48 protein-coding genes (2 of these 48 running past the window's edge) are annotated in these 57,671 nt (G+C 55.9%); 22 read left to right on the top strand and 26 right to left on the bottom strand.

The genetic code is table 11. The annotated features are described in order from the left end of the window. From F3J26_RS16435 to F3J26_RS16405, 7 genes are all read left to right on the top strand, one after another. A protein-coding gene (locus tag F3J26_RS16435; protein WP_008457680.1) for an NADH-quinone oxidoreductase subunit B family protein crosses the window boundary here: on the top strand, positions 1 to 385 show its 3' portion. Its footprint begins 380 nt before the window's first position; only the last 385 of its 765 coding nucleotides appear in the window; its start codon lies beyond the left edge, outside the window; the stop codon is at positions 383 to 385. Next, positions 385 to 795, top strand: coding sequence for a formate hydrogenlyase maturation HycH family protein (locus F3J26_RS16430; protein WP_008457679.1), 411 nt, complete (start codon positions 385 to 387; stop codon positions 793 to 795). Before F3J26_RS16435 ends, F3J26_RS16430 begins: the two co-directional genes overlap by 1 nt. Further along, entirely contained in the window at positions 788 to 1,270 is a 483-nt protein-coding gene (hycI, locus tag F3J26_RS16425) for a hydrogenase maturation peptidase HycI (RefSeq protein ID WP_166878912.1), read from the top strand. The genes F3J26_RS16430 and hycI overlap by 8 nt, the downstream gene beginning before the upstream one ends. A gap of 325 nt (positions 1,271 to 1,595) precedes the next feature. Further along, complete coding sequence (gene hydN / locus F3J26_RS16420) at positions 1,596 to 2,141, top strand: electron transport protein HydN (RefSeq protein ID WP_008457677.1); 546 nt, start codon at positions 1,596 to 1,598, stop codon at positions 2,139 to 2,141. Between the two features lie 37 nt (positions 2,142 to 2,178). Next, positions 2,179 to 4,329, top strand: a complete 2,151-nt coding sequence (gene fdhF, locus F3J26_RS16415; RefSeq protein WP_166994898.1) for a formate dehydrogenase subunit alpha — start codon at positions 2,179 to 2,181, stop codon at positions 4,327 to 4,329. An 80-nt stretch (positions 4,330 to 4,409) separates the two neighbouring features. After that, positions 4,410 to 6,668: a carbamoyltransferase HypF gene (gene hypF, locus F3J26_RS16410; protein ID WP_166994896.1), complete on the top strand. Its 2,259-nt coding sequence runs from the start codon at positions 4,410 to 4,412 to the stop codon at positions 6,666 to 6,668. Beyond that, positions 6,646 to 7,668, top strand: coding sequence for a HoxN/HupN/NixA family nickel/cobalt transporter (locus F3J26_RS16405; RefSeq protein ID WP_008457672.1), 1,023 nt, complete (start codon positions 6,646 to 6,648; stop codon positions 7,666 to 7,668). The genes hypF and F3J26_RS16405 overlap by 23 nt, the downstream gene beginning before the upstream one ends. Positions 7,669 to 7,707: 39 nt before the next feature. Here the strand turns inward: F3J26_RS16405 and avtA are convergent, their stop codons facing one another. The 3 genes from avtA to F3J26_RS16390 form a co-directional block, all read right to left on the bottom strand. After that, entirely contained in the window at positions 7,708 to 8,961 is a 1,254-nt protein-coding gene (gene avtA, locus F3J26_RS16400) for a valine--pyruvate transaminase (protein ID WP_166878906.1), read from the bottom strand. Positions 8,962 to 9,204: 243 nt separating this feature from the next. Further along, positions 9,205 to 11,235 (bottom strand): alpha-amylase, encoded by a 2,031-nt coding sequence (locus tag F3J26_RS16395; RefSeq protein ID WP_166994894.1) that lies wholly within the window; start codon positions 11,233 to 11,235, stop codon positions 9,205 to 9,207. 118 nt (positions 11,236 to 11,353) lie between these two features. Further along, entirely contained in the window at positions 11,354 to 12,109 is a 756-nt protein-coding gene (locus tag F3J26_RS16390) for a hypothetical protein (RefSeq protein ID WP_166994893.1), read from the bottom strand. Positions 12,110 to 12,456: 347 nt separating this feature from the next. On the opposite strand from F3J26_RS16390, the gene F3J26_RS16385 reads away from it, so the two are divergent. Continuing rightward, complete coding sequence (locus F3J26_RS16385) at positions 12,457 to 13,293, top strand: protein bax (RefSeq protein WP_008457665.1); 837 nt, start codon at positions 12,457 to 12,459, stop codon at positions 13,291 to 13,293. A gap of 183 nt (positions 13,294 to 13,476) precedes the next feature. On the opposite strand, the gene xylR is transcribed toward F3J26_RS16385, so the two are convergent. The 4 genes from xylR to xylF form a co-directional block, all read right to left on the bottom strand. Continuing rightward, on the bottom strand, positions 13,477 to 14,655 hold the full coding sequence (gene xylR, locus F3J26_RS16380; RefSeq protein WP_166878899.1) for a D-xylose utilization transcriptional activator XylR: 1,179 nt from the start codon (positions 14,653 to 14,655) through the stop codon (positions 13,477 to 13,479). 110 nt (positions 14,656 to 14,765) lie between these two features. After that, a complete protein-coding gene (gene xylH, locus F3J26_RS16375; RefSeq protein ID WP_166994892.1) occupies positions 14,766 to 15,947 on the bottom strand; it encodes a xylose ABC transporter permease XylH in 1,182 nt (393 codons plus the stop codon). Beyond that, positions 15,925 to 17,466, bottom strand: a complete 1,542-nt coding sequence (locus F3J26_RS16370) for a xylose ABC transporter ATP-binding protein (RefSeq protein ID WP_166994891.1) — start codon at positions 17,464 to 17,466, stop codon at positions 15,925 to 15,927. The genes xylH and F3J26_RS16370 overlap by 23 nt, the downstream gene beginning before the upstream one ends. Before the next feature lie 50 nt (positions 17,467 to 17,516). After that, positions 17,517 to 18,509 carry a D-xylose ABC transporter substrate-binding protein gene (xylF, locus tag F3J26_RS16365; RefSeq protein ID WP_166994890.1) on the bottom strand — a complete coding sequence of 331 codons (993 nt, stop codon included), beginning with the start codon at positions 18,507 to 18,509 and terminating at the stop codon, positions 17,517 to 17,519. 371 nt (positions 18,510 to 18,880) lie between these two features. Between xylF and xylA the strand changes: the two genes are divergently transcribed. The 4 genes from xylA (at position 18,881) to F3J26_RS16345 (ending at position 23,416) form a co-directional block, all read left to right on the top strand. Beyond that, positions 18,881 to 20,203: a xylose isomerase gene (gene xylA, locus F3J26_RS16360; RefSeq protein WP_166994889.1), complete on the top strand. Its 1,323-nt coding sequence runs from the start codon at positions 18,881 to 18,883 to the stop codon at positions 20,201 to 20,203. Positions 20,204 to 20,248: 45 nt separating this feature from the next. Beyond that, positions 20,249 to 21,703, top strand: a complete 1,455-nt coding sequence (gene xylB, locus F3J26_RS16355; protein ID WP_166994888.1) for a xylulokinase — start codon at positions 20,249 to 20,251, stop codon at positions 21,701 to 21,703. Between the two features lie 250 nt (positions 21,704 to 21,953). After that, entirely contained in the window at positions 21,954 to 22,496 is a 543-nt protein-coding gene (locus tag F3J26_RS16350; RefSeq protein ID WP_166994887.1) for an isochorismatase family protein, read from the top strand. Further along, entirely contained in the window at positions 22,493 to 23,416 is a 924-nt protein-coding gene (locus F3J26_RS16345) for a GlxA family transcriptional regulator (RefSeq protein WP_166994886.1), read from the top strand. Before F3J26_RS16350 ends, F3J26_RS16345 begins: the two co-directional genes overlap by 4 nt. Here F3J26_RS16345 and F3J26_RS16340 read toward each other — a convergent pair. Beyond that, entirely contained in the window at positions 23,413 to 24,408 is a 996-nt protein-coding gene (locus tag F3J26_RS16340) for an acyltransferase (RefSeq protein ID WP_166994885.1), read from the bottom strand. The two genes, F3J26_RS16345 and F3J26_RS16340, sit on opposite strands and share 4 nt — an antisense overlap. A gap of 199 nt (positions 24,409 to 24,607) precedes the next feature. Here F3J26_RS16340 and F3J26_RS16335 point away from each other — a divergent pair, with 199 nt between their 5' ends. The 4 genes from F3J26_RS16335 to tcp all read left to right on the top strand — a co-directional run bounded on the left by F3J26_RS16335 (position 24,608) and on the right by tcp (position 29,982). Then, entirely contained in the window at positions 24,608 to 24,895 is a 288-nt protein-coding gene (locus tag F3J26_RS16335) for a YsaB family lipoprotein (RefSeq protein ID WP_157141404.1), read from the top strand. 108 nt (positions 24,896 to 25,003) lie between these two features. Further along, complete coding sequence (gene glyQ, locus F3J26_RS16330; protein WP_039298895.1) at positions 25,004 to 25,915, top strand: glycine--tRNA ligase subunit alpha; 912 nt, start codon at positions 25,004 to 25,006, stop codon at positions 25,913 to 25,915. A gap of 9 nt (positions 25,916 to 25,924) precedes the next feature. Continuing rightward, positions 25,925 to 27,994 (top strand): glycine--tRNA ligase subunit beta, encoded by a 2,070-nt coding sequence (gene glyS, locus F3J26_RS16325; RefSeq protein ID WP_166994884.1) that lies wholly within the window; start codon positions 25,925 to 25,927, stop codon positions 27,992 to 27,994. A 326-nt stretch (positions 27,995 to 28,320) separates the two neighbouring features. Further along, positions 28,321 to 29,982, top strand: a complete 1,662-nt coding sequence (tcp, locus tag F3J26_RS16320) for a methyl-accepting chemotaxis citrate transducer (RefSeq protein WP_166994883.1) — start codon at positions 28,321 to 28,323, stop codon at positions 29,980 to 29,982. A 93-nt stretch (positions 29,983 to 30,075) separates the two neighbouring features. Here tcp and F3J26_RS16315 read toward each other — a convergent pair whose 3' ends face one another. Further along, entirely contained in the window at positions 30,076 to 30,822 is a 747-nt protein-coding gene (locus tag F3J26_RS16315; protein WP_166994882.1) for an AraC family transcriptional regulator, read from the bottom strand. Positions 30,823 to 30,914: 92 nt separating this feature from the next. On the opposite strand from F3J26_RS16315, the gene F3J26_RS16310 reads away from it, so the two are divergent. Then, positions 30,915 to 31,307 (top strand): nuclear transport factor 2 family protein, encoded by a 393-nt coding sequence (locus F3J26_RS16310; RefSeq protein ID WP_166994881.1) that lies wholly within the window; start codon positions 30,915 to 30,917, stop codon positions 31,305 to 31,307. Positions 31,308 to 31,418: 111 nt separating this feature from the next. On the opposite strand, the gene F3J26_RS16305 is transcribed toward F3J26_RS16310, so the two are convergent. Then, a complete protein-coding gene (locus F3J26_RS16305; protein WP_008457638.1) occupies positions 31,419 to 31,706 on the bottom strand; it encodes an HTH-type transcriptional regulator in 288 nt (95 codons plus the stop codon). A gap of 547 nt (positions 31,707 to 32,253) precedes the next feature. Between F3J26_RS16305 and F3J26_RS16300 the strand changes: the two genes are divergently transcribed. From F3J26_RS16300 to F3J26_RS16290, 3 genes are all read left to right on the top strand, one after another. Beyond that, positions 32,254 to 33,060, top strand: a complete 807-nt coding sequence (locus F3J26_RS16300) for a MipA/OmpV family protein (RefSeq protein ID WP_166994880.1) — start codon at positions 32,254 to 32,256, stop codon at positions 33,058 to 33,060. A 271-nt stretch (positions 33,061 to 33,331) separates the two neighbouring features. Next, entirely contained in the window at positions 33,332 to 34,042 is a 711-nt protein-coding gene (locus F3J26_RS16295; protein ID WP_039296391.1) for a DUF3053 domain-containing protein, read from the top strand. A gap of 177 nt (positions 34,043 to 34,219) precedes the next feature. Continuing rightward, positions 34,220 to 34,912, top strand: a complete 693-nt coding sequence (locus tag F3J26_RS16290) for a hypothetical protein (RefSeq protein WP_166994879.1) — start codon at positions 34,220 to 34,222, stop codon at positions 34,910 to 34,912. A gap of 586 nt (positions 34,913 to 35,498) precedes the next feature. Here the strand turns inward: F3J26_RS16290 and ghrB are convergent. From ghrB to F3J26_RS16215, 15 genes are all read right to left on the bottom strand, one after another. After that, positions 35,499 to 36,473: a glyoxylate/hydroxypyruvate reductase GhrB gene (gene ghrB, locus F3J26_RS16285; RefSeq protein ID WP_166994878.1), complete on the bottom strand. Its 975-nt coding sequence runs from the start codon at positions 36,471 to 36,473 to the stop codon at positions 35,499 to 35,501. Between the two features lie 56 nt (positions 36,474 to 36,529). Next, positions 36,530 to 37,813, bottom strand: a complete 1,284-nt coding sequence (locus tag F3J26_RS16280; RefSeq protein ID WP_008457627.1) for an MFS transporter — start codon at positions 37,811 to 37,813, stop codon at positions 36,530 to 36,532. Positions 37,814 to 37,881: 68 nt separating this feature from the next. Then, entirely contained in the window at positions 37,882 to 38,817 is a 936-nt protein-coding gene (locus tag F3J26_RS16275) for a PfkB family carbohydrate kinase (protein WP_166994877.1), read from the bottom strand. A gap of 2 nt (positions 38,818 to 38,819) precedes the next feature. Beyond that, a complete protein-coding gene (locus F3J26_RS16270) occupies positions 38,820 to 39,569 on the bottom strand; it encodes a sugar phosphate isomerase/epimerase family protein (RefSeq protein ID WP_008457623.1) in 750 nt (249 codons plus the stop codon). A gap of 113 nt (positions 39,570 to 39,682) precedes the next feature. Beyond that, positions 39,683 to 40,702, bottom strand: coding sequence for a substrate-binding domain-containing protein (locus F3J26_RS16265; protein ID WP_166994876.1), 1,020 nt, complete (start codon positions 40,700 to 40,702; stop codon positions 39,683 to 39,685). 79 nt (positions 40,703 to 40,781) lie between these two features. Then, positions 40,782 to 41,675 (bottom strand): LysR family transcriptional regulator, encoded by an 894-nt coding sequence (locus tag F3J26_RS16260; protein WP_008457619.1) that lies wholly within the window; start codon positions 41,673 to 41,675, stop codon positions 40,782 to 40,784. A gap of 58 nt (positions 41,676 to 41,733) precedes the next feature. After that, entirely contained in the window at positions 41,734 to 42,921 is a 1,188-nt protein-coding gene (locus tag F3J26_RS16255; RefSeq protein ID WP_166994874.1) for an MFS transporter, read from the bottom strand. 202 nt (positions 42,922 to 43,123) lie between these two features. Continuing rightward, positions 43,124 to 44,131 carry a dipeptide ABC transporter ATP-binding subunit DppF gene (dppF, locus tag F3J26_RS16250; protein WP_166994872.1) on the bottom strand — a complete coding sequence of 336 codons (1,008 nt, stop codon included), beginning with the start codon at positions 44,129 to 44,131 and terminating at the stop codon, positions 43,124 to 43,126. Next, positions 44,128 to 45,111 (bottom strand): dipeptide ABC transporter ATP-binding protein, encoded by a 984-nt coding sequence (gene dppD, locus F3J26_RS16245; protein ID WP_008457613.1) that lies wholly within the window; start codon positions 45,109 to 45,111, stop codon positions 44,128 to 44,130. The genes dppF and dppD overlap by 4 nt, the downstream gene beginning before the upstream one ends. A gap of 10 nt (positions 45,112 to 45,121) precedes the next feature. Further along, a complete protein-coding gene (gene dppC / locus F3J26_RS16240; RefSeq protein WP_166994870.1) occupies positions 45,122 to 46,024 on the bottom strand; it encodes a dipeptide ABC transporter permease DppC in 903 nt (300 codons plus the stop codon). Positions 46,025 to 46,033: 9 nt separating this feature from the next. Then, on the bottom strand, positions 46,034 to 47,053 hold the full coding sequence (gene dppB, locus F3J26_RS16235; RefSeq protein ID WP_166994868.1) for a dipeptide ABC transporter permease DppB: 1,020 nt from the start codon (positions 47,051 to 47,053) through the stop codon (positions 46,034 to 46,036). 174 nt (positions 47,054 to 47,227) lie between these two features. Next, on the bottom strand, positions 47,228 to 48,835 hold the full coding sequence (dppA, locus tag F3J26_RS16230; protein WP_008457607.1) for a dipeptide ABC transporter periplasmic-binding protein DppA: 1,608 nt from the start codon (positions 48,833 to 48,835) through the stop codon (positions 47,228 to 47,230). A gap of 618 nt (positions 48,836 to 49,453) precedes the next feature. Further along, the gene (gene eptB, locus F3J26_RS16225) at positions 49,454 to 51,136 is read right to left on the bottom strand and encodes a kdo(2)-lipid A phosphoethanolamine 7''-transferase (protein WP_166994865.1); all 1,683 of its coding nucleotides are present in this window, start codon (positions 51,134 to 51,136) and stop codon (positions 49,454 to 49,456) included. 191 nt (positions 51,137 to 51,327) lie between these two features. Further along, the gene (locus F3J26_RS16220) at positions 51,328 to 53,004 is read right to left on the bottom strand and encodes an LTA synthase family protein (RefSeq protein WP_166994863.1); all 1,677 of its coding nucleotides are present in this window, start codon (positions 53,002 to 53,004) and stop codon (positions 51,328 to 51,330) included. A gap of 272 nt (positions 53,005 to 53,276) precedes the next feature. Further along, positions 53,277 to 54,485, bottom strand: a complete 1,209-nt coding sequence (locus tag F3J26_RS16215; protein ID WP_166878835.1) for an L-lactate MFS transporter — start codon at positions 54,483 to 54,485, stop codon at positions 53,277 to 53,279. Positions 54,486 to 54,844: 359 nt separating this feature from the next. Between F3J26_RS16215 and tag the strand changes: the two genes are divergently transcribed. Then, positions 54,845 to 55,408, top strand: coding sequence for a DNA-3-methyladenine glycosylase I (tag, locus tag F3J26_RS16210; protein WP_166994861.1), 564 nt, complete (start codon positions 54,845 to 54,847; stop codon positions 55,406 to 55,408). Continuing rightward, positions 55,405 to 55,866, top strand: a complete 462-nt coding sequence (locus tag F3J26_RS16205) for an N-acetyltransferase (protein ID WP_166994859.1) — start codon at positions 55,405 to 55,407, stop codon at positions 55,864 to 55,866. Before tag ends, F3J26_RS16205 begins: the two co-directional genes overlap by 4 nt. Here F3J26_RS16205 and F3J26_RS16200 read toward each other — a convergent pair. Then, positions 55,814 to 57,671 carry the 3' portion of a molybdopterin guanine dinucleotide-containing S/N-oxide reductase gene (locus F3J26_RS16200; RefSeq protein ID WP_286180320.1) on the bottom strand. It continues 473 nt past the right edge of the window, so only the last 1,858 of its 2,331 coding nucleotides appear in the window; its start codon lies beyond the right edge, outside the window; its stop codon occupies positions 55,814 to 55,816. The genes F3J26_RS16205 and F3J26_RS16200 overlap by 53 nt on opposite strands.

Below are 57,671 nucleotides of genomic sequence, written 5' to 3'. Positions count from 1 at the left end.
CGTCTGGGGCGGGACCGACAAAATCGTGCCGGTCGATGTGTACATTCCCGGCTGCCCGCCAACGCCCGCCGCTACGCTGTACGGGTTTGCGATGGCGCTTGGCCTGCTGGAACAAAAAATCCATGCGCGCCCGGCAAGCGAGCTGGACGTTGAGCCGGCAAAAATCCTCCACCCGGATATGGTTCAGCCGCTGCGCGTGCGGATTGACCGCGCCGCCCGTCGCCTGGCCGGTTACCGCTATGGCCGCCAGATTGCCGACAGCTACATGACTAACCTGACAACCGGGGGCGATGCCGTTCAGCAGTGGCTGAGCGCGGAAAACGACCCACGCCTGACGGAAATCGTCACTAACCTTGAGCAACTGGTTCATCAGGAGCGCGTGTAATGAGCGAGTCGGTGGTGTTCTGTCAGCTCAGCCGCAAGTTTGTCGATGAGAACGACAACACCCCGGCTGACGCTCAGCAGGTGGTCTACTACAGCCTGGCGATTGGCCACCATTTGGGGGTAATCGACTGCCTGAAAGAGAGCCTGGTTTGCCCGCTGGAAGCCTATCAGGCGTGGATTGCCACGCTTGAAGCTGACGGCGAAGCCCGGCGCAAAATGAACGGCGTGCCGCGCTACGGCGAGATTGTTATCGACCAGAATCACGTGGTGATGCTGGCCCGGGCGCTGGATGCCGCTAAGCCGACGCAGACCCCGGCACAGCAGGCCTGGAGCCAGGCGCTGCTCGACATGCTGCAGGCCATTCAACAAGAACCCGCCATCTATCTGATGGTAAGGAGACGCTATGACTAAGGTACTGCTTTGCGTAGGCAACAGCATGATGGGCGACGACGGGGCTGGCCCGCTGCTGGCCGAGAAGTGTCAGGCTTCTCCGCAGGGTGACTGGGTGGTTATCGACGGCGGCAGTGCGCCTGAAAACGACGTGGTTGCCATCCGCGAACTGCATCCGGAATTGCTGCTGATTGTGGATGCCACCGACATGATGCTCAACCCCGGCGAGATCCGCGTCATTGACCCGGACGACATCGCCGAGATGTTTATGATGACCACCCACAATATGCCGCTTAATTATCTGGTCGATCAGCTGAAAGAGGACGTGGGGGAAGTGGTGTTCCTCGGCATTCAGCCGGATATCGTCGGCTTCTACTATCCGATGACGGAGGCGGTGAAAGCGGCGGTGGAGCAGGTTTATCAGCGTCTGGCGACGTGGACGGGTTTTGGCGGGTATGAGCCCCTCACTATTTCAGAGAGCGAAACGCCTTTCTAGTCTTTCCCCTCACCCTAACCCTCTCCCCATGGGGGAGAGGGGATCAGAACGGCAGTACTTCTTTTCCCCTGCTTACATGCGAGAAAGAGCCTGATTCTTTTCCCCTATTTACATGGGAGAAAGGGTGCGATTCTTTTCCCCCTCTCCCTTTCAGGGAGAGGGCCGGGGTGAGGGTCATTAATGACTACTGTTACCAAAATGACATCGTCAAAAGTGTCGAATATCCCTCTTACCTCTCGTCAAACCCGCTAACCGCGCGGCCTGCAAATCTGGCACGCTTTATGAATAACCCCACGCAATAACACACTTATTGCAGGAGTTCATGATGAACCGCTTCATCATTGCCGATTCGAGCAAATGCATCGGCTGCCGCACTTGTGAGGTGGCGTGCGTGGTCTCTCACCAGGAGAACCAGGACTGTTCGGCGCTGACCCCCCAAACCTTCTTACCGCGTATTCACGTCATCAAAGGCGTGAATGTGTCTACCGCCACCATGTGTCGCCAGTGCGAGGACGCGCCCTGTGCCAACGTCTGCCCTAACGGCGCCATCAGCCGGGACCAGGGCTTTGTCCACGTCATGCAGGAACGCTGCATCGGCTGCAAAACCTGCGTCGTTGCCTGCCCTTATGGCGCGATGGAGGTCGTCGTGCGGCCAGTGATCCGCAACAGCGGTGCCGGTCTAAACGTGATGGCGGAAAAAGCTGAGGCCAACAAATGTGACCTTTGCTATCACCGCGAGGCTGGCCCGGCCTGCCTGGAAGCCTGCCCGACCAACGCCATCCTGTGCGTGGACCGTAACCGGCTGGAACAAATGAGCGCGGAAAAACGTCGCCGTGCCGCGTTAGATGCCCCTGCGGCGCTGACGTTCTAATCCCTTTGCATTTCAACTTTTAACAGGTCTGTTACTGATGAAAAAAATTACCAGCGTCTGCCCTTACTGCGGGGCCGGCTGCAAACTGAAACTGGTCGTTGAGAACAACAAAATTATTCGCGCCGAAGCGGCCGGGGGCGTGACTAACCAAAACGAACTCTGCCTGAAAGGCTACTACGGCTGGGATTTTCTTAACGACACCAAACTGCTGACGCCACGCCTGACGCAGCCGATGATCCGCTACGAGAAGGGCGGCAAACTGCAGCCGGTAAGCTGGGAAGAAGCGATTAGCTATACCGCTGCGCGTCTGAAGGCGATCAAAGAGCAGTTCGGCCCTCGCGCCATTATGACCACCGGTTCTTCGCGCGGAACGGGGAACGAAACCAACTTTGTGATGCAGAAATTCGCCCGCGCGGTGCTGAACACCAACAACGTCGACTGCTGCGCCCGCGTGTGCCACGGCCCAAGCGTGGCCGGGCTGCAGGCAACGCTGGGGAACGGGGCGATGAGCAACTCCATCGGCGATATCGAAAACTCCAAATGCCTGCTGGTGGTGGGCTACAACTGCGCCGATTCGCACCCTATCGTGGCTCGTCGGGTGATTAAAGCCAAAAGCAACGGCGCGAAAATTATCGTCTGCGACCCGCGCCGCATCGAAACCGCCCGCATTGCCGATCAGCATCTGCAAATCAAAAACGGCTGCAACATGGCGCTGGTGAACGCCTTTGGCTATGTCCTGCTGGAAGAGCAGCTGTACGACAAAGAGTACGTCGCCAAATATGCCGAAGGTCTGGAGGCTTACCGCGAAACCGTGAAGGACTACGCGCCGGAGGACGTCGAGCATTTAACCGGCGTACCGGCTCTGCAGGTTCGCCAGGCGATGCGTACCTTCGCCGCAGCGCCATCCGCCACCATCATGTGGGGCATGGGCGTAACCCAGTTCGGCCAGGCGGTAGACGTGGTCAAAGGGCTGTCCAGCCTGGCGCTGCTCACCGGCAACCTGGGGCGTGAAAACGTTGGCGTTGGCCCAGTACGCGGGCAGAACAACGTGCAGGGAGCCTGCGATATGGGTGTGTTGCCTAACCAGTTCCCCGGCTACCAGGATGTGGTTGATCCTGAAGTGCGCGCGAAGTTTGCTAAAGCCTGGGGGATTGACCCGGCGGTGATGGATGACAAAGTTGGCGTGCGCATTACCGAAGTGCCGCACCTGGCGATAGAGGGCAAAGTCAAAGCCTACTACATCATGGGTGAAGATCCGCTCCAGACCGAAGCGGACCTGGGCCTGGTGCGCAAAGGATTTGAGGCGCTCGACTTTGTGGTGGTGCAGGACATCTTCATGACCAAAACCGCCGAAGTCGCTGATGTGCTGCTGCCCGCCACGTCCTGGGGCGAGCACGGCGGCGTCTTTACCTGTGCCGACCGGGGCTTCCAGCGCTTCGAGAAAGCCATCGAGGCGAAATACAACGTGAAGCGCGACTGGGAAATCATCAGCCTGCTTTCGACGGCGATGGGCTACCCAATGCACTATGAAAACAACCAGCAAATCTGGGATGAGCTGCGTGAGCTGTGTCCGCTGTTTTACGGCGTCACCTACGAAAAAATGGGCGATATGGGACACGTGCAGTGGCCTTGCCCGACGCTGGACCACCCCGGTACGCCGTATCTCTACAAAGACAGCAAATTCGACACGCCAAGCGGCAAAGGGCAACTGTTTGCCGCCGCCTGGCGTGCGCCCGCCGAAGTGCCTGACGATACCTACCCGCTGGTGCTTTGCACCGTCCGCGAAGTCGGGCACTACTCCTGCCGCTCGATGACCGGTAACTGCGCGGCGCTGCAAACCCTCGCGGATGAACCCGGCTTTGTGCAAATCAACCCGCTGGATGCGGACGCGCTAGGTATCAAAGATCGGCAACTGGTCTGGGTAAGTTCGCGTCGCGGCAAGGTTATCAGCCGCGCGGACGTGAACGAGCGCATTAACAAAGGCTCCGTCTATATGACCTATCAATGGTGGATTGGCGCCTGTAACGAGCTGACTCAGGACAATCTCGACCCGATCTCCAAAACGCCGGAAACCAAATATTGCGCGGTGAACGTTAGCGCGATTGAGGATCAGGCGTGGGCGGAGAGCTATGCGCAAACGACCTATAACAGCATGAAGGCGCGGCTGCGCGAGGCGGTGGAAGCGTGATTTTTACCCTCACCCCGGATGAAGGAATCGTGGAGTCTGAACTCGATTTGTCCCCTCTCCCTTCTGGGGATAGGGCCAGGGTGAGGGGCACCGAACTCCGCATTCGCGGCAAAGTCCAGGGCGTTGGCTTCCGCCCCTTTGTCTGGCAAATCGCACAGCGGCTGAAGCTGATGGGCGATGTCTGCAACGATGGCGAAGGCGTTGTGGTTCGTCTGGTGGCCAACCCGGAAGCGTTTCTGAGCGAACTGCACGAATACTGCCCGCCGCTGGCGCGCATCGACAGCGTGGCGCAGCAGCCAATTTTCTGGGACGTTTTGCCCCAGGACTTTAGCATTCGCCACAGCGGCCATGGCGCGATGGACACCCAAATCGTACCGGATGCCGCCACCTGCCCGGAATGCCTGCGCGAGCTTAACGATCCGACCGACCGCCGCTACCGCTACCCGTTTATCAACTGCACCCACTGTGGGCCACGTTTCACCATCATCCTGGCGATGCCTTATGACCGCCCGTCCACGGTGATGGCGGCGTTTCCGCTCTGTGCCGCCTGCGAGGAAGAATATCGCAACCCGATGGACAGGCGTTTTCACGCTCAGCCGGTAGCCTGCCCGGACTGCGGGCCGCAGATCTACTGGCAGCAGGGCGCGCAGCGACTGGACGGCGAGCAGGCGGTCGCCCTGGCCGTTGCCGCGCTGCGTGAGGGAAAAATCGTGGCGGTTAAAGGTTTGGGCGGTTTTCACCTTGCCGTGGATGCCCGTAACAATGCCGCCGTTGAACGCCTCCGGGCGCGTAAGCAGCGTCCCGCCAAACCGCTGGCGGTGATGATTGCTACGCCCCAAGGGTTGCCTGATGAGGCCATGGCGCGGCTTGCCACGCCTGCAGCGCCGGTGGTGCTGGTGGCGAGTGATGTTTTGCCTGAGCTGAGCGCTGCCGTGGCGCCGGGGCGAAACGAAACCGGCGTAATGCTGCCCGCTAACCCGCTCCAGCACCTGCTGGTTCAGGACTTTGGTGGCCCGCTGGTGATGACCTCCGGGAACCTCAACGGCAGACCGCCAGCCATCGACAATGCTCAGGCGCTTCAGGATTTGGACGGTATTGCCGACGGTTTTCTGCTGCATAACCGGGACATTCTTCAGCGCATGGACGACTCGGTGATGCGAGCCAGCGGCGAAATGCTGCGCCGTGCGCGAGGTTTTGTGCCGGATGCGCTTCCTTTGCCCGCTGGCTTTAAAGACCTGCCGCCGATTCTGGCGTTGGGGGGCGATCTCAAAAATACCTTCTGCCTGGTTCGCAGCGGGCAGGCGGTGCTGAGTCAGCATTTTGGCGATTTGGCTCAGGAGGGCGTGGAGGCCCAATGGCAAAGCTCGCTGGCGCTGATGAGCGAGATCTACGGCTTTAAGGCAGAGCATGTCGCGCTCGACGCGCATCCTTACTACCGCAGCGCGCAGGTGGGACATGACATGGCGCTTCCTGTTACTGAAGTACTGCATCACCACGCCCACACGGCGGCCTGCCTGGCCGAACACGGCTGGCCGCTGAACGGCGGCAGCGTCATTGCCCTTGTGCTGGACGGCATTGGCTATGGCGAAGCTGGCCAGCTTTGGGGCGGCGAATGCCTGCTGGTGAATTACCGGCGCTGTGTCTCTCTCGGCGGATTGCCGGCCGTGGCGTTGCCGGGGGGAGATCTGGCCGCCGTGCAGCCGTGGCGTAACCTGCTCGCCCAGTGCGAGGCGTTTGTGCCCGGCTGGCAGCGTTATCCCGAAACAGAAGCTGTGCGGGCGCAGGCGTGGCGACCTCTGGCAAAAGCGGTGGCTCGCGGAGTTAATTCCCCACTAGCCTCATCCTGCGGGCGGCTGTTTGATGCCGTTGCCACCGCGCTCAACTGTGCGCCTTACCAACAAAGTTATGAAGGCGAAGCCGCCTGTCACCTTGAAGCCCTGGCGCTGGACGCTGGCCCCTGCTCGCACCCTGTCACGCTGCCGTTGGTGAACGGTCATCTCGATCTGGCGGCCTTCTGGCGGCAATGGTTTGGCTGGCAGGGCGAGGCCGGAGCGCGGGCCTGGGCGTTTCACGATGCCCTGGCGAAAGGCCTGTCGGCGCTGGTTCGCCATCATGCCCTGCTCACAGGCGTGACCACCGTGGCCTGCTGCGGTGGCGTGCTGCACAACCGGCTGCTGCGCGAGCGCCTGGCGTTCTATCTCTCCGATTTCACCCCTCTCTTCCCGACGCGGCTTCCCGCCGGTGACGGGGCGCTTTCCCTGGGGCAGGCAGTGGTTGCCGCTGCCCGCTATTTGAATCACCACAAGGATAAAAAAGATGTTAATGCGTGTTCTTCGTGACAACCCGCGCGCCGGCCTGCTGCTGGCGGTTTTAGTGGCTGCTAACTTTGCCGCCTGGGCCTGGGCGCTGGCGGCGTTTAACCACAGCTCGGCGCTGATGGCGGCCAGCCTGTTGGCCTGGTGCTACGGCCTGCGCCACGCGGTAGACGCCGACCATATCGCCGCGATTGATAACGTCACCCGCAAAATGATGCAGCAGGGCAAACGCCCGTTTGGCGTGGGAGCCTGGTTCTCGTTGGGTCACTCCAGCATTGTGATTCTGGCTTCTGTCGCCATTGCAGCTACTGCTGCGGCTTTCCAGCAAAAAATGGACTGGTTCCATGACGTTGGCGGCGTGATCGGCACCGCCGTGTCGGCCTGCTTCCTGCTGGCGATGGCGCTGGTTAACTTGGTCATCCTGCGTGGCGTGTGGCGCAACTTCCGCCAGCTTAAACGCGGTGAACCGCTGGCTGCAGATGCGACGGAAATGACCGGCGGCGGCATGATGAGCTGGCTGTTTAACTCTGTTTTTCGCCTGATCGGCAAAAGCTGGCACATGTACCTGGTCGGCTTCCTGTTCGGCCTCGGCTTTGACACCGCCACCGAAATTGGTGTGTTGGGCATTTCTGCCGCCAGCGCCTCCAGCGGCATGTCCATCTGGTCGATTCTGGTATTCCCGGCGCTGTTTGCCAGCGGCATGGCGCTGGTGGATACCCTCGACAACGTGATTATGGTGGGTGCCTACGGCTGGGCGTTTAACAAACCGCAGCGCAAGCTCTACTACAACATGACGATTACCGGCACTTCTGTGGTGGTGGCGTTGTTTATCGGTGGGCTTGAAGCGCTGGGCCTGCTGGCTGATAAATTCCAGTTAGAGGACGGGATCTGGCAGTGGGTTGGCGCGCTCAACGACAACCTCGGCAACGCCGGATTTGTTGTGGTCGGGCTGTTTATCGCCTGCTGGGGGATTTCGATGCTGAACTACCGCTGGAAAGGCTATGACGCTTTAGTGGTGAGATAAGAAAACGGGGCATTAAGCCCCGTTTTACATTGTTACTCGTTATTCGGCTTCCGCCCAGGCTCGCTCAATCTCTTCAGCCAGGATTTTCACCCCTGCCTCGATCTTTTCCGGCTCCGGGACATAGTTCATGCGCATGCACTGGTGCGTGTGCGGCCACGGCTTGTCCAGCCCCGGGAAGAAGTAATCGCCCGGCACCATCAGCACGCCGCGCTTTTTCAGGCGCTGGTACAGCAGCTCGGTGGTGATCGGCAGGTCTTTAAACCACAACCACAGGAAGATAGCGCCTTCCGGCTTGTGGATCAGGCAGCGTTCCGGCGACAGATAGCGGCGGAGTACGGCGATAGTCTCCTGCACGCGCTGGTAGTAAAACGGCTTGATAACCGTTTCAGACAGGCGCAGCAGATCGTTCCGCTTAATCATTTCGCAGGCCATGGCTGGGCCAATGCCGCCCGGCGCCAGGCTGATAATGCCGTTCATGTTACTGATGGCGGAGATGATTTTCTCGTTAGCGATAATGATCCCACAGCGGCTGCCCGGCAGGCCGAGCTTGGACAGACTCATGCACAGGATGATGTTCGGGTTCCACAGCGGGCGGGCTTCGCTAAAGATGATGCCGGGGAAAGGCACGCCGTAGGCGTTATCGATCACCAGCGGAATGCCGTGCTGGTTCGCCAGCGCGTCCAGCTTCATCAGTTCTTCGTCGGTGATTACGTTGCCGGTCGGGTTCGTCGGACGAGATACGCAGATCATGCCGGTATCTTCGCCGATATGCAGGTGTTCGAAGTCAACGTGGTACTTAAACTGGCCTTCCGGCAACAGTTCGATGTTCGGACGGGTGGAGACAAACAGCTCTTCTTCCAGTCCGGCATCCGCGTAGCCAATGTACTCCGGCGCCAGCGGGAAGAGCACCTTTTTGGTGCGACCATCCGCATGACGTCCGGCGAAAAGGTTAAACAAGTAGAAAAATGCACTCTGACTGCCGTTTGTTAGTGCAATATTCTGTGGTTCGATGTCCCAACCCAGTTCATCGCGCAGCATACCGGCAAGCAATTTTAGCAGTTCACTTTTCCCCTGCGGACCGTCGTAGTTGCATAGCGTGTCGGTCAGTTTACCGCTGGCCAGCATCTCGGAAAGCAGCTGCTGGAAGTAGTCGTTCATCGCCGGGATCTGCGCAGGGTTGCCACCGCCAAGCATGATGGCGCCTGGTGTGCGCAGGCCGTCGTTGAGATCCTCCATCAGGCGGGTGATGCCTGCATGGCGGGTGAATTTATCGCCGAAAAGTGAAAACGTCATAACGTGGGTCTGCTGAATACTTTTGAAAAGAGGCTAACCATAGCGCTACAAATAACGCCGTGCAAACCCGGTAAGCATAGCCACTGTTGGCGAATATGCTGTGTGATTTGTGCTGTGCAGCAGGATATGTTGAAGCCGGGCGCTCTTTTCAGGGATGTGGCGTTATTACCCTCACCCTAACCCTCTCCCTCACGGAGAGGGAATAAACCGCTTATTTTCTCCCTTGCTGAGGGGCTTTAACGCCTATGGATTGCCCGCCCACACCACGATCACCTTGTCATCCCCGCTGACCCGGCTAAAGGCATAGCCCTGTTTTACGCTCAACGTGGTTTGTTTTCCTGCGCCGATGGCCTGGTGGCGGGCGCGGAACTGGCTCAGCTTCTGCCAGTGGGCAAGCGTTGTGGCCTGCGGGCCGGTGGCATCCTGCCAGTTCATGTCTGAGCGGGTGCCCTGTAGCGGGTCAGAGCCCGTCGGGCCAAACGGCCTTTGGGTTTCATCCCCGTAGAAAATCTGCACCGCGCCTGGCGTGAGCAGCAACAGCTCCGCCGCTTTTTGTCCACCTTCCCGGAACAGGCGGGTGTCGTGGGAGGAGAGGTAGCTCAGCACGTTGAATTGCTGAAGTTTGTCAGACATTTGCTGCCAGGTCGGGCCAATCGTGGCCAGGCAATCTACGGCTTTGGCCGCCTGTTCCTGATAGTCGAAGTTGATCATCGCGTCGAAGCCGCTGGCGTAGTAGTCGCTTTTCATCACGCCGTGCCCCCAGGCTTCGCCCGTCATCCAGAACGGTGCATCGTCAATTTTTTTGTCCGGGTTGACTTGTTTCCATTCAGCCAATGCCGCGCTGGACTGCGTTTTTAATTGCTGCCAGGCCGCTTTTTCGACGTGTTTTGCCGTATCGACCCTGAAGCCATCAATGCCGTAGTCACGCACCCACTGACTTAGCCAGTGGGTCAGGTAATCGCGAACCGTGTAGCCCGGAATCGCCTTTGCAGCGGTATCCGGCTTGCGGCTGTAAAACGCCGGTAATTCTGCTGGCGCGGTCGCTTCGGTTTTCAAATCGGGCAGGAAGGCGAGCGACATGGTTAAATCGTCAAAGCCGGGATTGTCGTAATCGCCAATATCCGTTCTGATCCAGGCTTTGCCCCACCACTTATCCCACGCGGCCTTGTCGCTGAAGTTGATGTAATCGTTAAAGCTGTGCCAGCTTTGGCCCGGGGCTGGCTTCCAGTCAGTCCAGCGCTCGCCGAGGGTTTTTTTAAGTTCATCACCTTTGAGATAGAGGGCGCCAAACTGGTATGCCTGCATGTCGGCGAGCGTCGCGTATCCGGTGTGATTCATCACGACGTCAAACAGAATGCGGATCCCGCGCTGATGGGCTTCATCCACCAGTCGGCGGAGATCGGCTTCGTTGCCCATGTTGGCATCAAGCTTCGTCCAGTCCTGGGTGTAATAGCCGTGGTAGGCGTAATGCGGGAAATCACCTTTGGTGCCGCCGCCCACCCAGCCGTGAATTTGCTCCAGCGGGGAGCTTATCCAGAGCGCGTTAACGCCAAGCTGCTGCAGGTAATCCAGTTTGCTGGTCAGCCCGGCAAGGTCGCCGCCGTGGAAGGTGCCTATTTCCTGCATGCCGTCTTTATGGCGGCCATAGCTGTGGTCGTTCGCCGGGTTGCCGTTTTCAAAACGGTCGGTGAGAACGAAATAGACCGTCGCATTCTGCCAGCTAAACGGGGCAGGCTTCGCCACAGTGGCAGATTCCAGCAGCAATAAAGCGCCGCTTCCGGCCGCGGGCATCAGCGTGATGTGGCCTTGCTCAACCTGGGCCGTATTCCCGCTGTAGAAATCCCGCACAACCGATCCTTCAGCAAAAGTGCTGCTGACATCGACGTTGAGCGGCTTTCCATCCCATTTCGGGCACTGCGCCATCACTTGCAGGGGCTGACTGCTGGCCTCCGGCTGAAGGGTAAGCATCAGCGTTGGCGTCCCGCTGCGGGTATCTATTTGCGCCTGGTACTCTCCGGCGCGGAAAACCCGCCACGTCGGGGCATCCCCGGCGCAGGGCGTCAGGGACAGAACCTGATTAAGTTTGATGGCCTCTGAGGGCTGCCAGCATTGATTATCCTGCGTCAGCCTGAGGGGAAGGGTACTTTTATCGAGGTCTGTTGCGCTGGTAAACAAGCCCGGATGTGTGGCCTGAAAAGCAGAAAGCCCAGGCGCGTTCCAGCCCGCGAATGCAAGGCAGGGCGTGAACAACAGGCAGAGAGAGAGTCGTGTCATACGCATCATCCAGTGAGGATTTATTGCGCAGTTTGCCATGCCCCTGGAAACATGCGCTCATCCTGCCCGTGTGTTTTACAGGGTGTAGCCGCCGGGGTGAGTGACGGCGTTAACGTTTTTATTTGTTCGTTAACCAGTGGCCGAAGTGGGCGCTCAGCGTGTTGCGGGTGGCGAGCAGCTCATCGATTGTTTTGGTGAGTCTGGCGTTCAGGGTTTCACACTGCTCAAAGCTGTAATGGTTATCGGCGCGCAGATTCTCGAGTTTTTCCTGCAGGATCGCCACTTCCGCTTCCGCTTTGTAGCGCGCTTCCTGCTGGGTTTTAATCAGTTCGTCGGCGGCTTCCAGGCGCTGATGAAGCTCGGCTTTTTCCCGCTGATGTGTCTCCAGCAGCCCGGAGCCGGACTCTTTCTGGCGGTTCAGCAGGCTTTTCAGCTCGTCGATTTCCCGCTGCATCACGCTGCGCACCAGGGCAGATTCTTTCAGGTGCATTTCCTGACTGATATTCAGCGCTTTCTGGAGCTCTGTGACCTGTTTTTCATATCGTTGCAGGCGGGCGATTGTTTCTACGGTGTTACCCTGAGCGGAGCGCTGCTGGGCTTCTCGCAGCTGGGCAAGCAGGCTGGTGGAGAGTGACTCAGCTTCTCTCAGGCGACGGAGGGTTTCCGGCGAGTCCTGGTAAACCGTTTTGGTTTGCGGCGGTTTTTCACTGATGCGAACAAGATTAACGTTGACTAATGCTGCGCTAACCTCGGCCTGAATTTGCTCTTTATTATGCGCTTTCATACGGTTGCACGCGCTGGCAAGGAAGCTTGCGGCTTCGTTAGCGTTCGCCGTTGCAAAGGCTTTTTTTATCAGGTTCTGCACCAGGCTCATGTTGCCAGTTTTCCTGTATCAAATGTTATTTGAGCGCCTTAACCCCGGTCGTTCCGCCGTCAGGCTATTGCCGCCGCCACCTTAAAAATATAACCAATAATCTCACTCTCTAAATGCGGGAATCATCCTCCGCAGTGCATTTTTTTACTGTGCCGCGAAGTGTGATTAAGCCCCGAATTTTACAATACTTTTTATCACCATAAGAAGTTCATAGGTGACATTGTTTCGGAATAGTACTATTTCTAAAGGTGCTCTGAGCGGTTAATTTTGATATAATTCGCCTCTGTTTTTCTAAAACCTTTTAAAAAATAAGGCACTGGAAACGATCGATCCGACCAGGAGAGCTAATGATATCACCCCCATTTCGACGATTCGGGGCCGCGATACTCATGTTGCTGACCGTGGGCTTTTCAAGTCACGCGCTCGCCAGTAAACATGAGCCTAAATCGCACAGCAAGGCCCATATAACGAAAGTAAGCAGCAAGAAAGCGGTAAGCAGTAAACTGGCAAGTAGTAAAAAAGAGTATTCTCGCAATAGTGAAAATGGTTCGCTTCCTGATTTGCGAAAATACCCTTCCGGGACACCAAGGAAAAAAGCGTTTCTCCGGACGGTCATGCCATATATTACCCGCCAAAATGCAGCGATAACTGCCGACCGTAACTGGTTGATTTCAAAGCAGTACGAAAAGCGCTGGTCGCCGACTGAGCGTGCACGTCTGAAAGAAATTACCCAGCGTTACAAGGTGGCGTGGCGCGGCAATACCAACCGTGTGCCGTGGAACAGCCTGCTGGAAAAAGTCGATATCATTCCTACCAATATGGTGGCGACAATGGCAGCGGCGGAAAGCGGCTGGGGCACATCTAAACTTGCCCGCAGCAACAACAATCTGTTTGGCATGAAGTGCACCAAGCGCCATTGCAACAGCGAGCCCGGTAAAGTGAAAGGTTACCTGCATTACGGCTCTGTGAATGAAGGCGTGAATGCTTACGTCGCTAACCTGAATACCCATCCGGCCTATTCTTCGTTCCGTAAAGAGCGTGCCAAGCTGCGCAAAGCGGATCAGGAAGTGACGGCTAATAATATGATTCACAAGCTGAAAGGGTATTCGGCGAAAGGCTCAAGCTATAATAACTTCCTGTTCGCGATGTATCAGAGCAACCAGCGTTTAATGCTGCCGAATTAATTTTCATTGCCTGAATGAAATAAACAATGCCCTCTTCGGAGGGCATTGTTATTTATACTCGTCATACTTCAAGCCGCAGGCGCGTTTGCTGCACCCGCTCACCTCAGTCACATAGTTAGCTATGCTCCTGAGGATTCCCGGCCTTGCCGCCTTCCTGCAACTCGAATTATCTAGAGTATGGTTTTAAACTAAAATTTCGCTAAAGCGATCGCGGTGTTCTTTAGGCGTGGCGTCATACTCTTTTTTAAATACCGAATAGAAATATTGCAAAGACGGGTAGCCGCACATCTGTGATATTTCATTGATAGATAAAGAAGTTGAAATCAGTAGGCTGCGCGCTTTTTCCAGTTTTTCGGCGTGGATTACCGCGTGAATCGTCTCGCCGACCTCTTCTTTAAAACGTTTCTCCAGGTTCGAACGTGAGATCCCGACCGCATCCAGCACTTGTTCGACCTTGATCCCTTTGCAGGCGTGATTGCGGATGTAGTGCATCGCCTGGATTACCGCCGGGTCATGCAGCGAGCGATAATCCGTGGAGCGGCGTTCCACAACCCTCACCGGCGGCACTAGCACACGCTGGAGCGGCAGGATTTCGCTGTCCAGCAGGCGGTGTAGCAGTTTGGCGGCCTGGTAGCCCATCTGACGTGTACCCTGTGCTACTGACGAAAGCGCGACCCGCGATAAATAACGGGTCAGCTCCTCGTTATCGATGCCGATAACGCAAAGCTTTTCCGGGACGGGGATATGCAGGTGCTCGCAGACCTGCAGCAGGTGTCGGGCTCGGGCGTCCGTGACCGCAATAATGCCGGTTTGCGGCGGCAGCGTTTGTACCCAGTCCGCCAGGCGGTTTTGGGCGTGCTGCCAGTTTTCTGGTGCCGTTTCTATGCCCTGATAAACCACGCCCCGGTACTTTTCCTTCGCAACCAATTGACGAAAAGCGTGCTCTCGTTCGGCCGCCCAACGTTTGCCGCTCGAGCCGGGCAACCCATAAAACGCAAAACGCTGCACGCCTTTCTCTTTCAGGTGCAGGAAGGCGCTTTCCACCAGCGCGTGGTTGTCGGTCGCGATGTAATGCACTGCGGGATAGTGCTCCGGCGTGTGGTAGGAGCCACCGACGCCGACAATCGGGACTTCGGCGCCTTCCAACAAGTGTTCAATCTCCCGATCGTCAAAATCGGCAATCACGCCGTCGCCCAGCCACTCTTTGATATTATCGATCCGGGCGCGAAAGTCCTCTTCGATAAAAATGTCCCATTCTGACTGAGAGGCCTGCAAATATTCCCCCACGCCTTCGACTACCTGACGGTCATAGACTTTATTGGCGTTGAATAGCAGCGTAATGCGATGACGTTTCTCAAACATGCCGATAGTTTCCCGTAGCTAACCAGATGTCTGCATATCACAGCCGCGAGCGCGCCGGGAAACGCCACCCCGGCATTGTGATCGTTTGCACGTTTTGCCCGCCAGGCACATTACGCCCGGCGTTTGGTCGCAGAATCCATCCACACCGCGAGCAGCAAAATGGCGCCTTTCACTATGTACTGCCAGAAGGTCGGGACGTCCATCATGCTCATGCCGTTGTCGAGCGAAGCCATAATAAATGCCCCCATCACCGCACCGGCAACGCTGCCGATACCACCCGCCAGGCTGGTTCCACCAATAACACAGGCGGCAATGGCATCCAGTTCGGCGATGTTCCCGGCGGAAGGTGAGCCTGCTCCGAGGCGCGAGCTAAGAATCAGCCCGGCAATCGCCACCATCAGGCCGTTTATAGCAAACACCGCTAGCTTGGTACGCTCAACGTTGATTCCCGAAAGGCGCGCAGCATCAATATTGCCGCCGATGGCGTAGATGCGGCGGCCAAACGCAGTTCGGGTAGCCATAAACATCCCGGCGAGCAGCAGCAGCGCAAGGATCAGTACCGGCGTGGGAACGCCGCGATAGTCGTTCAACAGCCAGATGGCGCCGAGTACGATCACGGCGGTGATTGCCTGTCGGCCAACAACGCCACCCGACGCGGGCGCGGCAAGGCCCAGAGCCTGACGGCGAATGCGTAGCCGCCATTGCCAGGCAATAAAGCCCATCAAACCGATAACGCCAACGGTAAAGCCAATGCCGTCTGACAGGTAGCTTTGCCCGATTTGCGACATGGCTCCGCTGGTAGGCGACACGGTGGTGCCATTGGTGATGCCGATTAAAATTCCCCGAAACGCCAGCATGCCCGCGAGCGTGACGATAAACGACGGCACTTTGCGATAGGCAATCCACCATCCGTTCCATGCCCCGAGAACCAGGCCCAGGGCCAGCGTGACAACAATCGTGAGTGGCAGAGGCCAGCCGAGCCAGACATCAAAAATGGCCGCTACGCCGCCCAGAAGACCCATCATTGAGCCAACCGAGAGGTCGATTTCAGCCGAAATAATGACGAACACCATGCCCACCGCGAGGATGCCGGTAATGGCCGTTTGCCGAAGGAGGTTGGAGACGTTGCGGGCGCTCAGGTAAGCGCCGTCCGTTTGCCACGTAAAGAACAGCATGATGACCAGGATGGCGGCAATCATGACAAAAACCTGCAAATTCAGCGATTTTAATGCCCCAACGGAGGCGCGGCCTGGTGCCGTCAGTTTCATTTCAGACAAATTGCTTTTCGACATGGGGGTCACTCCTCAGGGCGGCTTCCATGACCTTTTCCTGGGTCAGATTATGGTTAATCAAATCGGCTTTAATGCGGCCTTCGTGCATTACCAGTACGCGATCGCTCAGGCCGAGCACTTCCGGTAGTTCAGAGGAGATGACAATGACGGCGATCCCCTGCTGCACCAGTTGATTGATAAGTTTGTAAATCTCGTATTTCGCGCCAATGTCGATGCCTCGAGTGGGTTCATCGAGTATCAGGATGCGCGGATTGAGCAGCAGGCAGCGGGCAAGAATTGCTTTTTGCTGGTTCCCACCGCTCAGGCGGCCAATCGCCAGGCTGGGCGATGACGTTTTGACTTTCAGGCGTGTCAGCGACTGCAGCATGCAGTGCTGCTCTTGCGCTTCATCCAGGCTGCTTAGTGCGCCAGTAAACTGACTCAATGCGGCAAGCGTGATGTTTTGCCCCACGGCCATGACCGGCACGATGCCGTCCTTCTTACGATCTTCCGGCACCATGGCGATGCCGTGAGCGATAGCCTGCTGACAGTTATTGATATGAACCTGCTGCCCGTCGATGTAGATCTTTCCTTCCCAGCGCCCCTGCCAAACGCCAAACAGACACTGCACCGCCTCGGTTCTTCCGGCCCCGACCAAACCGGCAATACCCAGGATTTCCCCTTTTCGCAGAGAAAAAGAGGCATCGTTGACCCGCTTGATGTGCCGGTTGACCGGGTGCCATGCGGTCAGGTGTTCGACGCGCAGGATCTCATCGCCGGTTTGGTGTGGTTCGCTGGGGTACAGCGCCGTCAGTTCCCGGCCAACCATCATGGTGATGATATCGTCCTCGCTCATCTGCTTAGCTTCGCGGGTGCCGATGGGCTGCCCGTCGCGAATCACGCAGATGGTGTCGGAAATGGCTTTGACTTCATTGAGCTTGTGGGAGATATAAATACAGGCGATGCCGTGCGCCTGCAGATCGCGAATTATCCCGAGCAGTACGGCGGTTTCCTGCTCGGTGAGCGAAGCGGTGGGTTCGTCCAGAATCAGCAACCGCACCTGCTTGTTCAGCGCCTTCGCGATCTCAACCAATTGCTGCTGCCCCAGTCCTAAATCTCCTACGCGAGTTTCCGGGGAGAGCGTAAGGTTCACCTGGGCAAGCAGCTTCTGGCAGCGTAACGTCATGGCATCGAAGTCGAGCAGGCCGTGGCGCGTAATTTCTACGCCGAGGAAGATGTTTTCCAGCACCGTAAGATGCTTCACCAGCGCCAGTTCCTGATGAATGATGGCGATGCCTTTGCGCTCAGTGTCGCGAATATGACTCGCCTGCAGCGGCTCACCGGCAAACCAGATCTCACCTTCATAGCTGCCGTGATGGTATATACCACACAGCACTTTCATCAGCGTGGATTTGCCCGAGCCATTTTCACCGCACAGCGACATCACTTCTCCAGCGTCCAGGGCCAGACTCACGTTATCCACGGCTTTTACTTGCCCAAAGGATTTGGTGATGTTTTTCATTTCCAACAAATGAGGCATAAGGCTCCTCCTGGTGAAAGAGAAGGCCCGCGTATGCGCAGGCCCGGTGGCTACAGATCGCTCTTTTTGTGGAAACCGTCGGCAATGACGGTGCTGTCGATATTGGTTTTTTCCACCTCAATAGGCGTCAGGAGGCGGGAGGGAACATCTTTCAGGCCATTATTTAATGTGGCATCTGCGGCTGGTTGTTTACCTTCCCCCAGCTCGACGGCAATTTCGGCGGCGGTATCTGCCAGTTTGGTAATAGGTTTATAGACGGTCATTGTTTGGGTACCGGCAATAATGCGCTTAATGCCCGCGAGATCGGCATCCTGACCTGAAATAGCCACTTTCCCCGCCAGCCCCTGCGCGCTAAGCGCCTGAATTGCACCGCCCGCAGTGGCGTCGTTGGAGGCGACAACGGCATCAATCTTGTTATTGTTCGCGGTCAGGGCATTTTCCATAATTTTCAACGCGTTTTCCGGCAGCCAGCCGTCAACCCACTGATCGCCGACGACTTTAATTTTTCCATCGTCGATATAAGGCTTTAATACTTTCATCTGCCCGGCGCGGAATAATTTCGCATTATTATCCACCGGCGAACCGCCCATTAAGAAGTAATTCCCCTGCGGCACTTTACTCACAATGCTTTTTGCTTGTAATTCACCGACTTTTTCATTGTCGAAAGAAATATAAAAATCAATGTCAGCATTATTAATCATGCGGTCGTAGGCGAGCACTTTAATGCCTTCGCGTTTAGCTTCTGCAACCACGTTACTTAATACCTGGCCGTTGTAGGGGATAATCACTAATACATCAACGCCGCGGTTAATCATATTTTCAATTTGCGACATCTGGGTTTCTTCGTTGCCATTAGCGGACTGGACAAAAACTTTCGCCCCCAACGATTCCGCTTTTTTCACAAAAATATCGCGATCTTTTTGCCAGCGCTCCAGACGAAGGTCGTCAATCGCCATACCGATTTTCACTTCTTTTGCGATGCCGCTTACGCTGGTCAGGATAAGTGAGGCGCATAGCGTAACTAAGATGTTCTTTATCTTCATGTTATTTACCTGTAGGGGGAAAGTGGCTTATCGGAATAAAGAGTGATTCATATCAGCAGACGGTTTGAATTGTTATCGTTCATGGAGAAAGCATCAATTACTGATTTTTATCTTCGCGTTATGTTTTTTTGTTTAATCGTAAAATTATGATGGCGATCTGATTTCATATTGAATGACCAGCCTGTTGCACTAATTTATGGAAGCAGTTACGCGATGTTTATTTATTATTTTATTCTTTTTTTGCGAGGTGACGCACATTTGAGTATTCTCTCAATCCCAGAGTGAAATAACGTAATTGAGCAACCGTCAGGGAAAACTCAGGATGAGCTGACCAGCTATCCTGCCGCAGTTTTCTGATGACGGAGTTAACTATGCAAGCTTATTTCGACCAACTCGATCGCGTGCGTTTTGAAGGCCCTAAAACCACCAACCCATTGGCGTTTCGTCACTACAATCCGGATGCATTAATTCTTGGAAAACGCATGGAAGAGCACCTGCGTTTTGCGGCCTGCTACTGGCACACATTCTGCTGGACGGGCGCGGATATGTTCGGCGTGGGTGCTTTCGAACGCCCGTGGCAGCAGGCCGGAGACGCTATGGCGCTTGCGAAGCGCAAGGCCGACGTGGCGTTTGAGTTTTTCCAGAAACTGGGCGTGCCATATTACTGTTTTCATGATGTTGACGTGTCGCCTGAAGGCTCGTCGCTTAAGGAATACCTGAACAATTTTGCACAGATGACGGAAGTCCTGGCGCAAAAACAACAGGACAGCGGCGTGAAGCTGCTGTGGGGCACGGCTAACTGCTTTACCCACCCTCGCTACGGCGCTGGGGCAGCAACGAATCCCGATCCCGAAGTGTTTACCTGGGCGGCGACGCAAGTCGTGACGGCAATGAACGCCACGCATCAACTGGGCGGGGAAAACTATGTGCTATGGGGCGGGCGTGAAGGGTATGAAACCCTGCTGAATACCGACCTGCGACAGGAGCGCGAGCAAATCGGGCGCTTTATGCAAATGGTCGTTGAGCACAAGCATAAAATCGGCTTCCGTGGCGCGTTGCTTATCGAACCGAAGCCGCAGGAACCGACCAAGCATCAGTACGATTACGACGTGGCGACGGTCTACGGCTTCCTGAAGCAGTTTGGTCTCGAAAAAGAGATAAAGGTTAACATTGAGGCTAACCACGCGACGCTCGCCGGTCACTCATTCCACCACGAAATCGCCAGCGCGATTGCACTGGGTATTTTTGGCTCGGTGGATGCTAACCGGGGCGATCCGCAGCTGGGCTGGGATACCGATCAGTTCCCGAACAGCGTCGAGGAAAATGCGCTGGTGATGTATGAGATCCTGAAAGCTGGCGGGTTCACGACGGGTGGCCTGAACTTTGACGCCAAAGTGCGCCGCCAGAGTACCGACAAATATGACCTGTTTTATGGTCATATCGGCGCCATGGATACGATGGCGCTGGCGCTGAAAGTGGCTGCCCGCATGGTTGAAGACGGCGAGCTTGATAAACGTGTCGCCAAACGCTACGCCGGGTGGAATAGTGAGCTGGGCCAGCAAATTCTTAAAGGGCAGATATCGCTCACGCAGCTGGCGCAGTACGCTGAGCAGCACAAGCTGGCCCCGCAGCATCAAAGCGGGCATCAGGAGCGGCTGGAAAACCTGATTAACCACTATTTGTTCGATAACTAAACTTGTTTGCGCCGCTGAAAAGCGGCGCGATATTAAGGAGCTACCATGTATATCGGCATCGATCTTGGCACCTCAGGCGTGAAGGCGATCCTGCTCAGTGAAGCAGGTGAGGTGATGGCTACATGCAGCGAGCCGCTGACTGTATCCCGGCCTCATTCCCTGTGGTCCGAGCAAGATCCCGAACACTGGTGGCAGGCAACGGACCGTGCAATGCGGGCGTTGGGCGTGAAACATGCACTCAGCGGTGTAAAGGCGATTGGGCTTGCGGGTCAGATGCATGGGGCAACGTTGCTGGACAGCAAACAGCGCGTACTCCGCCCGGCTATCCTTTGGAACGATGGCCGCAGCGGCGAGGAATGTGCGCTGCTGGAGAGCAACGTAGAAGAGGCAAGAGCGATAACCGGCAACCTGATGATGCCCGGCTTTACCGCGCCTAAGCTTCTGTGGGTCGAGCGTCATGAGCCGGAGATCTTTGCGCAAATCAATAAAGTGCTTCTGCCGAAGGATTATCTGCGTCTTAGAATGACCGGAGAATTCGCCAGCGACATGTCCGATGCGGCAGGCACGATGTGGCTGGATGTGGCTAAGCGCGACTGGAGCGACACAATGCTCGATGCCTGTCGCCTCTCCCGGCGGCATATGCCTGAATTGTTTGAGGGCAGTGAAATAACCGGTGTACTAACGCGAGAAGTTGCAGAAGCCTGGAAAATGCCTGCTGTGCCCGTTGTGGCGGGAGGAGGAGACAATGCCGCTGGAGCTATCGGCGTCGGCATGGTTGATGCCGGACAGGCAATGCTATCGCTCGGGACATCCGGGGTTTACTTTGCCGTCAGCGACGGCTTCCGCAGCAGGCCGGAAAGTGCAGTACACAGTTTTTGCCATGCGTTACCTAACCGCTGGCATTTGATGTCGGTGATGCTCAGCGCGGCCTCCTGCCTTGACTGGGCAGCTAAACTCACTGGCCTCGGCAGCGTACCGGCTCTACTGGCGGCGGCGGAACAGGCAAATCAGGACGCCGGTGTGGTTTGGTTCCTGCCTTATCTTTCCGGGGAGCGTACTCCGCATAATAACCCGCAGGCTAAAGGCACCTTTTTTGGTCTGACCCATCAGCACGGCCCCGCCGAGCTTGCCCGTGCGGTGCTGGAAGGCGTGGGCTACGCGCTGGCGGACGGGATGGACGTTGTGCACGAATGCGGCATTACGCCAGCCAGTATTACGCTGATTGGCGGCGGTGCGCGCAGCCCGTACTGGCGGCAAATGCTGGCGGATATCAGCGGCCAGGTGCTGGATTACCGCACCGGCGGCGACGTTGGGCCCGCGCTTGGGGCGGCGCGCCTGGCGCAAATTGCGCTCTCACCGGGCCAGTCTTTGCAGGCTCTGTTGCCTCAGCCGCCGCTGGAGCAAAGGCATCAACCTGATTTGGCTCGCCACCAGCGCTATGCCGGGCGCCGCCAGGTCTTTAACCAGATTTATCAGCAGCTGCTGCCGCTGATGTCCTGAGTGTCGTGTTCACTTTCCCCTCACCTTATTCCTCCCCTCAATGTGGCAAGGGGGATCACAAGCTAAGGTTGGCATGATTTATTCCCTCTCCCTTCCAGGGAGAGGGAATAAATTGCGGTTGAAGAAGATGCCGGACGTGCAGCGAGGCGTTCATCGTCTCAAACCAACACTATCCTGTCCGTTTTTGGTATTAGCAACCGTGAAATCCCTTGTCAGAATGGTTTTAACCTCACTAACAAGGAGTCCAAAAATGTCACGTACAGCGCTGATCAATATTGATACCCAGCAGTCTTTCTTTCACCGGGATTATTGGCGGGAGGATGATGTCCCGGCGTTCCAACGGGCGATGCTGGCACTCATTGCAGGCTGCCAGCAGAAAGGCGTGCCGGTGGTGGATATCTTCCATGTGGATGAAGACGATGTCTTTTCGCTGGCCTCCGGGTTTGTTACGCCGATGCCATTTTTACGCCATCAGCCTGCGGTCAGTTTCCAGAAACACGTCCACAACGCGTTTACCGGTACCGGGCTGGATCATTGGCTCCGTGCCCGAGACATCAACCACCTGATTATCTGTGGGATCCGCACCGAACAATGCTGCGAAACCACTGCGCGAGTGGCCTCCGACCTGGGCTACCGGGTTTCTTTTGTTAGCGAGGCGATGCTGACCTTCCCGATGACCTGGAAAGGCGTTACGCTGGACGCCGCCAGCCTGCGCCATCGCACAGAAACCGTGCTGGCAGGGCGGTTCGCCGAAATTCAAACCGTAGCCGAGTGCCTGGAGTCGCTGGAATGAGTGTGGGGGTCTGGTTTGTGGTGCTGCCGGGGGTTTTGTCCCTCGATCTGAGCGGCCCGGCGGAAACGCTGGTGCTGGCGAGGCACGCGTTTGATCTGCACTACATTGGCCCGGACCCTGAGGTCGAAACCTCTATCGGCCTGACGTTCAGCGGTATTCAGCCGTTACCTGAGACCCTTCCCGCCGGAAGTCTGCTGGTGCTGCCCGGTGTATGCGATTCAAACCGCTTTTTTGCCACGCCGCAGGCGGAAGAAGTCCGGCGTTGGTTAACCCGGCTGCAGCCGCAAATCCATAGCCAGCAGCTTAATCTGATGTGCGTTTGTTCCGGGGCGCTGCTGGCAGCCCGTGCGGGTTTGATGCACGGCATTCAGTGCACAACGCACCATGACGTGCTTGAAAGACTGAAAGCCGCTGCACCGGGCGCGCAGGTGAAAGATAATCGCATTTTTCTGGAAGATCGCGGTATATGGACCAGCGCAGGGATTACATCGGGGATCGATCTCGCTTTGCATTTGATTAACCGCCACTGCGGGCCACGGATGGCACTCGATGTTGCCAGAGAGATGGTGGTCTGGTTCCGCCGTTCGGGAGACGATCCGCAGCTTTCGCCCTGGCTTCGCTACCGGAACCACATTCACCCGGCGGTGCATCGCGCGCAGGATCTGCTTTCGGCTGCACCTGAGGCTGCCTGGCCGATCCCGGAAATTGCTAACCGGGTTCACGTCAGCCCCCGACATTTATCCCGCCTTTTTCAGCATCACCTGGGCATTTCCGTGCGCGACTACCTGGAACAGCTCCGGCTGGCGGTGGCGGAACAGCGGCTGCAGCAGGGGCAGCGTATGGAACAGGCCGCCAGCGCCGCCGGGTTTTCCTCTCCGCGCCAGCTTCATCGGGCCAGAGGCCGGAGCCGCGACGCTTAGCTCACCAGCTTTTTGCGGTCAAGTTTTCCCAGCCCAACGGCCAGCAGCAGGCTGCCCACCAGCGTCGCGCCGAAGATCCACAGAATATCCAGCACTGGCCAGTGGGTCAGCTCGATATTATGGGTACGCAGGTAATGGATAATCAGCGCATGAAACCCATAAATACCCAGCGAGTAGCGTGAGATAAACGTCAGGCCGGGCAGCGGGCGCTGGTTCAGGCAGTTTTTGGCGACGACCAGCAGGCTGATGGCGGCGATAAACACCAGCGGGCCGCAGTAGACGTAAAAGGTTTCGGCGAAGTTTTTGTTGATTTCCAACTGCCGATGCGTGCCCAGCGCAATGGAGATGACGCAAATCACAAACAGGCCGCCTGCCAGGCCGCTGACGCCTTTTCTTTGGGTTTCGAGCATCCCAATCGCCCGGCCAAGCAGCCCATAAAGCACGTAATAGAAGGTGTCGCCGTTGATGTAGAGGTTAACGGGCAGCCAGCGCATATTGCCCACCGTCTGCGGCACCGTGTTGGGGTTGGCCACCACGCCAAGCAGCACCATCAGCCCCAGAATTGTCACGGCACTGACTTTCTTCACCTGTATCAGCGGTGAAAGCAGGTAAATCACCATAATCGCGAAGAAAAACCACAGGTGGTAGAACACCGGCTTGACCAGGATATAGCGTAGCGCAAGGCCTGTGCTGATGGGGGTAAACAGCCAGATATACAGCAGCGCAATGGCGCTATAAAACAGCAGGCAGCTGGCTATCCGTAGAAAGTGCCGCTGCTGCGCGCTGCGTTCACCAAAAAACAGGTAGCCGGAAATCATGAAAAACAGCGGGACGCTGACGCGAGAAGCCGAGTTCAGAACGTTTGAAAAGTCCCAGCTAAACGCGGTGACGGTGTGTGGATTCGTGATGTACCAGGTTGTAGTGTGGATCATGACCACCATCAGGCAGGCGATGCCCCGAAGGTTATCTATCCAGTTTATTTTTTGCTGCATTCGTCCCTCTGAACCCGCTTGCTTACCCGTGTCCGGAAATGTCTGAGTTTGCCCGGCGCATCTTGCTATCCCCGTGGCGGCTTCGCAAAATGCTTGCTGCACGAGGAGTTGATATAAGAAACCGAGTTTAACGTACTGGTAGCGAATGATGATGGCAGAAAGAAAAAATAGGTTCCTCTTAACCGCTTTTCTGGCGTTAATGCTCAGCGCCTGCAGTTCTACGCCGCAGGAAGGCCAGGCCGCGCAGAAGTTGCGCCCGGTGGTTCACACCGAAGCAATGGAGCTTGCCTGTAAAAATCAGGCCGCTTATCGCTACAACACCCAGCCGCAGCGTATTAATCTGTCAGATTTTAAGCAGTATCAGGCCAGCTACGAAATGATGGGCAGCACCGCCCGCAAAGAGGGGTTTACCTGTTCGTTTGACGAAAGCGGTCAATTTTCACACCTTTCCAGCCGCGAAAACCTCAACCAACGCGCAACAACCTGACGCCTTTCTCCCTCACGGCCGTTCCGTTGCCGTGTTGATACAACTCGACCGCGTTTGCGTATATACTGGCCGCTTCTCTTAAATCCACCGAACGCGTGCGAATTCAACATGCAAAAGTTTGATACCAAGACCTTTCAAGGCCTGATCCTGACTTTACAGGACTACTGGGCTCGCCAGGGCTGCACCATTGTTCAACCTTTGGACATGGAAGTGGGCGCAGGCACCTCTCACCCGATGACCTGCCTGCGTGCCTTAGGGCCGGAGCCAATGGCCACCGCTTATGTGCAGCCGTCCCGCCGTCCTACCGATGGCCGCTACGGCGAAAACCCGAACCGTTTACAGCACTACTACCAGTTCCAGGTAGTGATTAAGCCTTCTCCGGACAACATTCAGGAGCTGTACCTCGGGTCGCTGAAAGAGCTGGGTATGGATCCGGAGATCCATGACATTCGTTTCGTGGAAGATAACTGGGAAAACCCAACGCTTGGCGCGTGGGGCCTGGGCTGGGAAGTCTGGCTCAACGGCATGGAAGTGACGCAGTTCACCTACTTCCAGCAGGTTGGCGGCCTCGAGTGCAAGCCGGTAACCGGCGAAATCACCTACGGTTTAGAGCGCCTGGCCATGTACATTCAGGGCGTAGACAGCGTTTACGACCTCGTGTGGAGCGACGGCCCGCTGGGGAAAACCACCTACGGCGACGTGTTCCACCAGAACGAAGTGGAGCAGTCCACCTATAACTTCGAATACGCCGACGTGGACTTCCTGTTCACCTGCTTCGAGCAGTACGAGAAAGAAGCGCAGCAGCTGCTGGCGCTGGAAACTCCGCTCCCGCTCCCGGCCTACGAACGTATTCTGAAAGCCGCTCACAGCTTTAACCTGCTGGATGCGCGCAAGGCCATTTCCGTGACCGAGCGCCAGCGCTACATTCTGCGCATTCGCACCCTGACCAAAGCCGTGGCCGAAGCCTACTACGCTTCTCGTGAAGCGCTTGGCTTCCCGATGTGCAATAAGAAAAACTAAGAGGCCGCCATGTCTGAAAAAACTTTTCTGGTGGAGATCGGCACTGAAGAGCTGCCACCAAAAGCCCTGCGCAGCCTGGCTGAATCCTTCGCTGCCAACGTTACCGCCGAGCTGGATGCGGCCAACATCGCCCACGGCGAAGTAAAATGGTTTGCTGCCCCGCGTCGCCTGGCGCTGAAAATTGCTAATCTGGCGGCTTCACAGCCGGATCGCGAAGTCGAAAAACGCGGCCCTGCGGTGTCTGCGGCATTCGATGCTGAAGGTAAACCAAGCAAAGCCGCCGAAGGCTGGGCTCGTGGCTGTGGGATCACCGTTGACCAGGCCGAGCGTCTGGCTACCGACAAAGGCGAGTGGCTGATGTATCGCGCCCACTTGAAGGGCGAAAGCGTGCAGGCTCTGCTGCCGAACATGATCGCTACTTCTCTGGCTAAGCTGCCGATTCCTAAGCTGATGCGCTGGGGCGCGTCCGATATCCAGTTCGTGCGTCCGATTCACACCGTGACGCTGCTGCTGGGTGACGAACTGATCCCTGCCACTATTCTGGGCATTCAGTCCGCCCGCGTCATTCGCGGCCATCGCTTTATGGGCGAGCCAGAGTTCACCATCGACAATGCCGACCAGTACCCGCAGATCCTGCTGGAGCGCGGGAAGGTCATTGCCGATTATGAAGCGCGTAAAGCCGTCATCAAACGTGATGCCGAAGAAGCCGCCCGTAAAATCGGCGGTCAGGCTGACCTGAGCGAAAGCCTGCTGGAAGAGGTCACCTCGCTGGTGGAATGGCCGGTGGTGCTGACCGCGAAGTTCGAAGAGAAATTCCTGGCCGTGCCTGCTGAAGCGCTGGTTTACACCATGAAGGGTGACCAGAAGTACTTCCCGGTCTACGCGGCCGACGGCAAACTGCTGCCGAACTTCATCTTCGTGGCGAACATCGAGTCCAAAGACCCGGTGCAGATCATCTCCGGTAACGAGAAGGTGGTTCGCCCGCGCCTGGCAGATGCCGAGTTCTTCTTCAATACCGACCGCAAAAAACGCCTGGAAGACAATCTGCCGCGTCTGGAAACCGTGCTGTTCCAGAAAGAGCTGGGCACCCTGCGCGACAAAACCAACCGTATCGAAGCCCTTTCCGGCTGGATTGCGGGCCAGATTGGTGCCGACGTGAACCACGCGACCCGTGCAGGCCTGCTGTCCAAGTGCGACCTGATGACCAACATGGTGTTCGAGTTTACCGACACCCAGGGCGTGATGGGCATGCACTACGCGCGCCACGACGGCGAAGCGGAAGACGTGGCGGTTGCGCTGAACGAGCAGTACCAGCCACGCTTTGCGGGCGATGCTCTGCCGTCTAACCTTGTAGCCTGTGCGGTAGCGATTGCCGACAAGATGGACACCCTTGCGGGCATCTTCGGCATCGGCCAGCATCCGAAAGGCGACAAAGATCCGTTTGCGCTGCGCCGTGCCGCGCTGGGCGTGCTGCGTATTATCGTCGAGAAAAACCTGCCGCTGGATCTGCAGACCCTGACCGAAGAAGCGGTTCGCCTCTACGGCAGCAAGCTGACCAACACCAACGTGGTGGATGAGGTTATCGACTTTATGCTGGGGCGCTTCCGTACCTGGTATCAGGAAGAAGGCCACGCGGTTGATACCATCCAGGCGGTACTGGCGCGTCGTCCAACCAAACCGGCTGATTTCGATGCTCGTATGAAGGCGGTTTCCCACTTCCGTACTCTGGAAGCGGCGGCGTCTCTGGCGGCGGCGAACAAGCGTGTTTCCAACATTCTTGCCAAGTCTGACGAAGTGCTGAACGACACCGTACAGGCCACCGTGCTGAAAGAAGCCGAAGAAATTCGCCTGGCGACCAACGTTGTCGTGCTGCGCGATAAGCTACAGCCGTACTTCGCCGAAGGCCGTTACCAGGAAGCCCTGGAAGAGCTGGCGAACCTGCGCGAGCCGGTGGATGAGTTCTTCGACAAAGTGATGGTAAACGCAGAAGATAAAGATCTGCGTATAAACCGCCTGACGCTGCTGACCAAGCTGCGCGAGCTGTTCCTGCAGGTGGCGGACATCTCTCTGCTGCAGTAATTGCCTTGGGTTGTGACGAAATCCCAAAACCCGCTTCGGCGGGTTAATTTGCCGACAAAGAGGGAAAAAACGTGGTTTTTCCCTCTTTGTGATTATCAGTTGAAAATCAATGAATTGATTTTCCTGGTTTATTCTAAAATCCATTCCGTGCCGTTTTTCTCGTCATTTTGATTGTCCTTCTCATCAAGTCTCCTTCGAATTTTTATTAATTTTTTTACTTTCAAATATCAATGGATTAACAGAAAGTCGCGTCAGAGGCGGTAAGGGAAATCTGCGCCGAACCGATATATCTCATATCGGCCATTACCTCAGGAACGTTGGGCGCTATGAAAAATATCAAAGTTATCACCGGAATTGTCACTACGCTGGGGATCTTCAGCGTGCTCTTGCTGGTGACCGGGGTTCTGTACTACTCCTCCGTCAGCAGCGATCGCCTTAACTTCCAGAATACCGGCCTGCTGAACTACCAGCAGCAGCAACTGGGCGGCAGCTTCCAGACGCTGGTTGAAACTCGCGTCACCATCAACCGCGTGGCGATTCGCGTGCTGAAAAATCAGCGCGATCCTGCCTCGCTGGAGGCGATGAACAAGCTACTAACGAATGCCGGTGTGCTGCTGGCCGACGCGCAAAAGCAGTTCTCCAGCTACATGGATTCCGACGATGTGCCGGGTCAGGATAAAGCCCTCGACGACAAAGCGGCGGCCAGCTTCAAGCAAATGCACGACGTCATGGCCCAGTCTATTCAGTTCCTGAAGGCCGATAACTACCAGGCTTATGGCAACCTCGACGCCCAGCAGGCTCAGGACGATTTCAAAGCCGTTTACGGCCAGTGGCTGACTCAGAACACCCGGCTGTTGAAGGCCGCCAGCGCGGAGAACCAAAGCAGCTATACCGGTATGCTCTGGACGCTGGGCACCATTTTACTGATTGTCATCGCGGCGCTGGTGGTTATCTGGCTGGGGCTGCAGCGCGTGCTGCTGCGCCCGCTGAAAAACGTAATGGGGCATATCCAGGCGATCTCTGAGGGGGATTTAACTCGTACGATCGACGCCGAAGGGCGCAGCGAAATGAGCCGCCTGTCTGCCGGGCTTAAATCCATGCAGCAATCGCTGGCGAAGACCGTGAGCGTGGTGCGTGACAATGCGGATTCTATTTACACCGGTGCCAGCGAAATCTCTGCCGGCAGCAGCGATCTTTCCTCCCGCACCGAGCAGCAGGCGGCGGCGCTGGAGGAGACGGCGGCCAGCATGGAGCAACTGACCGCGACCGTGAAACAGAACACCGATAACGCTCGTCAGGCCACCGGTCTGGCGAAAAACGCCTCCGAAACCGCGCAAAAAGGCGGGCGCGTGGTGGATAGCGTGGTCAGCACCATGAACGAAATCGCCGAAAGCTCTGGCAAAATCGTGGATATCACCAGCGTTATCGACAGCATTGCTTTCCAGACCAACATTCTGGCGCTGAACGCCGCGGTAGAAGCTGCGCGTGCGGGTGAGCAAGGGCGTGGATTTGCCGTGGTTGCGGGAGAAGTCAGAACGCTGGCTAGCCGCAGCGCACAGGCGGCGAAAGAGATTAAAGTGCTGATTGAAAACTCGGTGTCGCGCATTGATACCGGCTCCAGCCAGGTGCGAGAGGCGGGCGCGACCATGAAAGAGATCGTCTCGGCGGTCACCCGGGTGACTGACATCATGGGCGAAATTGCGTCGGCCTCTGAAGAGCAAAGCAAAGGCATTGAACAGGTGGCGCAGGCGGTATCTGAGATGGATAGCGTGACCCAGCAGAACGCCTCGCTGGTGGAAGAGTCCGCTTCTGCCGCTGCGGCTTTGGAAGACCAGGCGAGCGAGCTACGCCTGGCGGTGGCGGTGTTCCAGCTCCAGCAATCCGGCGGACGCCGTGTGGAGGCGGTGCAGGAAAAACTTCGCCCGCAGCCAGCGACGTTGAAACCGCAAACGGCCTCAGCCTCTGATGCAAACTGGGAAACGTTCTGATTTTTTTCATTGCCAGTGCTGAGCGAAGAGACTCCGGGGGTAGTTTCCGAATGTACAGGACTTCCGATTCCACCCTCCGCGAATAGGCATGATTCATCCTGCTGACGGCTGGCAGGATGACACTTTAAATTGTCCGGGCGTCTTGCCAAATCTCAACCGAAACGCCTCTATGTAAGCGCTGATATTGCTGTAGCCGCTTCGCTCGGCGACTTCACCGATGGGTAAACCCGAAGTTATCCACTGGAGTGAGGACACTATTTTCGCCTGTTGCCGCCACTGGCTGAAACTTAACCCGGTTTGCTGATTGAATAAACGGCTGAGATTTCTGACGCTTAGTCCCCATTGCTGAGCAAGCTGCGCCTGATCGAGCCTGGTGTCGGGATGTCTCAATAATTCCTCTGCAACGTTACGCGCCCGGCGATCCGAAGGCAAAGTGAGCTCGAGAGGCCATTGTGGGAGCTGCTTTATTTCATGGCTCAAGAGCGTGAGAAGGCTACATAAATAATCAGATGACAGGGGTTGGTTAACATTAAGTTCTAAACGCGCCAGCAGCGCAAACACAAAATGGTCGACCCCATAAATCCCCGGTTCAGGTGGGAATAAGGTGCAGGAGGCTGCAGAGAGATAAAGGCTGCTTCCTTTGACGTTGCCCGGAAACCAGGCCCGGTGCTCTATTCCGGTGGGAAACCAACCCAGCGTGCCGGCGGTAACGTGCCACTGCGCCTGTAGCGTTTCAATCACCATCACGCCCTGCTCAAGCCAATAAAGCTGTCCCGAGGTATGTTTGTGCCAGGGCGTTGAGTGTTGGCGCAAATAATCAATTTTTTGTGTTTTTATCATATGGCTGATTAACCGTAAAAGTTGTCTTGATACGGATATTATCCAGTTATTAATGGTTTGTAGACTGGGGGCTCCAACAAAAGGAGTTTTCTATGAAATCGCAAAGCCAGAGCGTCATTGACGCATTACAGGAAATTATTTGTAGCCCCGAGCATGATGAACAAAAAATTGCACAGTACTTTGCTGCGGATTACCGGCAAATCGTCGATGGCAAATCACTGAGCTATGATGACTTCATTAATCATATGAGCGCGCTAAAAGTGCAGACCCAAAAAATGCATCTGACAGTTAAGGCGGCCGTTGGGGAAGGAGACACCGTATTTACGCAGCACTATGTAAAGGTCGAGAAAAATGAGGCTGAATGGAGTGAATTCGAAGTGTTTGCCCGATTTACCTTACTGGCTGGAAAAATTCATCGTTGCGAAGAGGTAACCCGGATGATTCACGGGGTGAGCGAGGACAGTGATTTTGGCAGCAGGCGCTGATTTTCTTTAGTACCCACTACGATGTTGCCAGAGACAGGAGCTAAGATGGTGGCTTATTAATGACAAACCCCGCGTCATGGCGGGGTTGTTTTCTTGCGGTACAGCGGTTTTCTAACTGATTAACTGTTTACTAAGGCCTGGGTTGGCCTGAATCAGACGCATTAATTTCAGTTCGGTGATGGAGGGCTTGAGTCGTCTGGACTCCCATTCCTGCACCATCGTTACGCTAACCCCCATCACCTGAGCAAAATCATCGATTTTTAGTCCGGTACTTTTACGTAGCTGCTCAAACTCCGAGAAGGCGCTGGGTTTCTGACTCAGGCTAACGGCCTGATTATCTTTAAAAACAATCTGCTCAAGACTGCTAAGCAGCTCAATCATTGGATCTTTATATTCCATTGAGAACTCCTCATAAATCACACAGCGAGAACGTGAACGCAAAGAAGCCTATTAACTGTAGCTGGATTTAAAGCGTGCGTGGGATCACGCTAGTGGCTAAACGTGCTGCAAAAAATGCTTATGCGTTTCAGCTGAATACGCAGTCGAAGTAAGCGCTTGAAAAGTCATAGATGCAGGCTTTTAGTATAAATATGTAAATAGTTATGCGGTTTATGACATCATGCCTGGAGCAGAGGTGTTGGCCGCAGCGGGCAAAGATAAAATTTTGCTGGACATGCCTAATGTACTCACATTAAAAAATAACTCATCCGCTGATGCGGTACAAAACTAAATAAAATTAGAACGGCCGTTATTAATTAGATGTCTAATGAATTAATTGTGTATTTTGTTTTGCTGTCGTTTATTTATCCTGCGTTTCACTGTCGGTGCTATACGTTGTATTTTGCGGTATCTGAATATAAAAAGATATGTTTTTAACATTTACCATTAATTCAATGATTTCAATTCCTTAATACCTAACCGTGGTTTTAAATAAAGGAACTTAATTTTGAAAAAATCTCTGGCAATCTCGGCATTTGCTTTATCCCTTTTATTTCCTGTATTAGGCCAGGCTGAAGATGGAAAAGCTTATTTAACCGTTGGCGGCGGCGTCGCGTTTGCGCCGGCTTATCAGGGGGCGGATAAATACCGGCCAACGGCGCTTTACGATTTGAGCATCGGCTACAGTCACGGAAGCTGGGGCAGCGTGAGTCTTGGGAATAATGGCCTTAGTTGGGCGCTGCCGCTGGATGAGCCTTTTGGCGTGGCGCTCTTGCTTGATTATGACTCAGGCCGGGATGAAGTTATTAATACGCTTGATGGCAAAGACAGAACGCTTAAGGGCATGGGCGACCTGGGGGGCGCTTTGCAGGCGGGCGTGGAACTAAGCTATCTGTTGGATCCCTTCCGCAGCTATGTAAAGGTGCTGCAGGCGACGAAGAAAAGGCATTATGGCGGAGAGGATTTAGGCCGCACTTTACTGGCTGAACTGGGGGTTGGCACCGTAACGCCTCTTAACGATCAGTTCTCTCTGCAAACAAATCTCTCCACAACATGGGCAAACAGCGGCTATCAACGCGGCTATTTTGGCGTGACTCCCGAGCAGGCGCAGCGCACGGCCTTTTCTACCTGGCGACCAGGCAGTGGTTTTAAGGATGTCACGCTGACCGCAGCGCTAAATTATGAATGGACCCAAAATATTGCGCTACAGGCGGGGGCGGGAGTCACCGCCTTAGTGGGTGATGCCGCCGACAGCCCAATTGTTGCAAAGAAAGTGGCCACGCTGAGTTTTGTCAGCGCCAGCTACAGTTTCTGATATTGGCCCTGGACGAGGATGTGTTTGCATAAGCGGCCAGATTAGCGGCCGCTTTATTATTTACTCTGCATGACTAAACCTTGCTAAGTAGAAGGTCTTTGTTATTCCTCAGCCAGTGCCTTGCCAAAGTTCAGGCAGAGAGGCAAAGCTTGCTCAGAGCGGAAAGAGATTGTTGCGAAAGGGTATCTTGCGAAGGGCGGTTGGACTATTCTTAGCATCGTTATTGGGTGGCAATTTGCCAGGTAGTGCATTGGTGACAGGAGTAGAAATGATGGCGACAGGTAAGTCCTGGTCTCGCTGGTTTGCGCCGCTGGCGGCGTTATTAATGGTGGTGAGCCTGAGTGGTTGCTTCGATAAAGAAGGCGATCAGCGTAAGGCGTTCATCGATTTTCTGCAAAACACGGCTATGCGTAGCGGCGACCGCCTGCCGACGCTGACGTCCGATCAGAAAAAACAGTTTGGCCCGCTGGTCTCTGACTACGCCATTCTGTACGGCTTCTCCCAGCAGGTTAGCCAGGCCATGGACGAAGGCATGAAGCCGGTTGTGGATAGCGTGAACAGCATCCGCGCTCCGCAGGATTACATGACCCAGCGTGACGCGCTGCGCCAGGCTAACGGTTCGCTGAACGTTTTGGGTCAGCAGGTTCAGAATGCCAAGATGCAGGCCGACGGTGCGCTTGCAGCGCTGAAGCAGCCTGACGATCTGAAAACCGTTTACTATCAGGTTTACCAGAAAGTCGTCACCGGCCCGGCGAACGCCATGGCGCCGTTGATCCCTGCCGCGCAGACCCTGACCCAGCAGCTGGTGCAGGTGGGTGATTTTATTGCCCAGCAGGGAACGCAAGTTGGCTTTGCTAACGGCGGGATTCAGTTCCCGACTTCCCAGCAGGCAAGCCAGTACAACTCGCTGATTGGCCCGCTGTCCGCTCAGCACCAGGCATTTACTCAGGCCTGGGCCGCAGCGCAGACTGCTACGCAGTAAGTTTTATGCTCTAAGAAAAAGCGGAGCGCTTCACGGCGACTCCGCTTTTTTTATGGCTGATATTCTCGATAAAAGGATGGCCGGCTGGGTTATTTAATAAACGCTTTTTATTTACTTGACGGATTTTAAAATATACCCTTTTAAAAGGACTTAATAATTAGCACGGAGCGGCTATGTATGTTTTACAGAAATGACGTTATTAGTTATCTGCAGTCAAATAAAATTCTTGCTCTAAAGCTTGATCGTGCAGTCATTGGGGTTCGGAAAGCAGTCTCACATCAGATTGAAACCATTGGCGCGGGGGCAACGCGGGCTTTGTATTACACATCATGCTTTACTGAAGAGTACCAGGATGTGTGCCAGCAGCAAAAAACTGAAGATATCAGATTTACTGGGGGTGTTATTTATTTGTTGCGAAATGGTGGCGTTGTTATTGATATGCTGGAAATTTACTTTGCCGAGATTTTTAAATTTAAGACATCTGAGCAATTACAATACATCCAGAAAAAGCTGATGGCTGTAAATGTCCATGTTGCTACTGGAGCATTTATCAAAAATGGACTTGCATTAGCTATTGCACGTTCAGTTGCTATTAGAATGAGGTTGAGTTTCAACATACAGATGATAGCAGGCCATATGTCGAGTGGATTAATAATGGCGACAGGGATGTATGGTTCAGTCCAGAAAGCCGCAGATAGCGCACACCGACTTCGTGCTGCCTATCCAGGCTACTATGCTGCGCTATACGCACAAGGTCTGGAAATGATGTATTTCCTGATAGAACCATTGTTTCAATATTCTCGTGCACGAGATGTACTTCGAGCATCAGATGACGAAATTATCGACATTATCACCAGCATGGCTCGATAACTATGATGAATCTGATAAAGAGATTTTTTAGAAGAGTGTTTAAGTCCCTTGTTGGGGTGTATGGTCCGCAGTTAATAATTATTGTATACGCATTAGTGCAGATTCACTTTTTTCCAGGTGCTCCACTTTGGCTTGTGCCAGTTTTCGCTATATTCATAATTTATATATTTGCACGCTATGTAAGATGGTAGTAGGCGTATTGCTGATGGTATCACAGGAGAGGGTTCCATAGTTATGATGAATATGATTAAAAGATTCTTTAAGCGACTTTTTAGATCTTTATTTTTCCCCTGTATTCCTACAGCAGCAACGGCCTTGTTCGCTATTCTCTGGATCTATTTTTTTCCTGATGGCCCCATCTGGCCTGTTGGTGTTTTCGCCATAGTTATGATTTATATCGTTGCCAGATACTTAAGATGGTGAGGTGCAGGGGAATCTATCGTGGATTATTGATAAAATAATTATATTTATATGCGAGAAAACATAAATGCAGGAAATGATCATGCGGTATAAGACCGAGGCAGCCTCATACCGGCATAACGTCATTTATTCGACGGGCTAGCTTTTTTCTGGCCCGCCGGAAAAGCTATTTCAGTACCTGCGGATTCACGCAGTTCACTTCCACCCTGCCGGTTAACGCGGTAATCAGGTTTTCCACCGCGCATTCTGCCATGCCGTAGCGGGTTTCATGGGTGGCGGAACCGATGTGCGGCAAGGCCACCACATTCGGCATGCCGAGCAGCGGGGACTCCAGCGGCAGGGGTTCTTGTTCGAAGACATCCAGTCCGGCGGCGTGAATTTTTCCCTCTTCCAGCGCCTGAATCAGCGCTTTCTCGTCCACCACCGGGCCGCGCCCGACGTTGATTAAAATGGCCGAAGATTTCATTTTCGCAATTTGCTCTGCACCAATCAGGTGACGAGTTTCGTCGCTTAGCGGCAGCAGAATACAAACGAAATCAGACTCGGCCAGCAGGGTGTCCAGGTCGCAGTAGCGAGCGTTAAAGCGCTCTTCCGCTTCCTTATGATGGCGGCGGGCGTTGTACAGAATTGGCATACTGAAGCCGAAGTGCGCGCGCTGTGCCAGCGCCAGGCCGATGCGCCCCATGCCCAGAATACCGAGCGTTTTATGATGCACGTCGATACCAAACCAGTCAGCGCCAATACTGCTTTGCCATTCGCCGACCTTCACGCGCTCGGCGACTTCCACCACGCGGCGTGCGCTGGACAGGATCAGCGCCATGGCGGTATCGGCGACGGTTTCGGTCAGCACCGTCGGGGTGTGCATCAGCACAACGCCGCGTTCGTTCAGGGCGTCCACATTAAAGTTATCGTAGCCGACAGAAACGGTAGAAGCTGCCCGCAGCTTTGGCGTATGCGCGAGAAACGCTGCGTCGACCTTGCCGCCGGAGCCGAGGATACCTTCCGCATTGGCAAACAGCGCTGCGTTCGCTTGCACGGTTTCCGGGCTGATATCGTCAAGCTGGGTGACGGTAAAGTGGCTTTCAAGCCGGGACAGCAGATTGTCAGGCAGTGCCTTGTAGAGGATGACGGACGGCTTCATGAGATTCTCCGTTTTCGGTTAAACGCGAACCGGGCGTCAGAGCGCCCGGCGCGGGGTCAGGCGTGATGTGCGCCGGACGGAATTTGTTGATGATTAGCAGGCTTCACAATCAGAGTAAGCCATACCGAGGCGAGCAGCGCCAGCCCCATAAAGACATAGGACGCCGCCGGGCTGCCGGTGGCGCCGTTCAGGTAGCCCACAAACCAGGAGCCGACGAAGGAGCCCAGCGCGCCCATGCTGTTGATTAAGGCCATCGCGCCGCCGGCAACGTTCTTCGGCAGCATCTCCGGGATAATGGCGAAGAAGGGGCCATAAGGGGCGTACATCGCGGCCCCGGCAATCACCAGCAGCGTATAGGACACCCAGAAATGGTTGGCACCGACCAGCCATGAGCCGAGGAATGCCAGGGCACCGATCAGCAGCAGCGGCCAGACAAACAGCTTCCGGTTTTGCATTTTGTCCGACGCCCATGAGACGGCGATCATCGCGATGGTCGCGGCCAGATAAGGCACGGAAGAGAGCCAGCCGACTTCCACCATTCCCATGCCTGACGCGCCCGCGCTGCGGATAATCGATGGCAGCCACAGCACGAAACCGTACACCCCGATGCTCCAGGCAAAATACTGCATACACAGAATAACCACGTTACGTGACCGGAAGGCTTCACTGTAGTTACGCACGGCTTTGATGCCTTCCTGCTCTTTCTGTAACTGCGCCTGCAGGGCGGATTTTTCACTGTCGGACAGCCAGCCCACCTGAGCCGGTTTATCTTTTACCAGCATCCACCAGGCAAACGCCCAGATAACCGCCGGGATCCCTTCGATGATAAACATCTCACGCCAGCCGAAGGCCTGAATCAGGTAGCCGGAAACGACCGACATCCACAGCACGGTGACCGGGTTGCCGAGGATCAGGAAGGTATTGGCGCGGGAGCGTTCGGATTTGGTAAACCAGTTGCTGATGTAAATCAGCATCGCTGGCATCACCGCCGCTTCCACCACGCCGAGGACAAAGCGGATGGCGGCCAGCATTGGAATGTTGCTCACCACGCCGGTCAGCGAGGCGCAGCCGCCCCACAGAATCAGGCAGACGAAGATAAGCTTACGCACGCTGCGGCGCTCGGCGTACATCGCCCCGGGGATCTGGAAGAAGAAGTAGCCGAGGAAGAACAGGGCTCCCAGCAGCGAGGAAATGCCTTTGGTGATGCCGAGGTCGTCGTTGATGCCTGCGGCGGAAGCGAAGCTGAAATTGGCGCGGTCGAGGTAAGCCAGGCTATACGTGATAAACACGATAGGCATGATGTACCACCAGCGCTTTGGCGCGATTGTCTGGTTTTTCATGAGAGTGCCTCTATCTTGAGGTTAACCGTATCGCTTTGTTTGTAGGGGACAGAGCGATGGATTTGGCGTTATTCGCCCAGTGCGCTTCGGGTCGGTAGCCCTTCGCTGTCACCGATGACCTGTATCGCCAGTGAGCCGATTTTGTTGCCCCGGCTGACTGCCTGATGCAAAGATTTCCCTTCCAGCAGGGCGCTGATCACCCCGACCGCAAAGCCGTCTCCGGCCCCCACGGTGTCCACTACGTTTTCCACTTTTACCGCCGCCACGGCGCCTTTCTCGCCGTCTGCGGTTTTATACCAGGCGCCGTCTGCGCCGGTTTTTAGCACCACGACCTTCACGCCCTGATGCAGATAAAAATCGGCGATCCCTTCAGGTGTGTTTTGACCTGTCAGCACAATGCCTTCTTTTACGCCGGGCAGCACCCAGTCGGCCTGGAATGCCAGCTGGTTAAGCTGTTTCACCATTGCGGCTTCGCTGCGCCACAGCACCGGGCGCAGATTCGGATCGAAGGAAAGCGTTTTGCCCTGCTGTTTCATCGTGTTGGCCGCGTGGCTCAGCAGCGCAAGAGACGTGTCAGAGAGTGCCGCCGCCACGCCGCTCAGGTGCAGATGGCGAGCCGAGAGGAAGTACTCCTCGTTGAAATCGGCCACAGATAAGTGGCTTGCGGCGGAGTCTTTACGGAAATACTCCACAATGGGATCGGTTCCATCTTCGACTTTGGATTTGAGCTGAAAACCGGTGCGGTACTGCTCATCGACCGTCACTCCGCGGCTGTCGATGTTTTCTTTCGCCAGCTGTTGCAGCACGTAGCGGCCAAAAGAGTCGTTGCCTACGCGGCTTACCCAGCCCACCTTCAGGCCCAGGCGAGCCAGCCCCGTGGCGACATTTAACTCCGCGCCAGCCGCGCGTTTCACAAAATGTTCGGCGGCGGCAAGGTCGCCGGTTTCGCTGGCGACAAACATCGCCATCGCTTCACCTATCGTGATGACATCCAGCTGATGCATGGTTATTCCTCGCGTAAAAGATTGACGTAATGCCGGGTAACTGCGACCAGGTCTCGCCCTTCCAGCGGAAACTCAATGCCGCGTGGGGCATCTGGCGGCAGCATATTCAGCAGCCCTTTCCAGTCTGAACTGGCATCATCCAGCGCCACAGCGCGGTAGCGGTTATGCTGGGCGACCGCTGTTTTGACGTGGATATAGCTCACGGAAGGTGCCAGCGTGCGGGCGGCCTGCTGTGGAGAGTCGTCCACCCACAGCCAGTTGGCCATATCGAAGGTGAGCGTCACCGGCAGGTTGTGAACGCCACAGGCGGCCTGGAAGCGCTGCATTGGCGCAAGTTTGCCGCTGTCGGTTTGGTCGTTTTCCACCACCAGCGCCACGGGGCTTTCGCTGAGCCACTGTTTTAGCGTGTCGAATGCCCGGGCGGTGTTGAACTGCCCGAGAGAGAGCTTCAGCCAGCGGGCATTTAGCTGGTGGGCCTCCTGCAGAAGTGAAGGGATCAGCGAGTTTAGCTTGCCGTCGCCCGTGAACAGCGGCTCCGGCGCGGAATAGCAGGCCTCAAGCCCGTGCTGGGTAATTTCTCCGGCCACGGTCGACAGAAAATCCAGCTGTGTGGCGGTGAACAGTTCGCGGCGGATTTCTACGCCGTCGGCCCCCGCTTCAGCAATGATCGGCAGCACCGCCTGTTGGCCACCGAGGGCGGCAAGGCGGTCGTGGCCGTAGGCGGCGGTGACGACAATAATTTTTCGCGGCATGGTGGTCTCCAGGCGATAACAACGAACGACTAATGTTATTTACGCTAGATGGAACCGGTTCCAAAGAAAAGACCCTGCTTGCCAATTTTTGAGCGCCATCACGAACAAAAGATTTAGCGGGAGGTGGAGCCTCGCACGATAAGCTCGCCGGAGAATAGCTGTTCACGTACGGTTTCAGCGGTGCCTTCAATGCGCCTCACAACTTGCTCCAGCGCGGCGTAGCCTATCTGCCAGGTAGGTTGCTTCAGGGTGGTGATGCCGACGCCGGCAAGTTCCGCCCACTCCAGCTCATCAAACCCCAACAGCCCGATATCGCTGCCCCAGCTCAGGCCGAGGCGGCGCATTGCGCGGGCAACCTGCAGCGTTAGCGCGCCGTTGGCGGAGATCACCGCTTTACGCATACCGCGGTGGCGGGAGTGGAACTCGCGAAGCGTGTTGTCTATTCGTTCTGCTTCATGCAGCGGTGTTTCGGCATTTTCGGCAATTATGCCGGAATGACGGCCTAAAGTGCTGCGAAATGCTCGCAACCGCTCATGGCGGGTGTTCACCATGCCAAGCGGTTCGCTCAGGAAAAGGAGAGCTTCGAAGCCCTGCTCGATGAGGTGTTCGGTGGCGGTTGTTGCGGCCTGAATGTTATCCAGCCCGACCATGTCACAGGCAAAGTCCGGGATTTTGCGGTCGATAAGCACCATCGGCAGGGCGGACTGTTGCAGGCGGTTGAGCCCTTCTTCACGCATCCCAACCGCATTGACTACAATCCCCTCAACCTGATAGCTGCGCAGCAGGTCGAGGTAGTGCAGTTCCTGATCGACTTCGTTGTTGGTGTTACACACCAGCGGCGTAAAGCCTTTCTCGCGGCAAGCGGCCTCTATACCGCTCAGCACGTCGACGGAATAAGGATTGGTGATGTCGGCAATGATCAGCCCGATAAGGCGGGTGCGCCCTCGCTTCAGGCCTCGCGCCATCTGGCTTGGGCGGTAGTCGAGTTCGGCAATGGCGCGCTCAATGCGCCCACGAAGGTCATCAGACAGCGCGTTCTGCTCACCGTTAAGGTAGCGGGAAACGCTGGTCTTCCCGGTCTTCGCCGCTTTCGCGACATCGCTTATCGTAGGGCGCGCTGCCTTGCCGTTCATAGCCGTCTCCAGAGGGTTAACCCTGCGGAGAGTAACATATTTTTATGCGGGGAAAAGTGAGGTGGCGTCTTTACACCGGTCAGGCAAACCGCGCCACGGCCCATTCAATAAATACCCGCAGCCTGGCGCTAAGGTGGCGGTTGGAAGGATAAACCAGGTACATCTGTTCCGGCGGCGGTGGGTAAGCCTCAAGCACGCTGACCAGCCTCCCGCTGTCGAGATACGGCTGGGCGGCAAAGCGAACGACCTGGGTTAAGGCCGCCCCGGAAAGCGCGATGGCGAGATGGGCGTTACTTTCGTTGACGCTAATCTGATAGCGGTGCTGCATCTCGATGGTTTTTCCCCGATCGACAAAGCGCAGCGGAGAGATGCGGTCATTGCGCGCGTGGCGGTAATGCGCCAGCGGGTATCCCTGTTCAAGTTCTTCGGGCCGGGAAGGCGTGCCGTAGCGCTGAAAGTAGTCCGGCGTGGCGCAGGTAACCCAGTCCATAGTAAACAGGCGGCGGGCAATCAGCGTGGAATCAACCAGTGGGCCGCTGCGTATCACGCAGTCCGCATTGTCGTTGATTAAATCGACCAGTCGGTCGCTGACGCCAAGATCTATGGAGATACCCGGGTAGCGTTCAAGAAATTCCGGCAGCGCGGGAATCAGTATCTCGCGAGAGAAAGATCCGCCGACATCCACGCGCAGCACGCCCTGAGGCTCGGTTTGTGATTCGGTCATGCTGCCTTCCATCTGCTCCAGGTCGGCCAGCCATTTTACGGTGCGGCGGTAGTAGCATTCGCCCTCTTTGGTGACCGATACGCTGCGGGTTGTGCGCTGAAACAGCTTGGTCTGCAGGTGGTTTTCAAGATTTTGAATCAGTTTAGTGACGGTCGCTTTCGGCATACTCAGAGAGTCGGCGGCACGGGTAAACCCGCCGGTTTCCACCACGCGATTAAACACCCGAATAGCCAGTAAATGATGATCCATAGCCGTCCTCAACGAAAAACCCTGCCTCCGGCAGGGTTTTGTTTATCCACGTAAACAATCATCCACATTGTTTAGCGCTAATCATCCGGCTGTGCAAGGAGAGGCCGAAAACCAGCGTGGCCGAGAGCAGCAGCGCCCCGCCAAACAGCATGGCGCTGCTGACGCCGTGCCAGTCTACGACTTCACCGCCGATCAGGGCACCTGATGCCAGGGCAACCTGAATCACCGTGACCATCAGCGCCTGGCCTGCTTCCGGCGCGTCCGGCACCGCTTCAAACATCCAGTTTGTCGCGCAGACCGGCACGGCCCCAAAGGCCAGGCCCCACACCAGCACCATTACCGTGGCGCCCGCAAGGCCGCTAAGCAGTGGGGAAACGAGCAGGATAATGGCCAGCATCGCCGTCGCCAGAATGAAGGTCCCGCGCAGGCTGCGCTCCGCCAGGCGTTCCCCGATAAAGGTACCCAGCAGGCCAACTGCGCCGTAGGCCAGCAGTTGGAAAGTGATCGCCGACGGGCTGAGCACAAAGACCTGCTGCAGCAGCGGACGCAGGTAGGTGTAAGCCGAGAAATGGCCCACAAACAGCAGCACAATGGCGATAAGCCCAATGCGGGCCATAGGCAGGCGCAGCGGAGACAGCAAATCCTGAATGGTGAGCGCCCGGCCAGGCGGCACGGAAGTCAGCAGGCGAAACTGGGCAAGCAGCGTGATGGCGGCTAAACAGGCGCTGGCAAAGAATGCCGTACGCCAGCCGAACAGGTCGCCGATGAATGCCCCGGCGGGGACGCCGCACACCGCGCCGACGGACACGCCGCTAATGATCAGTGCCACGGCGCGTCCCTGGCTCGCTTCCGGCACAAGGTGACGGCCATAGTTCATCGAGAAGGACCAGAACCCGCCGACGGAGATCCCCAGCAGTACGCGGCCCAGCAGCATCATCGGGAAGTTAACGGCCAGGGCGGACACCAGATTTGAGACGACCAACAGCAGCGACAGGCCAAGCATCAGCAGGCGGCGGTCGAGGCTGCCCGAAGCCAGACTCAGGACCGGGGCCGCGACGGCGGCAACAATGCCTGGCATGGTGACCATCAGCCCGGCGGTGCCGGTGGAAATATTCAGGGAAGGTGCGATGTTGGTCAGCAAACCGATGGGTAGAAACTCGGTGGTAACCATGACAAAGCAGGCCACGGTCAGGGAAAAGACCGCGATCCACGGGGATGTGGCAGGTTTATCTTTATTATTCGACATAGTATTGCGCTTCCGCAGAGACATGCATGAGTGACAGGGATCACAATTTACTCAGTCAGCGGCGGGGGATAAATGCAGGATTTATGATTTCACTGTTTCTGTGGGGGAATAATACGGGAGTCTGCCAGGTTTTCTTGGAAAAAATAAATTAATCAATATGTTGTGAAAAAACCCTCTCCTTTTAAGGAGAGGGTGAAAACGATTAACGCAGTTCCCCGTTCACATCCTGGTCAACTGCGAAACACGCCACCAGCTGGCCATTGCCGTAGTCTTTCAGCTGCGGCTGGAGCTGGGTGCATGGCCCGAAGCGACGGCTGCAGCGGGCGTTAAAGGCGCAGCCCGGCGGCGGGTTCAGCGGGCTTGGCAGCTCGCCGGTCAGCTTGATGCGTTCGCGACGTTCGTCCGGGTTCAGGCGCGGCGTGGCGGACAGCAGCGCCTGGGTGTACGGGTGGCGCGGGTTGGAGAAGATTTGCTCTTTGCTGCCCTTCTCCACGCAGCGGCCGAGGTACATCACCATCACTTCATCGGCGATGTGCTCTACCACCGACAGGTCGTGGGAGATGAACACGTAGGACAGCCCCAGATCCTGCTGCAGATCCATCATCAGGTTCAGTACCTGAGCACGCACCGACACGTCGAGTGCGGAGACCGGCTCATCGGCAATCACCACGTCCGGGTCAAGCATCAGGCCCCGAGCGATAGCGATACGCTGGCGCTGGCCGCCGGAGAACATGTGCGGATAGCGGTCGTAGTGCTCGGTTTTCAGACCCACTTTCGCCATCATCTCCAGCGCTTTTTCGCGGCGCTCGGCTTTGCTCAGGCTGGTGTTGATTTGCAGCGGCTCTTCCAGGATCTGCCCCACTTTTTTACGCGGGTTCAGCGAGCCATAGGGGTTCTGGAAGACGATCTGGATTTTCTGCCGGCGCAGCTTTTCCGCCGAGGCGTCCGGGATCAGCAGATCCTGGCCCTGGTAGTAAAGCTCCCCGCCGGTCGGCACTTCGATCATGGTCAGCAGGCGGCCGAGGGTGGATTTCCCGCAGCCGGATTCACCGACGACCGCCAGCGTTTTGCCGCGTTCGAGGGTAAAGCTTACGCCGTCCAGCGCTTTTACCAGGCGTTCAGGAGCGAAAAAGCCCTTCTTCACCGGGTAATGTTTTTTCAGGTCGATGGCCTGCAACAGCGGTTGCGCGGTGGCCTGTGGGGTACTCATAGGGTTGGCCTCCCGGCATCATCGAGTGGGTAGTGGCATTTGGACTGACGCCCGTCTGCCAGCAGGGTTAACGCTGGCTCTTCGCTGCGGCATTTGTCGGTCGCATACGGGCAGCGTGGGTTCAGCAGGCAGCCGTTCGGGCGGTCGTATTTGCCCGGTACTACGCCCGGCAGCGAGGCCAGACGCGCTTTATCCTGAGCAAATTCCGGCAGCGCACGGAGCAGAGCCTGGGTGTACGGGTGACGCGGCGCGCGGAAGATATCGTGGGACGAACCCGCTTCCACAACCTGCCCTGCGTACATCACGATGATTTTATGGGCGGCTTCGGCAACCAGCGCGAGATCATGGGTGATCAGGATCAGCGCCATGTTCTCTTTTTGCTGCAGCTCCAGCAGCAGTTCGATGATCTGCGCCTGAATAGTTACGTCGAGCGCGGTGGTTGGCTCATCGGCGATCAGCAGCTTAGGACGACAGGCGATCGCCATGGCGATCATCACGCGCTGGCTCATCCCGCCGGAAAGCTGGTGCGGGTAAACGTCGAGACGTGAAGCCGGGTCAGGAATACCCACCTGGGTCAGCAGGTCGATTGCGCGCTGGCGGCGGGTTTTCTTGTTACCCCCCTGGTGCACCTTAATGGCTTCCATAATCTGGAAACCGACGGTGTAGCACGGGTTCAGGCTGGTCATCGGGTCCTGGAAGATCATCGCCACTTCGGCGCCCACCAGGTTGCGGCGCTCTTTCTCAGAAATGCGCTTCAGATCCCGGCCGTTGAATTCCAGTTTTTCCGGCATCACCCGGCCAGGGAAGTCAATAAGCCCCATAATCGCCAGCGAGCTGACGGATTTACCGGAGCCGGACTCGCCCACGATGCCGACAACCTGCCCCTGATCCACGCTATAGCTGATGCGGTCCACGGCACGGAACGGTGCGTCTTCGTCGCCGAAGTGCACCGATAATTTATCTACATTTAATAACGCCATCTCGAACCTCTTACTGCTTCAGTTTGGGATCGAGCGCGTCACGCAGACCGTCACCCATCAGGTTAAATGCCAGCACCGTTAGCAGGATTGCCAGACCTGGGAAGGTCACAACCCACCAGGCACTCTGCGCGAACTGCAACACGTCGGCGAGCATGGTGCCCCACTCCGGTGTTGGCGGCTGCGCACCCATGCCGAGGAAGCCAAGAGCGGCCATATCGAGAATGGCGTTTGAGAAGCCGAGCGACGCCTGAACGATCAGCGGCGCAAGGGTATTCGGGAAGATATTCACAAACATCTGGCGAACCGGGCCAGCGCCCGCCACTCGGGAGGCGGTCACGTAGTCGCGGTTAACTTCCACCAGCACCGCAGCACGCGTTAAACGCACATAGTGCGGCAGCGCGACGAAGGTTAGCGCCAGCGCGGCGTTGCCGATGGACGGGCCGAAGATAGCCACCAGCACCAGCGCCAGCAGCAGGCTTGGCAGTGCCAGCATGATATCGACCACGCGCATGATGATGTTGTCGACCACGCCGCCGAAGTAACCGGCGACCAGGCCCAGCATAATCCCCATCACCAGCGACAGGACAACCACCAGGCAGCCGACCAGCAGCGACAGGCGAGCGCCGTACATCAGGCGGGACAGCACATCGCGACCGACGTCGTCGGTGCCGAGGATGTAGCTCCAGCTCCCGCCTTCCTGCCACACCGGCGGGTGCAACAGCGCGTCGCGGAACTGCTCCGCTGGCGCGTGGGGCGCGAGGAAGTTAGCGAAGACGGCGATGAAGATCATGATGGCGACGTACACCAGGCCGATCACCGCCCCTTTATTGCGTTTGAAGTAGTGCCAGAACTCCTGGAAAGGCGTCATCGGCTTGGGTGCTGCCACCACTTTGTTTTCTGTCAGTTGCGTCATGATGGCCCCTTATTTCTTATGGCGTATACGCGGGTTCACCACGCCGTACAGCAGGTCTACCAGCAGGTTGACGAGGATAATCATCGTCGCCACCAGCAGCACGCCGCCCTGGACTACCGGGTAGTCACGACGCTGCAGAGCGTCAATGAGCCAGCGGCCAAGACCCGGCCAGGAGAAGATCGTTTCCGTCAGGATGGCGCCCGCCAGCAGAGTACCGACCTGCAGGCCGATAACCGTGACGACCGGCAGCATCGCGTTGCGCAGGGCATGAACCACGATCACGCGCATGCGGGTCAGACCCTTGGCGCGAGCGGTACGGATGTAGTCTTCGCCCAGCACTTCCAGCATGGAAGAGCGGGTCATACGCACGATAACCGCCAGCGGAATAGTGCCCAGCACAATGGCAGGCAAAATCATGTGGGCGACGGCGTCAATAAAATCACCCGGCTGGCCCCAGATAGCGGTATCTATCAGCGCAAATCCGGTGAGCGGCAGGGAGTCATCAAGGAACACGGTGTCGCTGATGCGCCCGGACACTGGCGTCAGGTTCCAGTGCACCGATACCAGCATGATGAGCATCATACCCCACCAGAAAATTGGCATGGAATAGCCGGTCAGCGCGAGGCCCACGGCGGTGTGGTCGAAGATTGAACCACGCTTCACGGCGGCCATAACGCCCACCGGAATGCCGACGGCAACGGCGAAAATCATCGCGCAGATGCCGAGTTCCAGCGTCGCTTTAAAGCGCGGCACGAACTCGTCCCAAACCGGGAGGCGGCTCTTTAATGAAATGCCCAGATCGCCATGCATTACGCCCCAGATGTAATGGAGGTACTGCTGCCACATTGGCTTGTCGAGACCCATCTCGGCCAGCAGTTGGGCATGACGCTCAGGAGAAATACCGCGCTCTCCGGCCATGATCATCACCGGGTCTCCGGGGATCATATGCACGAAAGCGAAGGTGAGTAGGGTAATACCTATAAACGTGGGGATGACTAACCCCAGTCGTCGGAGGATGAACTGCAGCATATCCCGGATTCTCTGTAGTGACGGAAAGCCTGGTAACTGTTCCGTCTGTATTGCTCACAAATGTTTCCCCCTCTCCCTTTGAGGGAGAGGGTCGGGGTGAGGATGGACAACGCCAATACCCCTCACCCTAACCCTCTCCCCATGGGGGAGAGGGAATAAAGCACGTTACTTTTATTATTCGACGGACACGTTTTCGAAGTGGTGTTTGCCCAGTGGATCAACCACGTAGCCTTTAACTTCTTTACGCACTGGCTCGAACACGGTGGAGTGAGCGATGATCAGCGCTGGCGCCTGATCGTGCATCACAACCTGAGCCTGTTTGTACAGTTCAACACGCTTGTTGTGGTCGTCGGTGGCGCGAGCCGGCTGAATCAGATCTTCAAACGGCTTGTAGCACCAGCGAGAGTAGTTGGAACCGTCTTTCGCCGCGGCGCAGCTGAACAGGGTGGCGAAGAAGTTATCCGGATCCCCATTGTCGCCGGTCCAGCCCATCATTACGGCCTGGTGTTCACCGGCTTTAGCACGCTTCAGGTACTCGCCCCACTCGTAGGTCACGATTTTGGCGGTCACGCCAACTTTCGCCCAGTCAGCCTGAATCATCTCAGCCATGCGGCGAGCGTTCGGGTTGTATGGACGCTGAACTGGCATCGCCCACAGGTCAACGGTGAAGCCTTTGTCCTGACCCGCTTCTTTCAGCAGCGCTTTCGCTTTTTCAGGATCGTAGGTGTAGTCCTTCACGTCATTGTTGTAGCCCCACATGGTTGGTGGGATCAGGTTTTTAGCCGCGGTGCCCGCGCCCTGATAAACGGCTTTAATGATCGCTTCTTTGTTCACCGCGTAGGTCAGCGCCTGACGCACTTTCACGTCGTCAAACGGCTTCTTCTCGGTGTTGAAGGAGAGATAGCCCACATTCAGGCCAGCCTGTTCCATCAGATTGATGTTCTTGTCTTCTTTCATACGGGCAATGTCGGCCGGGTTCGGGAACGGCATCACCTGACATTCGTTTTTCTGCAGTTTGGCATAACGCACGGAAGCGTCAGGCGTGATGGAGAAGACCAGGCGATCGATCTGCGGCTTGGTACCCCAGTAGCCCGGGAAGGCTTTATACAGAATACGGGAGTCTTTCTGGTACTGCAGCAGCTGGAATGGACCGGTACCAATTGGGTTCAGGTCTGTTTTTTCCGGGGTGCCGGCTTTCATCATGTTGTCCGCATATTCTTTAGAAAGAATAGAGGCGAAGTCCATGGCCATGTCCGCGAGGAACGGTGCTTCCGGGCGAGCCAGCACGAACTGCACGGTGTTATCGTCGACTTTCTTGATCTCGGTGATCAGGTCAGGCAGGCCCATACCTTCGAAGTATTCGTAGCTGCCGCCAGAGACTTTGTGATACGGGTTGTCTTTGTTTTTCTGACGGTCGAAGGAGAACACAACGTCGTCGGCGTTGAAATCGCGAGTCGGTTTGAAGTCTTTATTGTCCTGCCACTTCACGCCTTTACGCAGGTGGAAGGTGTAGGTTTTACCGTCCGGGCTAACGTCCCATTTTTCAGCCAGGCCTGGGATGATTTCGGTGGTGCCGGTTTTAAATTCCACCAGACGGTTATAAATCGGTACGGAGCTGGCATCGTAAGTCGTGCCGGAAGTGAACAGCTGTGGGTTAAAGCCCTCTGGGGAACCTTCTGAACAATAAACCAGGGTTTTGGCTTGTACGCTTGCTGCAACGGTCATGGCAACCAGGCTCAGACCAAATTTCAGCATCCCTGACTTCTTCAAGGAAATACTCATTATTCTGCTCCAATTATGTGTCGTGTTGTGTTTTGTAACCGTCTGACCATTGTTATTGGTGGGTGGTCGGTACGGTGTGCCCGGAGGCGGTGGTGAGGCTAGCAGTTCCTTTCGCGAGTCATGCATGGAGGTAGCACAGACGGTCCGTAAATAGCCCCTCTCGTCCTACAATCTGTCAACAGATTAAGGAAACGTCAATACAGGTCACGGGGATTTACAAGCAAGGTGGGATTCGGCGGGCAAAGATTAAAAAAACCTTCCGGGGACATTTCCAGCAGGGAAATTTATGCTACAGGCTTGTTACCAGAATATTGCACTGCTTAATTTGCAACCTATAGCGCGAACCGATTGTCCGGAATAGGTAAAATTTTGTGTTAAACGATGAATTGTTGCACGATTTATTTTGTGATCTGCATCGCTCACAGCGGAAAATGCTGTCTGCCATCATAAGCGGCGGCGCAAAAAACCATGCTTTTCCATAACCAAATACGATGAATTAATCGGGCCTGGCAGAGGCAAAACTGGCAGAAACTGAGGCGAATAAACGGCGAGGTTCAAAATATAAAAACACTCCGTAGCATGGAGTGTTTTATTTAATTGTTGGATGCGGCGTGGATATTAATTCACGGCTTTATCCGGCACGTGGCACCAGTTGTTATTCTGGTTAATCCCGCCGTTAGGCGAGGTGTAGCCCAGGCAACCGAGAATGGTGTCGAACAACTCAACGTGGCGATGCGGCACCTTCATGGCTGCCTGCTCTTGCAGATGTTTAAAGGCGGCGGCAGCCGTTGGATTGGCCAGGTATTTATCCGAGGCCCAAACCAGCAGCGGGACGCGGAATTGCTCCGGCGGTGCCATTTTCCGCGGCGTGCCGTGCAGATGCATGGAATCGCTGATGGATTCGCCGTGGTCGGCGGCGTAGAAGACTATCGCCTTCTTATCGCGAAGCTGGTCGAGCACGCTGTCTATCATCGTATCGACATACAGGACCGAATTATCAAAGGCGTTAATCAGCATCTCCTTTGAACAGCCTTTGCCAATATCAATGCATTCTGGCGTCCATTTCGCAAAGCTGCGCGGGTAGCGCTGGGCATAGGAGAAGTGGGAGCCTTTGGTATGCAGAATGATCAGATGTTTGCCGTCAGGATTCTGCTCGAGAGATTGCTTCATCTCATCAACCAGCAGCATGTCGTCCACGGTTTTACCGCGATTGCGGGGCTCGGCGGCGATTTGTTCGCGGAAGGCAAGGGTGTCCGGCATGGCGTTTTTGTAGAACCAAATTTCGCTCTGCATGGCGTAAAGGTCGGTACTAAACCCCAGCTGTTTTAAGACCGCGAAGATGTTTTGCTCTTTCAGAGTACGCTGAGGGTTATCTTCTGCCCCGCCTTCGCGGACGAACATGCAGCGCAGCGATAGCTTGGTTGCGGTGTCGCAGGATTCCCCGCGGAAGGCGACCAGATTTTTCTCTTTGGCGAGGTTCGGCGTGGTGTCACGGCCATAGCCCAATATTCCCATATGATCCCAGCGCGTGGTTTCGCCAATAATAAACACCACATAAGCGTCGTCCAGTCCCGTCGGTGTGACGTAGGTGAACTTTTTCGTCGGGTTCATTAGCGAACCGTTGCCGGTGGATTCGTCGGCATTCGCCCAGGCAAACAGCCCCAGGGAGGAAACCCAGTTGACCGGCACATAGGAGCTGGCCACCACCCCGCCGTAGCTGGCCATATCCGTCGTTGAACCTTGCTCATCGTCGGACTGCATTTCACCCAGCATACGCAGAGGCGCCCAAACCAGCAGCCCCGCGCAGAGCAGGATAGCGATGTTTTTGATGCGCTGGCCGGGGGTTTTCAACTGCTGAAGCAGCGTGTCCTGGGCGCTGTTGAACCAGATAAGGAACAGCGGGATAGCGCTGACCAGCGTCATCCAGATGGCAAAGTGGTAGCCCACAACTTCTTTAGAAAGATCGATATCGGTGGTCATCACCGAGGCAATAATGCCGTAGCCAATCACCACGTTGAAGAAGGTCATGTAGTAGCTGGCGGCCACGGAACACAGCACCACGAAGGAGGCCAGCACCCGCCAGAGATTGCGGCCAAAGAGCGACAGCAGGCGTAACAGGAAAAACGTCACCAGCAGGCAGGCGAAAAACTCTGCCGCGGCGGCCAGGCCCTTCCAGGCGATGAAGAGCTGGGCACGGCTATCAAAACGTTGGTAGAAAACAGAGATATTCAAAAACCAGCCAATGTATACCCCCAGCAAGAGACACAGTTTTTGCTGGGATAATGTTTTTATGTAATTCATGCAGGGCATCCAGGCGATATAAAATATAAGCGCTATTCAGACCGTGGAGTCGCCAGCTAGTTCTGAAAAGCTTGTGAAACGAAGAGGATTCCTGGTGAGAGGGCAAAATTCGAAGAACATGGCCGGTTTTTAACAAAAAAAGACCCCAGTTTTAGGCCGGGGTCTTTTTGCCGTGTGCTTAGCAGAGAGAATCAGGGCTTCGAGGCCGCATGCAGTTCATCGTAGACATAATGCCGGTAGCTATTAAACAGCGTTGTGTCCGGGCAATCATTCAGCCTGCCCTGGCACAAATGGCGCATATCGATATTGGCCTGATAGAACGGCGACACTTTTAGCTGGGCCTGTTCGAGCAACATCCCCCCAAGGAAAGCGATGTCGGTGATGGCGCCCAGGTCAGCCACCGGCGGGGCATTATAATTATCCCGCAGGCTGAATTGTGAAAGATGGACCGGATCATCCTGTTCCGTGGTGTAGCCATTGGCCCAGTCTATGGCTGGCTGGTGGTCGCCAAAGTACATAAACATGGTCGGACGCGGGCGTTGGTCAACAAACTGGAAGAAGTCAGCCAGCGCGGTTTCTGAGTTTTTAATCTTCTCAACGTAATGGCTGAATTTCCCGGCGGCATCCTTGTTCTTCATCGCCGACGTGAGCTGGTAATCATCGGCATGCCCTGCGTCATAAGGGCCGTGTTCATACATCGTTAAGGCATAAACAAACACGGGTTTATCGGTGTGGTTGGCAAGGAGCTTTTTAACATAGCTCAGGACATCTGCGGTGGGAATGTGCCACAGGTTATCTGCCAAATCACCCGGGTAGCCCAACTCCTGCGGCTGGATAATTTTATCCACGCCCATCATGGTGTAGGCGTGGCCGGCGTTATAGGCCGATTTGTTGAATGGCGTCAGAACCACGGTGTAATAACCGTTGTCTTTCATCTGCTTAAACAGGCTGTCGTTGACGTGATCGACCGCGGAATAAAACACCGAATTTTTCAACGCCCCGAAATCATCGCTGCGCATGCCGGTTAAGGCTGCGAACTCAGACAGCCAGGTGCCGCCCCCGAAAGTTTGCACGCGCATCAGCGTGTGGGCTTTCACCTTATTGTCCTGCTCAAACATAGAGAAGTGCGGCAGTAATTGAGGATCAGGCACTTTATACAGGCGCGGATCCACCGTTGATTCCTGCAGCAGCAGAACGATATCAGGCTTCACGCTGGCTGAGGCGGTTGTCTTGTTATTCAGCGCCGCCGCGCGGGAAATAAATTCCTGAGACGTCGCCTGAGGGAACGTTGGCGCGTCATAGCTGGCCTGGATGCCAGACAGCGCCAGGTTTGACAGCACGCCGGTTCCGCCAGGCAGTTTGGTGGCCCAGTCGTGCTGATTCTTCATTACGCTGTGGCTAAGCGTTGACGCCGAGCCCAGCATCACGCCGAGGGCAATCAGCGGGGCGAGCATCCCTTTCCGCCGCGGTACGGTGCGCCAGCTGATAATAATCGTCAGGATAAGCAGCGCTATCATTGCCGCAACGGCGATACCGGCGGAAGGATAATGCAGCAGCGTGCCCGCATTGGCCGGATCGGCCATCAGGTAAAAATCGCTAAACAGCAGCTGGTCTTTGTAATAGTGGACCTTAAGCTGGTTACAAAATTGCAGCAGGATCACCAGCAGGCTGCTGGTCCCGACGGCAAAAATGACTCTGGCGGAGAGTAAATAAAACAGTCCGCAGGTAAAAATGAAGGCACTTGCCGCGATAACAAGAGGGTAGATATCGCGCGGAGAGTTACCCGCAATGATGATCAGGGCTGCAATTAGAAGCAATGTGACATAAAGATATGTCCAGAGCGATTTTCGGCTGGTTTTTTGTACCATAATGCTCGTTTCTCTGTGGGACTGTTCTGGATAGCAAATGTTGTCTTAGGAGAGACATCCCTCTGCTGGCCTGACGCGTGAAAAGAGGATAAGGCGGTTAGAAGGGGATTTATCCTGGCCGGGATAATACAGCTTGTGGTGAAAAAGTCTCCCCAAAGACGGTTATTTCATTGCTGTGGTTGTGTTTTTGTTTGAAGAGGGCAAGCGAGGCGGGGATGAATTGCGTTAAGGCCGCCCTATTCGGCGGCCTTAATATGGGTGTGACGAGGCTATCAGGCGTGGGCGTGCTTGTGATTGAGTACGGCGCGTACCGGCTGGCGAATCGTGGTGGAAATTGCCAGCGACAGAATCAACAGCGCGAAGATAACGCAGAAGGTCACGTAGAAGCCGCCGAACAGCGAGGCGATGATGGAGCCGCAGATACTGCCGATGCCGAAGCCCAGGTAAATCACGCCGTAGTTTTTGGTCAGATTGTTCAGGCCAAAGAATTCGCTGACCAGCGAAGGGTAAACGGTGATGGTGCCGCCAAAGTTAAAGGCAACGCAGGCGATGGCCGCAAAGAAGGTGGCTTCGTTGAGTGGGGCAAACAGCAGGGCCGCCATACCGACCAGAGAAATCACCTGACCAATAGTTATCACGCGGATACGGGCAATTTTATCGGACAGGATACCGAGCACCAGGCGGCCGCTAAGGTTAGCAATGGAGATAACGGTGACCGCGTTGGCGGCGGACATTGCATCCAGGTGAACCATGCCCTGAGCGATATCTTTTGCAACGCCGATAACGTACAGGCCGCTCATGCAGGCGGTGAGGAACATCAGAGCCAGCATCCAGTATTGCGGCTGGCGCATAGATTCAGCGAGAGTGAAATCGGTTTTTGCCGCGCCGTTTGCGGATTTAGTTTCCTGCAGCGGGGCATCTTTCATCATGGTGGCGCCGAACAGCACCATCACCATCGCCAGGCCACCCCAAATCATAAAGGTGTTTTCCAGGCCGTAGGCCGCCAGCAGGTGGGTATCAATGTATTTAAAACCGAGGCTGCCGAGGCCATAGGCGCCGATGGAGAAGGCAGAAATCAGGCCTTTACGTTCCGGGAACCACTTCACGCAGTTCGACAGCGTCAGCAGGTAGCCAGCGCCGTCCGCCAGGCCAACCAGCACGCCCGCCGTGAGCCAGAGCATCATCAGGTTGTTGGCATGTGCGGTGAAGAACAATCCGGCTCCGAGCAGCACACCCGCCGCCATGGTGACTTTACGCACGCCAAAGCGGTCCTGCAGTTTGCCCGCCACGGAAGAAGAGATGGCGAGGCCAAGGCTCAGCAGGCCGAAGGAGAAGGCGACCTGGCTGATTGGCGCGTCCAGTTTCTGGGACAGCGCGCTGTTGAACAGGCTCCAGGTATAAACGGAACCCAGCGCGAACTGAGTAATGATGGTTCCGATGAGGGTTAACCAGCGAGTACGGTTGTAGGTGGCAGTGTTCATGGCAGATGTCCTGCGAATCTAAGGGAAGTTATCTGCCGCCTACGATAGCGAAGCGCCGTTTATTCCAGGAAAAAACGGCATGAAATGCATGAAGAACGGAATGAAGTGCCTCTGAAACGGTATGAACGGCCTTCCTGTTGCACTTTATGTTTTGTTGGTTAGTGCTCGCTATCGTTGTGTTGTGCGTATTTGCTGTATATCAAATGTTAAACCATAAATGAGATATAGTTAACATTTTGCAAAATTACCGGTGTTAAGTGCCCTTTCTTTGATCTCATTCAGGGTTGCGAAATATCCCGGATTCACTATTGTCAGAAAGTAAAATTTACCCGCGCTCGGCAGGTTACAGGGAGAGCTAAATGGAACGTTGTGGCTGGGTCACTCAGGATCCGCTGTATCTGGAGTATCACGACACAGAGTGGGGCGTGCCGGTTACCGACGGGCAGAAGCTCTTTGAGATGATTTGCCTGGAAGGCCAGCAGGCCGGACTGTCGTGGATCACCGTGTTGAAAAAACGCGAAAATTACCGACAGCGTTTCAGGCATTTTGACCCCTATGCCGTGGCGTTGATTCAGCCGGAAGAGGTGGATGTGCTGATGCAGGATGCCGGCATTATTCGCCACCGAGGGAAAATCGAGGCGATCATCACCAACGCCAAAGCTTTCCTCGCGATGGAAGCTAACGGCGAGAGTTTCCCGGATTTTGTCTGGGGATTTGTCGACCATACACCTCAGGTGTCCTATGCCGCTTCACTCAGCGAGGTCCCGGCCTTTACGCCGACGTCAGATACGCTGTCTAAAGCGCTAAAAAAACGTGGGTTTAAGTTTGTGGGATCGACAATCTGCTATTCGTTTATGCAAGCCTGCGGCCTGGTCAATGACCATGTGACGGGCTGCTTCTGCCACCCTGATGTTCGCCAATGATCCAGCTGTTTAACATTGGGGAAATGGATGCGCTCATGGCGCTCTGGCTGGAAAGTACTATCGACGGCCATCCGTTTATCCCGGAAAGCTACTGGTACGAAAGCCTCAACCTGGTACGCAATGTCTATATTCCTCAGTCAAAAACGTGGGTTTATCTGCACCAGCAGCAGACGGTGGGGTTTATCAGCGTGATGGATCGGCAGTTTATCGGCGCGCTGTTCGTGGCACCTTCTTTCGCCGGGCAGGGGATCGGCGGCGAATTGCTGACGAAGGTGAAGGCGGAATACCCGGCCTTAAGTCTCGAGGTGTATCAAAAAAATCGCCGGGCGGTGCATTTCTACCACCGCCACGGCTTTCATATCGAAGAGAGCGCCTGGCAGGAAGAAACGCAGCACCCGACGTGGATTATGAACTGGCAGGCGGATCAAACGCCGTCACGACAGGAGCAGGACCAGTAAATTTCTCCGCCCAGACGAGGGAGTTATTTGCCGCGCAGCCGTTGGCCAGCCGCGAAGACGGAATATCCATGGTGAGGACGTTAACCGCGCCGTTTTTACACAGCCGGTCTTCATCCAGGTCGGGCCATGCGCCCTGGTGGATACACACCACGCCGGGCCTGATGCCATCGGTTACCTGAGCGCCAACCAGCACCTGCCCGCGAGCGTTCCATACCCGCACTAAATCTCCGTGAGCGATGCCGCGCGCTTTAGCGTCAATCGGGTGCAGCGTAATAGGCTCTCGCCCGGCGATGGCGTACTGGTCGCGCAGTCCGGCATAGTTCAGCTGGCTGTGCAGGCGGTGAGCCGGATGGGATGAAAGTAGCTGTAGCTGGCCGGAGGCAGCATTGCCCTGCCATTCGTCTGGTGGCAGCCAGCTTGGGTGCGGCGGGCAGTCGGCATAGCCAAAGCTGGCGATGCGCTCAGAGTAGATCTCAATTTTACCGCTCGGCGTTTTGAGTGGGTTTGCCTCAGGATCGTCCCGAAAAGCGGCAAAGCGAATAAATTCGGCATTTTTCGCATTTTCTGGCATTTCTATCAGTTGGTTAGCTGCCCAGAACTCACTGAAGTCCGGGAGATCGATCTGCTGCGTAGCGCCACGCTGACGGGCGATATCATAGAAAGACGCCAGCCATTCAAGCTCATTTTTCCCTTCGCTGAACCGTGCTTCACCGCCGGATTCCCATCGTTCGCTTAGCTCTGCAAAAATATCAAAGTCATTTCTCGCTTCTCCCTGCGGGGCGACGACCTGTTTCATGGGGACCAGATGCTGATTGCTGTAATCACCGGTCATCGTCATGTCGTTCCGCTCGAACGAAGTGGTCACCGGCAGAACGATATCGGCGTGTTTTGCCGCTGCGGTCCAGAAGCATTCGGAGATAACGATCAGCTCAGGCTTTTGCCAGGCTGCGGCCAGGCGGTTAGTGTCCTGATGATGGGTGAAGTTACTGCCGCCGGCCCACCACAGCATACGAATGTCCGGGAAGGTGTGCCGTTGCCCGTTGTGCTGGTAATCCCTGCCGGGGTTTTCCAGCGCCTCGACGATGCGCGCCACGGGGATTTTCTCCACGGCATCGGTGCCGCCTTTAAGAGAGCCCTGCAGGGAACCGAGAACCGCTGCGCTGCGGGTCGGGTTGCCGCCGTTGGCGAAGTGGTAGGAAAGACCAAAGCCGCCGCCCGGAGTGCCAATCTGGCCCAGCATGGCGGCCAGCGTGACCAGCATCCAGTGTTTCTGTTCGCCGTATTGCTGGCGCTGCATACCCCAGCCCGCCATCAGCATGGTGCGCTTGCGGCTGAAAAGATCGGCCAGATTTTCGATGGTTACCGCGGGGATACCGCAGATCTCAGCCGCCCAGGCCGCACTTTTGGGCGTCCCGTCAGCGTTGCCGAGCAGATAAGCTTCAAATTTGTCGTAGCCATAGGTGCAGCGGGCGAGGAAAGCGGTATCGTGCCTGCCGCGAATGACCAGCGTGTGGGCAATGCCGAGCATCAGCGCTACGTCGGTGCCCATATGCGGGGCGATCCATTCGGCTCGTTCCCCGAAGAAATCCACCGTTTCAGAGCGCATCGGGTCGATGGCGACGATCGTTTTGCCGCTGTTTTTTAGCTGTTCGAAGAACTTCACGCCCTGTTCGTCGCTGGCATTCCAGGCAATCTTCAGCGTGTTGAGCGGGTTCGCGCTCCACAGCACCACGACTTCGCTGTTCTCAAGCAGCAGCGGCCAGCTGGTCTGTTGCTGGTAAACCTCGTTAGAGCCCACCACGTAG

This window comes from Enterobacter sp. Ap-867 (assembly GCF_011752855.1).
Taxonomy (GTDB): domain Bacteria; phylum Pseudomonadota; class Gammaproteobacteria; order Enterobacterales; family Enterobacteriaceae; genus Cedecea.
This window is presented reverse-complemented; position numbering and strand designations above follow the sequence as displayed.

Coding starts and splice junctions, on each gene's coding strand:
- fdhF (WP_166994898.1), top strand. CDS start 2,179: ATGAAAAAAATTACCAGCGTCTGCCCTTACTGCGGGGCCGGCTGCAAA.
- F3J26_RS16290 (WP_166994879.1), top strand. CDS start 34,220: ATGTTTTACAGAAATGACGTTATTAGTTATCTGCAGTCAAATAAAATT.
- F3J26_RS16340 (WP_166994885.1), bottom strand. CDS start 24,408: ATGCAGCAAAAAATAAACTGGATAGATAACCTTCGGGGCATCGCCTGC.
- xylF (WP_166994890.1), bottom strand. CDS start 18,509: ATGAAGATAAAGAACATCTTAGTTACGCTATGCGCCTCACTTATCCTG.
- F3J26_RS16270 (WP_008457623.1), bottom strand. CDS start 39,569: ATGCCGCGAAAAATTATTGTCGTCACCGCCGCCTACGGCCACGACCGC.
- xylB (WP_166994888.1), top strand. CDS start 20,249: ATGTATATCGGCATCGATCTTGGCACCTCAGGCGTGAAGGCGATCCTG.
- hycI (WP_166878912.1), top strand. CDS start 788: ATGACTAAGGTACTGCTTTGCGTAGGCAACAGCATGATGGGCGACGAC.
- dppB (WP_166994868.1), bottom strand. CDS start 47,053: ATGCTGCAGTTCATCCTCCGACGACTGGGGTTAGTCATCCCCACGTTT.
- F3J26_RS16215 (WP_166878835.1), bottom strand. CDS start 54,485: ATGAACACTGCCACCTACAACCGTACTCGCTGGTTAACCCTCATCGGA.
- F3J26_RS16295 (WP_039296391.1), top strand. CDS start 33,332: ATGGCGACAGGTAAGTCCTGGTCTCGCTGGTTTGCGCCGCTGGCGGCG.
- hydN (WP_008457677.1), top strand. CDS start 1,596: ATGAACCGCTTCATCATTGCCGATTCGAGCAAATGCATCGGCTGCCGC.
- eptB (WP_166994865.1), bottom strand. CDS start 51,136: ATGAATTACATAAAAACATTATCCCAGCAAAAACTGTGTCTCTTGCTG.
- dppF (WP_166994872.1), bottom strand. CDS start 44,131: ATGAGTACCCCACAGGCCACCGCGCAACCGCTGTTGCAGGCCATCGAC.
- F3J26_RS16305 (WP_008457638.1), bottom strand. CDS start 31,706: ATGGAATATAAAGATCCAATGATTGAGCTGCTTAGCAGTCTTGAGCAG.
- F3J26_RS16265 (WP_166994876.1), bottom strand. CDS start 40,702: ATGAACGGCAAGGCAGCGCGCCCTACGATAAGCGATGTCGCGAAAGCG.
- xylH (WP_166994892.1), bottom strand. CDS start 15,947: ATGTCGAAAAGCAATTTGTCTGAAATGAAACTGACGGCACCAGGCCGC.
- F3J26_RS16385 (WP_008457665.1), top strand. CDS start 12,457: ATGATATCACCCCCATTTCGACGATTCGGGGCCGCGATACTCATGTTG.
- ghrB (WP_166994878.1), bottom strand. CDS start 36,473: ATGAAGCCGTCCGTCATCCTCTACAAGGCACTGCCTGACAATCTGCTG.
- F3J26_RS16315 (WP_166994882.1), bottom strand. CDS start 30,822: ATGATAAAAACACAAAAAATTGATTATTTGCGCCAACACTCAACGCCC.
- F3J26_RS16390 (WP_166994893.1), bottom strand. CDS start 12,109: ATGAGCCTGGTGCAGAACCTGATAAAAAAAGCCTTTGCAACGGCGAAC.
- F3J26_RS16345 (WP_166994886.1), top strand. CDS start 22,493: ATGAGTGTGGGGGTCTGGTTTGTGGTGCTGCCGGGGGTTTTGTCCCTC.
- dppA (WP_008457607.1), bottom strand. CDS start 48,835: ATGAGTATTTCCTTGAAGAAGTCAGGGATGCTGAAATTTGGTCTGAGC.
- F3J26_RS16275 (WP_166994877.1), bottom strand. CDS start 38,817: ATGCATCAGCTGGATGTCATCACGATAGGTGAAGCGATGGCGATGTTT.
- xylR (WP_166878899.1), bottom strand. CDS start 14,655: ATGTTTGAGAAACGTCATCGCATTACGCTGCTATTCAACGCCAATAAA.
- glyQ (WP_039298895.1), top strand. CDS start 25,004: ATGCAAAAGTTTGATACCAAGACCTTTCAAGGCCTGATCCTGACTTTA.
- tcp (WP_166994883.1), top strand. CDS start 28,321: ATGAAAAATATCAAAGTTATCACCGGAATTGTCACTACGCTGGGGATC.
- F3J26_RS16350 (WP_166994887.1), top strand. CDS start 21,954: ATGTCACGTACAGCGCTGATCAATATTGATACCCAGCAGTCTTTCTTT.
- F3J26_RS16395 (WP_166994894.1), bottom strand. CDS start 11,235: ATGACACGACTCTCTCTCTGCCTGTTGTTCACGCCCTGCCTTGCATTC.
- avtA (WP_166878906.1), bottom strand. CDS start 8,961: ATGACGTTTTCACTTTTCGGCGATAAATTCACCCGCCATGCAGGCATC.
- tag (WP_166994861.1), top strand. CDS start 54,845: ATGGAACGTTGTGGCTGGGTCACTCAGGATCCGCTGTATCTGGAGTAT.
- F3J26_RS16260 (WP_008457619.1), bottom strand. CDS start 41,675: ATGGATCATCATTTACTGGCTATTCGGGTGTTTAATCGCGTGGTGGAA.
- F3J26_RS16335 (WP_157141404.1), top strand. CDS start 24,608: ATGCTCAGCGCCTGCAGTTCTACGCCGCAGGAAGGCCAGGCCGCGCAG.
- F3J26_RS16220 (WP_166994863.1), bottom strand. CDS start 53,004: ATGGTACAAAAAACCAGCCGAAAATCGCTCTGGACATATCTTTATGTC.
- F3J26_RS16430 (WP_008457679.1), top strand. CDS start 385: ATGAGCGAGTCGGTGGTGTTCTGTCAGCTCAGCCGCAAGTTTGTCGAT.
- F3J26_RS16370 (WP_166994891.1), bottom strand. CDS start 17,466: ATGCCTCATTTGTTGGAAATGAAAAACATCACCAAATCCTTTGGGCAA.
- xylA (WP_166994889.1), top strand. CDS start 18,881: ATGCAAGCTTATTTCGACCAACTCGATCGCGTGCGTTTTGAAGGCCCT.
- F3J26_RS16255 (WP_166994874.1), bottom strand. CDS start 42,921: ATGTCGAATAATAAAGATAAACCTGCCACATCCCCGTGGATCGCGGTC.
- glyS (WP_166994884.1), top strand. CDS start 25,925: ATGTCTGAAAAAACTTTTCTGGTGGAGATCGGCACTGAAGAGCTGCCA.
- F3J26_RS16405 (WP_008457672.1), top strand. CDS start 6,646: ATGTTAATGCGTGTTCTTCGTGACAACCCGCGCGCCGGCCTGCTGCTG.
- dppC (WP_166994870.1), bottom strand. CDS start 46,024: ATGACGCAACTGACAGAAAACAAAGTGGTGGCAGCACCCAAGCCGATG.
- F3J26_RS16205 (WP_166994859.1), top strand. CDS start 55,405: ATGATCCAGCTGTTTAACATTGGGGAAATGGATGCGCTCATGGCGCTC.
- F3J26_RS16280 (WP_008457627.1), bottom strand. CDS start 37,813: ATGAAAAACCAGACAATCGCGCCAAAGCGCTGGTGGTACATCATGCCT.
- F3J26_RS16310 (WP_166994881.1), top strand. CDS start 30,915: ATGAAATCGCAAAGCCAGAGCGTCATTGACGCATTACAGGAAATTATT.
- dppD (WP_008457613.1), bottom strand. CDS start 45,111: ATGGCGTTATTAAATGTAGATAAATTATCGGTGCACTTCGGCGACGAA.